Raw genomic sequence first — 57,541 nt, forward strand, 5'->3', positions numbered from 1 at the left:
ACTGCCGCGGCGCCGGCAACCGCGCCCGACGACCGGTGCAGCGCGGCCGCGCCGTGAACTTGCGTGGCCTGCAGCGCGTCGCCCACGCGGAACACGGACACGGCGTCGCGCAGGCGATGCGCCTGCTCTTCGAGCGAGCCGGCCGCGGCGGCCGCTTCTTCCACGAGCGCCGCGTTCTGCTGCGTGACTTCGTCCATCTGCGTCACGGCGCGGTTGACCTGCTCGATGCCGCTCGACTGCTCCGCCGACGCGGCCGAAATCTCGCCCATGATGTCGGTCACGCGCTGCACGGCCTGCACGATCTCGTCCATGGTCTGACCGGCCTGTGCCACGAGCGCGGAGCCGTTCTCCACACGCCCGACCGAGTCTTCGATCAGCACCTTGATTTCCTTGGCGGCGGCCGCGCTGCGCTGCGCGAGCGTGCGCACTTCGCCCGCCACGACCGCGAAGCCGCGGCCCTGCTCGCCCGCGCGCGCGGCTTCCACAGCCGCGTTGAGCGCGAGGATGTTGGTCTGGAACGCAATGCCTTCGATCACGCTGATGATGTCGACGATCTTGTGCGAGCTCGACGAGATGCCTTGCATCGTGTCGACGACGTTGCCCACCACCTGACCGCCGCGCGCGGCGATTTCCGAGGCGTTGACGGCGAGCGCGCTCGCCTGCTTGGCGTTGTCCGCGTTCTGCTTGACGGTCGCCGTGAGCTGCTCCATCGACGAGGCGGTCTGCTCGAGCGACGCGGCCTGCTGTTCGGTGCGCGCCGACAGATCCGTATTGCCCGCCGCGATCTCGCGCGAAGCCACGTTGATCGACTCGATGCCTTCGCGCACATCGGAGACGATGGACAGCAGGCTGTTCTTCATGACCGTCAGGCCGAACAGCAGCTGTCCGATCTCGTCGTTGCCGGTGCTCTCGGTCTTGCCGGTCAGATCGCCGGCCGCGATCTGCTTGGACATGGCGAGCGCAACGCGCAACGGGTGGTTGATCGCGCGACGCAGGATGCTGCCGAGCACGAACAGCACGATGATGCCGCCCACGACCGCCACGGCCGTGAACGTTCGCACGAGCGTGTGTTCCTTCTGCGACTGCTGATAGAGATCGGTGGCCTGCGTCAGCTCGAGGCGGGTGAGCACGTTGAGCTCATCGCGCATCGGGCCGTAGGCCGGCTTCACCTTCTCGAGATAGGTCTGCTGGGCGCCCTCGGCCGAGCCGGCCTTGAGCATCTCGACGGTCTGCTGAAGGCCGTCGGTGGTAAAACGCTGGCGAATGACGTTAAAGCGCTCGGCCTGCGCCTGCGTGGACGGATCGACCGACTTCATGTACTCGGCCCACTGACGATTGATGTCCTCGAGGCTCGCGGCAATTTCGTCGCCGGCGCGCTTCATCGCGTCGAGGTTCGGGCTTCCCACCGCTTCGGCCACGAGCAGCACGTCGCGATCGAGCTTCTGGGCGATGACGCCGAGCGTGCTCACCGGCACCATGCCGTTCTTGTAGACCTGCAGCAGCTTGGCATTGCTGCTCGACACGCCCCACATGCCCAGTCCGCCCACGGCGGCGAGCAGGATCGCGCCGAGCACGATGATGCCGGTGAGCCGCGCACGCAGGGTGTCGAGCCGGACTCGGCGCAGCAGCGCCGCAATGCCGCCGCGCTCGACGCGGCCCCCGCGAATGCGCAGATTGCCCGCCTGCCCGCTGCGCAAGCGGGCGTAGACCGATTCGGCTTCGGCGCTCGCGCCGGCAGCCGGGCGCACCCGCACCGACGTATAGCCCACGACGGCGCCGTTCTCCAGGGTCGGGGTGACGGTCGCGAGCACCCAGTAGTAGTCGCCGTTCTTGCGGCGGTTCTTGACCAGCCCCGTCCAGGTGTCGCCGCGCTTGATCGTCTCCCACAGATCGGCGAACGCCTCGGACGGCATGTCCGGATGCCGCACGATGTTGTGCGGCGAACCCAGCAGTTCGTCACGCGAATAGCCGCTCACCTCCACGAAGGCGGGATTGGCATACGTGATCCGACCCTTCAGATCCGTTCGCGAGATCAGGTACTGATGCTCGCCGATGACGAATTCGTTCTGGGTAACGGGCTGGTTATCGCGCACGTGTTCGGTCTCCGGGTCGTAGGGTCAATGGGTTATGTCTGTCGGGTCTGCGTCGCGGGTGTCTCGGCCCGTGCGTCGGTCTCGGCGGCAAGCCCTCAGCTCGCCAGACGTTCGATGAGCGCCATGTCGGCACTGGTCATCAGTTTCTCGATGTCCATCAGGATGAGCATGCGGCCTTCGACCGTGCCCAGGCCCGTGATGTACTCGGTGGCCAGTTGCGCGCCGAACTCGGGCGCCGGCTTGATTTCGCCGCGCGCGAGCGTGAGCACGTCGGACACGCCGTCGACCACCATGCCGACCACGCGGCCGGCCACGTTCAGGATGATCACCACGGTCTGCGTGTCGTACTCCACGCGGCCAAGGCGGAACTTGATGCGCATGTCCACGATCGGCACGATGATGCCGCGCAGGTTGATCACGCCCTTGATGAAGTCGGGCGCGTTGGCAATGCGCGTGACCGCGTCGTAGCCGCGGATTTCCTGCACCTTCAGAATGTCGATGCCGTATTCCTCCTCACCTAGCGTGAAGACCAGAAATTCATGACCGTCGCCATCGGTCTGCATGGCGCCGCCCTGGCGCGACACGGCATGCTCTTGCGAAAGGTTGTCCATCTAACGCGTCTCCGACTTCAGTTGAAGATGGTGGCAGCGCTCGAGCGCTGGCCGCGCTGGAGCGCCGCCACGTCGACGATCAATGCCACACTGCCGTCGCCCATGATGGTGGCGGCGGAAATACCGTGAATACGGCGGTAATTGGTTTCGAGGTTCTTCACCACCACCTGCTGCTGCCCCACGAGCTCGTCGACGAGCAGCGCGAAGCGGCGCCCCTCCGCCTGGAGGATCACGATGATGCCCTGCGTGGGATCGTGGCGGGCATCGGGCACGTCGAACGCGCGGTAGAGCTCCACGAGCGGCAGATACTCGCCGCGCACCAGCACGACCTGGCCTTCGCCGGTCACCGCGCGGATGTCGTCGCGACGCGGCTGCAGCGACTCCATGACGAAGTTCAGCGGCAGGATGAAGATCTCCGGGCCGACCTTGACGGACATGCCGTCGAGAATCGCGAGCGTGAGCGGCAGCACGATACGGATCGTGGTGCCCTTGCCGCGCGTGGACAGGATTTCCACGTGCCCGCCCATTTGCTGGATGTTTCGCTTGACGACGTCCATGCCCACGCCGCGTCCGGACACGTCGGTCACCGCCTCGGCCGTGGAGAAGCCCGGCATGAAAATCAGCTGCCAGACTTCTTCGTCGGTCATCGAGTCGGAGACCGGCAGGCCCTGCTGCTGCGCCTTGGCGAGAATCTTCTCGCGGCGCAGGCCCGCGCCGTCGTCGCTCACTTCGATGACGATGTTGCCGCCCTGATGCGCGGCCGAGAGCACGAGCTGACCGACCGGGTCCTTGCCCGCGGCCAGACGCGCTTCGGACGTCTCGATGCCGTGATCGAGGCTGTTGCGCACGAGGTGCGTGAGCGGATCGATGATGCGCTCGATGAGACTCTTGTCGAGTTCGGTCGCCTGACCGAACGTCACCAGCTCGATCTGCTTGCCGAGCTTGCCCGCGAGATCGCGCACGAGGCGCGGGAAGCGCGAGAACACGTAGTCCATCGGCATCATGCGGATGGACATCACGGCTTCTTGCAGGTCGCGCGCGTTGCGCTCGAGCTGGCCCATGCCGTTGAACAGGCGGTCGTGCAGCATCGGGTCGAGGCTGCTCGCCGTCTGCGCGAGCATGGCCTGCGTGATCACCAGTTCGCCCACGAGGTTGATCAGCTGGTCGACTTTCTCCACGCCCACGCGAATCGAGCTGTTCTCGTGACCGGCGTTGCCGCCGGCGGCCGGCGCGGCAGCGCGCTTTTCGGGCGGATGGTGCGCACCGCCGCCATTGCCGGCGGACGCCCCCGCCGACGGCGCGGGCGCGGCGCTCGGCGGCAACATGTCGCGCTCGAGTTCCTATGACGACGACTATCGCCACGGCAAGCGCCGCGGTCATCGCAAGCACCACCATCATTGATCGGCGGCTGTCGTCTGCCGATGCGACGCGTCCCGCCACGGCGGCGGGGCGCCGACAAGGGGCCGCCCGGTAACGTGCCGGCCCCGCTTTCCCCTCCATCCTCCCCCTCCATCCTCCCCCCTCCATCCGCTCCCTATCGGCGCTTCCCCATGATGCTCTCTGCGCCGAGCCGCACTTCGACACCTGTCCGGACGACGCCGGCACGCTCGCCACGGGTCAGGCCTGGAGGAATTCAGGGCCGCGAAGGATACGGGCCGATCCCGGTCGGGTAGCTCCCCGGGACGAGCATCGACGCATCGAGACGGTCCACGCTCGTGCGGCCGGTCAGCGCCATCGTCACGTCCATCTCTTTCGCGATCACTTCGAGCGCACGGCGCACCCCCGCCTCGCCCATCGCCCCGAGGCCATACAGGAAAGGCCGGCCGATGAGCGTGCCCTTGGCGCCGAGCGCGATGGCCCTGATTACGTCCTGCCCCGAGCGCACGCCGCCATCGAGCCACACTTCCGTGTCGCGTCCGACCGCCGCCACGATGTCGGGCAGCGCGCGGATCGTCGAGATCGCACCGTCCAGTTGGCGTCCGCCGTGATTGCTCACCACGATCGCGTCCGCGCCGGTGTCGCGCGCCGCACGCGCGTCCTCGGGATCGAGAATCCCCTTGAGCACCAGCTTGCCGCCCCAACGCTTCTTGATCCACTCGACGTCGTCCCACGACAGGCGCGGATCGAACTGCGCCGCCGACCAGGCCGCGAGCGAACCGATGTCGTCCACGCCCTTGGCGTGCCCGACGATATTGCCGAACGTGCGCCGCCGCGTGCCTAGCATGCCCATGCACCAGCGCGGCTTGGTCATCATGTTCAGGATGTTCGGCAACGTAAGCTTCGGCGGCGCCGACAGCCCGTTCTTGATGTCGCGATGACGCTGGCCGCTGATCTGCAGATCCATCGTCACCACCAGCGCCGAGCAACCCGCCGCCTTCGCGCGGTCGATCAGGCGCTCGATGAAGTCGCGATCGCGCATCACGTACAACTGGAACCAGAACGGCGCCCTCGTATGCGCGGCCACGTCCTCGATGGAGCAGATCGACACCGTGGAGAGCGTGAACGGCACGCCGAACGCTTCGGCCGCGCGTGCCGCGAGAATTTCGCCGTCGGCGTGCAGCATCCCCGTCATGCCTGTCGGCGCAAGGGCCACCGGCATTGCGACCGGCTGACCGAGCATCGTCGCGCGCGTGCTTCGGTTCTCGATGTTGACGGCCACGCGCTGGCGGAATTCAATCCTGCCAAAGTCCGCCGCGTTGGCGCGATAGGTGGATTCGGTCCACGAACCCGAGTCGACGTACTCGTAGAACATGCGCGGCACGCGCCGCTGCGCGAGAACCCGCAGGTCCTCGATGGTGGTGATCACTGCCATGCTGCGTCTCTTCTTCCCTCTTGTTTTCCAGAGAACCCCGATCCCGATCCCGAGCAAAAACGAATCGGCCCCTGCCGAATCGTGCGAAACCCGGGGGAATTCCCGCGGGATCGGCATCTACTTAATATCTTATATAATCGTCACTTTTGCTTGACGAGGTCGACGAGCGACTGGGTGTGTTTGATCGTCTTGAGCACGATGTTCGATTGGATCGACATTACCGCGGGCGCCCGGTAGAGCTCGTTGACGATGAAGTCGGAGTAATGCGCGAGGTTGCGCGCGCGCACCGTGAGGATGTAGTTCGCCGAGCCCGTGACGATGCGGGCCGTGACCACTTCGGGCCAGTTCTGCACGCAGGCCAGAAACTTCTCGTGCCACTGGTCGACGTCGGGCCGCAGCGTGATCTGCACCAGCGCTTCGAACTCGAGGCCGATGTGCTGTGCGTCCACGATGCAGCGGTAGCCCGAAATCACCCCGCGGTCTTCGAGCAGCTTCACCCGGCGCAGGCAGGCCGACGGCGACAAGCCGACGGCATCGGCCAGTTCCTGGTTGGAGATGCGTCCATTGAGTTCGAGATGGCGAAGAATGCGCAGATCGGCGAGGTCGAGGTTCATTGGCAGAATCCTTCAAGTTTCACGGGATTTTGGCAGATCCTTCGACACACCGCCAGTTGTCCGACACAAATAGCAAGCAAATTCCATTTTTGCGTTGATATGATAGCCGTCGGCCTTTGGCCGGGGCGTGTTCGTCGTCCCGGCACGGGGGCGACGTTCGATGTGGTGGTTGCCGTGCCAACGCGTGTCCGCGACACCCGTATCGGGGATTCGGCGGACGAGTATCTGAAACATCAGCAGGACGTCTACAAGACTAAAAAGGAGACCCATGAAGTCTGCAATTCCGGCCAGCCTGGCCATCCTCTCGGCCGCCTGTGGCGTGGCCTTCAGCACCCCCGCCGCCGCGCAAAGCGCCGTCACCCTGTACGGGATCGTCGATCAGAGCGTGCGCTACCAGAACAACGCCAACGCCAATAACGACGCCCTGTGGCAAGTCACCAACGGCGCCGTGACCAACAGCCGCTTCGGCTTCAAGGGCTCGGAAGACCTGGGCGGCGGCATGAAGGCGATCTTCCAGCTGGAGTCGGGCATCAACCCGCAGAACGGCACGCTCGCCAATGGCCCGCGTCTGTTCGACCGTTATGCGTTCGTCGGCCTGCAGAACCAGTACGGCACGATCAAGATCGGCCGTCAGGCGACCGAGGCCTTCAACGTATACGGGGACTTCGACCCGCTCACGATCGGCAACTACGCGAACAACTCGTGGATGTACAACATCACGCGTGGTCGTGTGGACAACGCGGTGAGCTATGCCGGCACGTTCGGCGGCCTGTCGGTCGGCGCGACCTACGGCTTCGGCAACACTGCCGGCACGATGGCGGCGAGCAACTACTGGGGCGCGCGCGCCTCGTATGCCATGGGCCCCTTCCAGGTCGCCGGCGTGTACCAGCAAGCGCGTGACGCCGCCAAGCGCGTGCAGCAGATGTGGGGCCTGGGCGGTATCTACAGCGTCTCCATCGCCAAGGTGTTCGTCGGCTACATGGGCGGTCGCGACCGCAGCGGCTGGCTCGACGGCACGCTCAACGATCCGGCGCACACCGTCACCACGGGCAACCTGAACGACAATCCGCGCAAGGACATGACGTTCTACCTCGGCACGACCATCCAGGCCATGCCGAACCTGGCGATCACGGGCGCCGCGTACTTCGACGACATCAAGAACATCAACGCCCAGGCGGGCGATGCCGGTTCGGGCCGTCGCTACACTTACGTGCTGCTCGCCGAGTACGCGCTGTCCAAGCGCACGCAGGTCTACGGCACCGTCGACTACAACAAGGTGAGCGGCGCCGCGCGCGTCGAATTGCCGGGCAACTCGACGCAGGTGGGTGTGGCCACGGGGATTCGCCACATCTTCTAAGCCGACGGCGCGGCTCGCTCGCGCCGGTACGCTTCGTTCCTTGATTCTTTGCTGTACGTATGACCCGCCCCGGCTCCGGCCGGGGCGGCGGGGCCCGTTCGCGCCGGACACCGGCCGCGCCATCTTCCGCGCGCAGGCGGGCAATGACAAGCATTGCTGTACGCATACGGATGCCGCCCGCCCGTCGCACCGGCATCCACGAGGTGTGTCATGACGCATTCCCCTGAGTCGTCCCAATCCGGCCCGTCGGTCACTTCGTCGCCGTCGTCACCGTCGTCGCCATCCCTTTCCAGCCGCTTCTCGCACATCGCCCGCCGCGAACAGGGGCTGCGCCGCTCGCTTACGGCGAGCCAGATGGCCATGATCGCCATCGGCGGCGCGATCGGCACAGGTCTCTTTCTCGGCAGCGGTTTCGCCATCGGCTTCGCCGGGCCGAGTGTGCTCGTCTCCTACGGCATCGGCGCGCTCATCGCACTCATGCTCATGGGGTGCCTGGCGGAGATGACGGTCGCCCATCCGACCTCGGGATCGTTTGGCGCTTACGCAGAGCATTACATCGGCCCCTGGGCCGGCTTCCTCGTGCGCTATGCGTACTGGTCGTGCATCGTGCTGGCCGTGGGCACCGAGGTCAGCGCCATCGCCGTCTACATGAAATACTGGTTCCCGCAGGTGCCGGGCTGGTACTGGGTGGCGGGCTTCTCGGCCGCGCTCGTGCTCGTGAACGCGATGTCGGTGAACCTGTTCGGCGCCATCGAGTATGGCTTCTCGCTCATCAAGATCACCGCCATCGTGGCGTTCATCCTGATCGGCGCGTATGTCGTCTTCGTCGCGCCCGGGTCGGTGGCCGGCGCGGGTCACACGCCCGCCGGCTTCGGCAACTATACCGCGCACGGCGGGTTCTTCCCGAAAGGGCTGTGGGGCATGTGGGTGGCCGTGATCATCTCGATCTTCAGCTACCTGTCCATCGAGATGATCGCCGTGGCTGCCGGCGAGGCCGAGAATCCGGAGCGGGCCGTGACGCGCGCATTCCGCTCGACGGTCGTGCGCCTCGTGCTGTTCTACCTGCTCACGCTGGCGTTGATGCTGGCGATCGTACCGTGGACGGCCGCCGGTCAGGACGAAAGCCCGTTCGTGAAAGTGATGCAGGCGATCGGCATTCCGGGCGCGGCGGGCGTGATCAACTTCGTGGTGCTCGTGGCCGCGCTCTCGTCGATGAACAGCCAGCTCTACATCACCACGCGGATGATGTTCTCGCTCTCGCGTGCGGGCTACGCGCCGGCCCGCTTCGGCGAAGTCAACGGCCGCGGCGTGCCGCTCGCGGCGCTGCTGCTCTCGACGGTCGGCATTGCGCTCGCCACGCTCGTGAACTTCCTGTACCCGGAGTCCTCGTTCACGTTCATGATGGCGATCTCGATGTTCGGCGCCATGCTCACGTGGATGATGATCTTCGTCACGCACTTCTTCTTCCGCCGTGCGTGGCGACGCGAATCCCACGCGCCGCTGGCGTTCCGCATGTGGGGCTTTCCGTGGCTCACGCTGCTCGGCGCCGCGCTCATGGCGGCGATCATGCTCACCACGCTCTTCACCGGCGTGTTCCGCATGACACTCGTCTTCGGCGTGCCGTTCGTGGCGCTCGTGCTGGTGATCTACTTCGTCTGGTATCGCGGTCGCGACGCCGATCGCGGCACACAGCCTCGGGCGTCGTCCGCAACGGGTTCCTGAGCCAGCGAAGGCGGCGGGGCGCTCACTTTGCCGCCTTGCGTTGCCTGACGAGCCGCTCGAGCAGATAACGCGTCTGTTCGAGCACGGCTTCTCGCACCATGCGGTTTCGCTCGGGGTTGGGCTCGCTGCTCCAGCCCATCGAGCAGTCGATGGAGCGGCGCATGACCCGAAACGCCATGCCCAGCGTGCTGATGCATACGGCGCGAATGCGCAAGGCTTCGTCGTCTGGGCTCACGCCGGCCAGACGCGCGGCGATGCCGCCGCCCACCGCGGCCAGGCGGCTCGAGAAGCGCTCATGGAACACCTTGAAGCCCGCCTCCGGCCCGAGCCCCGCCTGCTCGCGCGCCATGAACATGTGCCAGCCCTCGATCTCCGGAATCTCTTCGACGAAGCCCGCCTTGCGTTCCTGCAACGCGCAGAAGGCGTCGATCAGTTGCCTGTCGGTCGCGCCGGGATCGGCCACCGTGCGCTCGGCCGCTTCGATGGCCTCGCCCATCTGCGACCAGACGAGATCGACGATGTACTCCACGCACGCCTTGTACACGCCTTCCTTGTTGTCGAAGTAATACTGGAGCGCCGGCGCGTTCACGCCCGCCTCGGTCGCGATGTCGCGTGTGGACGCTCCCGCGAACCCGTGCTCCCCGAAACATTTGATGGCCGCGAGGATGATGCGCGCGCGCGTCTCCTCACCGCGCTGGTATCCGGTGTCGGGCGCATGCCGCGGACGATGGGCCGGGCGCTGCTCGCGCTTGGCCTGCTGAGCACGTGAAGTCGCTGTCATGTAGCTCCTGGCTTCCAAAAACTTTCGTCAAAAATATAACACTTGACATAAATCGATCAACTGGAATAATTCTGCCAATTGGAATAATTTGAGGGAACTTCCATGGCCAACGCAGTACAGGTCACGCCACCCGATCCGGCCCAGCCGAGCGCGCCGCCGCCGGACGAAGGCAAATCCACCCACGCCTCTGCCGCGGCCATCGCTCGCGAAGCTCCGCCGGCGTCCTCAGCCGCCGGGAGCCGCGGCACGGCGAAGGCGCCAGGCAATCCCCGCCGCAAGACGTTCCTGCTCGCGGCACTGGCGCTCGGCATCGTCGCCGGCCTCGGTTGGGGCGCGCACTGGTGGTTCGTGGGGCGCTTCATCGAATCGACCGACGACGCCTATCTCCAGGCTGACAGCATGACCGTCGCACCGAAGGTTGGCGGCTACGTGACCGAAGTGCTCGTGCGTGACAACGAAACGGTCTCGGTGGGCCAGCCGCTCGTGCGTCTTGACGGGCGTCAGTACCAGGCCGCGTTCGACGAAGCGCAGGCGACGGTGGTCGCTCGTGAGGCGGACGTGGCGCGCGCCGAGGCCGAGCTGGCCCAGCATGCCGCCACGATCGCGCAGGCGCGCGCCGAGCTCGACAGCGCCCGCGCGAATGCGGCTTATTCCGCCGGCCAGGTCAAGCGGTATGCGCCGCTCGTGGCGACGGGCGCGGAGACGGACGAGCGTCTCGCCGAGCTGCGCAACGCAAGCACGCGCGCCGACGCCGCGCTCAAGAGCAACGAGGCGAACCTGCAGGCCGCACAGCGCCAGACGGACACGCTCACCGCCGCGCTCGCGCAGGCCAGGGCGCAGTTGGCGGTCGCCCAGGCGAGCGCCCGCAAGGCGGAGCTCGATCTGGCCGACACTGTCGTGAGGAGCACGCTCGCCGGCCGCGTCGGCGATCGCGCCGTGCGCGTGGGCCAGTTCGCGCAGCCGGGCACGCGCCTGCTCACGGTCGTGCCCGTGCAGAACCTCTATCTCACGGCCAACTTCAAGGAAACGCAGGTCGGCCACATGCGGCCGGGCCAGCCGGTCACGGTGCACGTCGACGCCCTGCCCGGTGAGCCGATTCACGGCGTGGTCGACTCCCTGTCGCCGGGCACCGGCGCGCAGTTCGCGCTGCTGCCCGCGCAAAACGCGACCGGCAATTTCACGAAGATCGTGCAGCGCGTGCCGGTGCGCATTCGTCTCGACGTGCCGCCGTCGCTGCGCACGGTGCTGCTGCCCGGCCTGTCGGTCACGGCGGATGTCGATACCCACGAGCGCGCGGCGGCGACGCAGGCAAAGCACGCCGGTAGCACGTCTTTCGCCGCGCCCGCTGCCCGGCTGTCGCTGAGCGCGCCGCCGGGCGCCGCCGCGGGTCCGGCAACGAGCCCGCCGCCGAACGCCGCGCCGTCGGCGCCCAACGGCGGAGTGCAGCGTGGCTGAGGGCGACGTCGTGCAGCGTGCCGCCACGCGCGCACAAGATGAGGCGCACGCTGCCGCGGCCGCCGGTGCAGCCGCGACCGGAGGCGGGGGGAGCGGGCGAAACGAAGCTGGCGGAGGGGGCGCTGGCGGAGCGAGTGGCGCGCCCGCGCGCAACGCGTCGGCTGCCGACTGGATCGCCGTGGCCGCGGGGGCGCTCGGTGCGCTGCTCGCCACGCTCGACATCTCGATCACCAACTCGGCGCTGCCGCAGATCCAGGGGCAGATCGGTGCTTCGGGCACGGAAGGCACCTGGATCTCGACCGGCTACCTGATGTCGGAAATCGTCATGATTCCGCTCGCGGCATGGCTCACGCGCGTGCTCGGGCTGCGTCGCTTCCTGATGCTCAACGCCATTTTCTTCACGCTCTTCTCGATGATGTGCGGCATGTCGGGCAGCCTGGCCGAGATGGTGGTCGGACGCATCGGTCAGGGCTTTGCCGGCGGCGCGATGATTCCGACCGCACAGATGATCATCCGCACGCGCCTGCCTCGCCACCAGATGCCCGTGGGCATGGCGATGTTCGGCCTCATCGTGTTGCTGGGCCCGCTGCTCGGTCCCGTGGTCGGCGGCTGGCTTACGGAAAACGCCAACTGGCGCTGGTGCTTCTTTCTGAACCTGCCGATCTCGGCAGGCATCGTCGCGCTGCTCATGCTCGGGCTCGAGCGCGAAGCGGCCAATCCGCAGGCGTTCTTCAAGGCGGACTGGCTGGGCATCGTGGGGCTTGCCATCGGACTGAGCTCGCTCACGGTCGTGCTCGAGGAAGGCCAGCGCGAGCGCTGGTTCGACTCGCACATGATCGTCTGGCTCACCGTGCTGTCGGTGCTCGGCATCGGCATGATGCTCGTGGCGCAGTTCACCGCCGAGAAGCCGATCGTCAAGCTCTCGCTGCTTGGCAACAAGAACTATGCGAGTGTGATCTACATCGTGTTCACCGTCGGCGCAGGACTATACGGCGTGTCGTATCTGCTGCCGCAGTTTCTCGCGACGATCGCCGGCTACAACGCGCAGCAGTCGGGCAACATCATGCTGCTCTCGGGACTGCCCGCGTTTCTGATGATGCCCTTCCTGCCGCGGTTGATCAGCCGCGTGGACATCCGCCTGCTCGTGATTCTCGGGCTGCTTTGCTTTTTCGGCAGCTGCATGCTCGACATCGATCTGACGGCGCAGAGCGTCGGACACGACTTCACGCTCTCGCAGTTGCTGCGCGGCGTGGGGCAGATGCTGGCGATGATGCCGCTCAATCAGGCGTCGATGGCGGCGGTCGACGCGCAGGACGCCGGCGACGCCGCCGGGCTCTACAACATGGCACGCAACCTCGGCGGCTCGGTCGGCCTCGCACTGCTCGGCACGCTGATCGATCGCCGCAACGACTATCACGACGCCATGCTGCGCGAGAGCATCACCGCCAATAGCCCGCTGGGACAGGAGCATCTGGCGGCCAATGCCGCCGGCTTCTTCGCGCAGACGGGCGACTTCGCGCACGCGCAGTTGCAGGCGAGCGCTCAGCTCGCGGCCGAGATCGCGCGACAGGCGAGCGTGATGACGTTCTCCGAGACCTTTTATGCACTGGGGATCGCGCTGCTGCTGTGCGTGCCGCTCGCCCTGCTGCTCAAGCAACCGGCCGGATTCGCTTCCGGCGGACATTGACCGATCATGATGTTCTCTCTTCGCACAATGGCCCTCGCGACCATGCTTCTCGTGGCCGGCTGCACCGTCGGCCCCGACTATCGCGGCGCCCCCGACGTGGCCGGCGAGGCGCTGCGCGCCGGCGCGTTCGCCCATGCGGGTGAAGGCGTCGAGGCGCACGCGCCGGCCGCGGCGCGCTGGTGGACGGCGCTTGGAGATCCGCAACTCACGGCGCTCATCGACGACGCCATCGCACACAGTCCGGACATTCGCGCCGCGCAAGCCAAAGTGCGGCAGTCGCGCGCGAGCCTGCGCAGCCATCAGGCCGATCTGCTGCCGAAGGCCGGCGCCGATCTCGCGATGGTGCGCACGCGCTCGCCCGACCTGAGCCTGCTCGGTGGCGGCAATGGCGGCGATGGTGGCAGCGCAGGGCGTGGGCCGCTCGATCTCTACATCGCGGGCTTCGACGCCAGTTGGGAGATCGATCTGTTCGGCGGCACGCGTCGCGCGGTGGAAGCGGCCAGCGCCGACGCCGACGCGGCGTCGGAAGATCTCGCTGACGCCCATGTGCAGCTCGCCGCGGAAGTCGCACAGACCTACGTGGCGCTGCGCGATCAGCAGGCGCGGCTCGCGCTCGTGCGCGACTCGGCCCGGCTCGAAGGCGAAATGCTCGATCTCACGCGACAACGGCGCGCGGCTGGCGTGGCATCGGAGCTCGACGTCGAGCGTCTCGTGACGCAGCTCGAGCAGACGCAGTCGCGCGTGCTGCCGCTCGAAGCCGACGTCATCGAATCGCTGGACCAGCTCGCATTGCTCACGGGGCGCGCACCCGGTGCGCTCGATACGCAATTGAAGGCGCCCAAAGCGCTGCCCAGCGTGCCCGACAAGGTCGCCATCGGCGATCCGTCGGCATTGTTGCAGGCGCGTCCGGACATTCGCGCGGCCGAGCGTCGGCTGGCGTCGCAGAATGCTCAGATCGGGGTGCAGACGGCCAACTGGTTCCCGAAGCTCTCGATCATGGGCGAACTGGGATACTCGGCGCTCGATCCGGGGCATCTCGTGCGCAAGGAGAATTTCAGCTGGATGGCGATGCCGCGTCTGCAATGGAACGCGCTCGACTTCGGCCGCGTGCAGGCCGGCGTCGACAGCGCGAGGGCCGGACGCGACCAGGCGCAGGCCAAGTATGAAAGCGCGGTGCTCGCCGCGCTGCGCGACGCCGACGTGGCGCTCGCACGCTATGGCCATCAGCGCGAGAACGTCTATCGTCTGCGCAGCGTGGAGGCTTCGGCAACACGCGCGGCGACGCTCACGCGCCAGCGCTATCGCGCCGGCACCGCGAGCACGCTCGATTGGCTCGACGCGGAACGCACGCGCTTTTCCGCCGAACAGGATCGCATTGCCGGCGATGCGCAGTTGCTCAAGTCCTTCGTGACGTTGCAAAAAGCGTTGGGATTGGGATGGCAGGTCGGCGCCGCCGCGCAGACGGCGGTGAACTGAAGGTGATGTGGCGATGCCGTGTGGTGGTGCGGGATGCGGCGGGATGCGGCGGGATGCGGCGTGATGCCGCGTGGTGCTGCGCGATGTGGCGTGATGTAGCGTGATGTGGTGCGGCGGCCCATCGTGGGCCGGTCGTGGGCCGGTCGTGGGCCGGTCGTGGGCCGGTCGTGGGCCGGTCGTGGGCCGGTCCTGGCCCGATCCTGGCCCGATATCGCGGCGCGTCGGCACGTCCCAATGCACGGCGCGCCCCCGGGACAACGCCGGGCGAAGCTTCGCGCACGACGTGCGTCATTTCGTTGCCGGAAATGAAAAACGCTCCAGAAGCTTTCGCCTCCGGAGCGTTTTCGCCAACTGGGTTGGCGCGGCTGGCAGGATTCGAACCCACGACCCCTTGGTTCGTAGCCAAGTACTCTATCCAACTGAGCTACAGCCGCACGTACTGCACGAGACACCGACCAGGCAATCCTGCCTGCTGTCGGCGTTTGCCTTGCTCGACGACGCGGGCCGAATGTCTGTGACATGCGGCGCGTCACCGGGAAAGACTCTCCCGAAAAACTAAGGGTCTCCCCGTGAGGAGACCCTCGAATTAGGTGGCGCGGCTGGCAGGATTCGAACCCACGACCCCTTGGTTCGTAGCCAAGTACTCTATCCAACTGAGCTACAGCCGCGTCGTGAGAACAGAATTATGTAAGAAAGCGGTCGGCCACGCAAGTGTTTTTTGCAATTCTTTTGCCATACCCCGCCTTTGCCCGCCCCAGCGGGCCATTCGATGCGGGATTAGCGCGGAATCGCCCTCACTGGCAAGCCTTTGCCGCTAGAACAATTACTCCACGCAAACCCGCGCCAAATCAGGGCTTTCCATGTGCTCGCGCCGTAATCGGCACGGTATGCTACGGCTTTTTGCAGCGCGTCGAATGGCGCGCCTGCCGCAAGCGAGTCCGGATCGGCGAGACGGTGCCCTCGGCGCCACCGCCTCGACCCGCCGCCCGAATGCGACGAAACGACGCACGGCGCACTCCCGCGCTTCCCGCGGCGATGCCGATGCGATAAAAACCATATTCAAGGAGGCGCTCATGGAAAAAGTCTGGCTCAAGAGCTATCCGCCCGGCGTGCCGGCCGAAATAGACGTCAACCAATATCGTTCGCTGAACGATCTGTTCCTGCAAAGCTGCCAGAAGTTCGCGGACCGCCCCTCGTTCACGAACCTCGGCGTGACGATGACGTTCGCCGATCTCGAGCGCAAGTCGCGCGACTTCGCCGCGTATCTGCAGAGCCTGCCGGGTCTCGAGCGCGGCTCGCGCGTGGCGATCATGTCGCCGAACCTGCTGCAGTATCCGGTCGCCGTGTTCGGGATTCTGCGCGCCGGCATGGTCGTCGTGAACGTGAACCCGCTCTACACGGCCGGCGAACTCGAGCATCAGCTCACGGACGCCGGCTGCGGCGCTATCGTCGTCATCGAGAACTTCGCCGCCACGCTGCAAAAGGCGCTGCCGAATACGCCGGTCAAGCACGTCATCACCACGGCCATCGGCGATCTGGTGCCTGCACCGAAGCGCTGGATCGTCAACTACGTGGTGCGCAACGTGAAGAAGATGGTGCCCGAGTGGCACATCCCGCACGCCGTGTCGTTTCGCGCCGCGCTCGCGCAGGGCGCGCGCGCCGGGCATGACGAAGCGGCGCTCGGCCACGACGACATCGCGTTCCTGCAATACACGGGCGGCACCACCGGCGTGGCCAAGGGCGCGATGCTCACGCATCGCAACATGATCGCCAACATGCTGCAGGCGCGCGCCTGGATCGGCTCGGGCCTCGAGGAAGGCAAGGAGATCATCGTCACCGCCCTGCCGCTCTACCACATCTTCTGCCTGACGGCGAACTGCCTCGTCTTCCTCCAGCTCGGCGCGCTCAATCTGCTCATCACCAACCCGCGCGACATGCCCGGCTTCGTCAAGGAACTGGGCAAGTGGAAGTTCACGTTCATGACCGGCGTCAACACGCTCTTCAATGGCCTGCTCAATACGCCCGGCTTCGATCAGCTCGACTTCAGCGCGCTCAAGTGCGCGCTGGGCGGCGGCGCGGCGGTGCAGCGCGCGGTCGCCGAGCGCTGGCAGAAGATCACCGGCCATCCGCTCATCGAAGCCTATGGGCTGACGGAGACGTCGCCGGCCGTGTGCATCAACCCGCTCGGCAGCGAGTTCAACGGCTCCATCGGCCTGCCGATCTCCTCGACCGAGGTGAGCATCCGCAACGACGCCAACGAGGCGCTGGGCTTCGGCCAGGAAGGCGAGATCTGCGTGCGCGGCCCGCAGGTCATGAAGGGGTACTGGAATCGCCCCGACGAGACGGCCAAGACCATCACGCCCGACGGATGGCTGCGCACGGGCGATATCGGCACGATGGACGAGCAAGGCTACGTGCGCATTACGGATCGGAAGAAGGACATGATCATCGTGTCCGGCTTCAACGTGTACCCGAACGAAGTCGAGAGCGTGCTCGCGATGTGCCCTGGGGTGCTGGAGTCGGCGGTGGTGGGCGTGCCGAGCGATCGCACCGGCGAAGCGGTGAAGGCCGTCGTCGTCAAGAAGTCGAACGACCTGACCGAGCAGATGATCATCGACTTCTGCCGTCAGCACCTTACCAACTACAAGGTCCCGCACGTAATCGAGTTCCGCACGGAACTGCCGAAGACGCCGGTCGGCAAGGTGCTGCGCCGGGAGCTTCGGTAAGGCCTGGGCGTGCGCGGGAATCACTCTCTCCGGTTGTTTCGTCGTACATAACGAAATCCGCGAGGCTCGGAATCCGCAAACGCGAATGCCGCAACGACAACGGCCGGGGAGAAGTCTCCGGCCGTTGTCATTTCAGCGCGCGAAACACGGTCCCAAGGCCAGCACTCGCGAAGCCCGTAACGTTTCGTTACACACGGCGGGTGCGTGGCTTGGGAGAATCGGGAGCATGCCGGAGCCGCTGTGGGCACAGCCCCGCAGCACGACCTGAAGCACGACCCGAAGCACGACGGTTCATGCCGATTTCGATGCAACGCGCGTCAGAACGTGCGCCGCGGCGGCCATGCCGAACGCGGCTGTGACACACATGCTCGAGCCGAAACCGGCGCAGTTGAGCCCCTGCGGCCCCGTATTGGCATCGGGCACGCCGCCTGGTGCACAGACCGCCTCGGGGTATTGCAGAGGCTCGTCCGAATACACGGCCGGCACGTTGAACTTGGCTTTCGGACCACGGACAAAACCATGTTGCTTGCGTAATTGGGCACGCACCTTGGCAAGCAGCGGATCCTGAATGGTGCGCGCAAGGTCGTCGATGCGAATGCGCGTCGGATCGATCTGGCCGCCCGCGCCGCCGACGGTGATCAGGCGCTGCTTGTGCGCCACGCACCAGGCGATGAGTGCGGTCTTCACCCGCACGCTGTCGATGGCGTCGACAACCCAGTCGAAGCCGCCGCCGAGCATGGCGTCGAGGTTGTCGAGCTCGACGAAGTCTTCCACGAGCGTGAGCTGGCAGGCGGGATTGATGGCCACGACGCGTTCGGCCATCGCGGCGACTTTCGGTTTGCCGTAGTTGCCGTCGAGGGCATGCACCTGGCGATTGGTATTGCTTTCGGCGACGTTGTCCAGATCGATCAGCGTGAGCCGGCCCACGGCGCTGCGCGCGAGCGCCTCGGCCACCCACGAACCGACGCCACCGATGCCGATGACGGCCACGTGCGCACCGCGCAGGCGTGCGAGACCGTCGTCACCGTACAAACGCGCGAGCCCGCCGAAACGGCGGTTCGCGTCAAAATCCGACTCCGATGGCGTGGCAGGCACCGGAGCGACAACGAACGACGGGGTACTGTTCATGATGCGATGGGTAACGTCATTGAAATGGCTGGCGATCACGGTGGTCGCCATCGTGCTGGCGTTCGCGGCGTTCATCACGTGGTTCGACTGGAACTACGCCCGTCCCTGGATCAACCGGGAGGTGAGCACCGCGAGCGGACGCCCGTTCGAGATCCGGGGCGACCTGTCGCTGCACTGGCTCGCGCCGAATGCGCAGGCCCCGGGTTTGGGGCGTTGGCTGCCGCGCCCGCGCCTGATCGCGAATGATATCGTGTTAGGCAACGTCGCGTGGAGTCAGACGCCCGACATGATCACCGTCGGACGGCTCACGTTCTCGCTGGAATGGCTGCCGCTGCTCGACAAACGCGTGGTGCTGCCCGAAGTCACGCTCTCGGCCCCGAAGGTGCTCATCGAGCAACGCGCCGACGGGCAGAACAACTGGACCTTCACCAAGGGCAACGGCGAACCGTCGCCGTGGAAGCTGCGCATCGGCCGCCTGATTCTCGAGGACGGCGTGGTGCGCGCCAACCTCGTGCCGCAACAGCTCGATCTCACCGCCAACATCGCGACCATCGACGGGCAGGCGCCCTACGGCATCGGCGTGACGCTCAAGGGCACTTTCCGCAAGGTCGCGGTCACGGGCAAGGTCCGCGGTGGCGACGTACTCTCGCTCGAAGATTCGGGCGAGCCGTATCCGCTCGACGCGAGCGTTCGCATCGGACGCACGCTGATCGCCGCCCAGGGCACGTTCACGAACCCGGCCACGCTCTCCGCGCTCGACATGCATCTGCGGCTCGCCGGGCCGACCATGGCCGACCTGTATCCGATCACCGGCGTGCTGCTGCCCGAGACGCCGCCATACGAAACGAACGGCCACCTGCTGCACACGGCCGGCGTATGGCGCTACGAGCGTTTTCAGGGCAAGGTCGGCCAGAGCGATCTGTCCGGCACGCTCGTGTTTCGCCAGCGCGAGCCGCGCAACATCCTGCAGGGCGCAGTCGTCTCGAACCAGTTGCGGCTCGCCGATCTCGGCCCGGTGGTGGGCGGGCAGAACCCGTCGGGCGGCGGCGACCTGACCGGCAAGCCGAAGGCGCCGCCCTCCGACAAGGTGCTGCCCGTCGATCCGTTCAAGACCGACCGCTGGCGTGCGATCGACGCCGACGTGCAATTCACCGGCCGCAAGATCGTGCGCGACAAGAGCCTGCCGATCGACAATCTCGTCACCCATCTCGTGCTCGACGACGGCGTGCTCTCGCTCAAGCCGCTGGAATTCGGCGTGGCCGGCGGACGCATCACGTCGAACCTGGTACTGAACGGGCAGGTCGAGCCGATGAAGGTGGACTCGCAGGTCTCGTTGCGGCATCTGAAGATGAAACAACTGCTGCCGGACGTCGACCTGATGAAGACCAGTGTGGGTGAAGTGAACGGCGACGCGGCCCTGACCGCCACCGGCAACTCGATCGCCGCGCTCGCGGGATCGTCCAATGGCGAGATCAAGACGCTGATCGACCGCGGCTCCGTGAGCAAGCTCCTGCTCGAGTATCTGGGTCTCAACGTCGGCAACATCGTCCTCACCAAGCTCTTCGGCGACAAGCAGATCGAGATGCGCTGCGCAGCGGCCGACTTTGCCGTCAAGGACGGCATCATGGACGCCCGCACCTTCGTGATCGACACGGACGACACGAGCATCGGCGTGACCGGCCAGATCGATCTCAAGCGCGAACACTTCAACCTGACGATCCGGCCCGAGCCCAAACACTTCGGCCTCCTGTCCTTGCGCTCGCCGCTTCACGTGCGAGGCACGTTCAAGCATCCGGACGTCGGTGTGAACATGCCGACGCTCGTCGCGCGCGCGGGCGGGGCCATCGCGCTCGGCGTGCTGGCGCCCTACACCGCGCTCGTGCCGCTGCTCGAACTCGGCCCCGGCCAGGACAGTCCCTGCGGCGAGCTGCTGGCCAGTCTGCAACATCCGCCGAGCCGCAATCCGGCGAATGCCAAATCCACGCCGGGCGCGAGCGCCGGCAAGCGCGGTGCGAAGGCGGCGCCGCCGGCCGGCCAGACGCCGTCGGGCGCCCCCCCCGACGGCGCCCGCCTCCGTCCCGGGTCGGGAAGCCCCGTGAAGCGCCTCGGTGCGGCGCGGCGTTCGAGGCAATCCGGCGCATCGCCGCGACGGGCAGCGGCACGTCGGCGCGGGCAAATCCATGCGGGCCACAGGGATTTACCCGTGGCGCAGTGATCGGAAATTCGCGGCGCAAGACCGTCATCTTTCCGGATACTTCATTCCTTAAATATCAAGCACATGGCGCGAAATGCCCGTGTTGCGCGGCATTCGGGCGCCCGCCACGCGCACCTTGCGGCAAATCGTCACGCACGCACGCTGGCCGACTCTTCGCTATACTGTGTCGCAGTCCCCAACCGCAATCGACCTGCAACGATCGTCGTGACCCAGACGCTTTCTCTCGCGGACCTGCGCAAGAACTACGCCCTCGGCTCCCTTTCCGAGACCGACGTGGCGCCCAGCCCGTTCGATCAATTCCGTCTGTGGTTCGAGCAGGCGCTCGCCGCACAACTGCCCGAGCCCAATGCCATGACGCTCGCCACGGTCACGCCGGACGGGCGCCCCGACGCGCGTATCGTGCTGATCAAGGGCGCCGACGAGCGCGGCTTCACCTTCTTCACGAACTACGAGTCGCGCAAGGGCCAGGAGCTGGCCGCCACGCCGTATGCCTGCCTGCTGTTTCACTGGATCGAGCTCGAGCGCCAGGTGCGCATCGAGGGTCGAGTGGACAAGGTGAGCGAGGCGGAGAGCGACGCCTACTATCACTCGCGGCCGGTCGGCTCCCGTCTCGGCGCATGGGCCTCCGTGCAAAGCGCGGAGGTGGCCGATCGCAGCATCATCGAGCAACGCGAAGCGGAATTTCGGCGCCAGTTTGGCGACAATCCGCCACGCCCGCCGCATTGGGGCGGTTACCGGCTTGTGCCGGAATCCATGGAATTCTGGCAGGGTCGCGAATCGCGCCTGCACGATCGCATCAAATATTTCCGGCTTGCCGACGGATCGTGGCGCGTAGCGCGCCTGTCCCCGTGAACAATGCGTCGGCTACGCCGACGCGGTACGCCTGCCCGCCCGATTGACGAGGAGACGTCGCCGCGCCGTGCGGTACGGATTTGAAGTTTTTTTGGTGACACTTGGAGCACATCCATGTTGTGGGAGAAAAAACTCGAAAACTGGGTCAGCGGCGTCAAGACATCCTCCAACCTGCCGATCCGCCTCGCGCTATGGAACGGACAGCACTATGACTTTGGTGCGTTCGACAACCCCAGCGTAACGTTGCGCGTCAATGGTCCCGCGGCCATGACGCGCCTGCTCAGCCCCAGCCTGGACAATCTCGGCGAGGCATACGTGAAGGGCGAAATCGATGTCGAAGGCAAGCTGACGGACGTCATCGACATGAGCTACGCCCTCGCGGGCAGCAGCCTCACGACCATCGGCCCACTGGAGCGGGCCGTGCGTCATTTCAATCACAGCAAGAAGTCCGACAAACGCTCGATCGAGTTTCACTACGACGTGTCGAACGAGTTCTACCAGCTCTGGCTGGACAAGAACATGGTGTATTCGTGCGCCTATTTCGAGAATGGCGACGAGGACCTCGACACCGCGCAAGAGAAGAAGATCGACCACATCCTCACCAAGATCCAGTTACAGCCGGGGCAGACGCTGCTCGACATCGGCTGCGGCTGGGGTGCCCTGGTGATTCGCGCAGCGCAGAAGTTCGGTGCGAAATGCGTCGGCGTCACGCTCTCGCAAAATCAGTTCGATCTGGCGACCGAGCGCGTGAAGCAGCTCGGCCTGCAGGATCGGATCGAGATTCGCATCCAGGACTACCGCGACGTCGAGGGCCAGTTCGACCGCATCACCAGCGTGGGCATGTTCGAGCACGTCGGCCGCAAGAACCTGAAGGACTATTTCGCGAAGATGGCCTCGCTGCTCAAGGACGACGGCATCGCCATGAACCACGGCATCACGTCGACCGATCCGGACAGCGGCGAGACGGCCATGGGCGGCGGCGAGTTCATCGACAAGTACGTGTTCCCGAACGGCGAACTGCCGCACATCAGCCTTGCGCTCGAGTCGATGCAGCGTGGGGGGCTCGAGGCGAGCGACGTGGAAAGCCTGCGTCGTCACTACGCGCGCACCCTCACGCTCTGGTCGGAGCGCTTCGAAGCCCATGCGCCGCGCCTGCGCGAACTCGCCGGCGAAGAGCGTTTCCGTGTCTGGCGCGTGTACCTCGCGGGCTGCGCGTATGCGTTCGAGCACGATCACGTCTCGATCTATCAGGTCGTGTGCCGCAAGGCCGGTCAGTCGGCCAAGCGCCTGCCCTGGTCGCGCCGCTATATGTACGAAAACCGATGAGTCAGTTCGATCTGTTTGGCGCGCCGCCTGACGATCCACCGGCAGGCAAACGCGCCAGGCAGATCGATGGCGACGCTTCGGCCCCCTCGGCCCCCTCATCCGCCTCGTCCCCCTCGCCCTCCGGCGCCGGCAGGCACTCGGGCGCCGTCCGCCGCGGCGGCGTCGGCGCGGCGGACCACCCCGCCGCCACGCGCACGCTCGGTGCACAGTTGCCTGCCAACATCCGTCTGGGCACGTCGTCGTGGTCGTTTCCCGGCTGGAAAGGCATTGTCTGGGATGACGACTACAGCGACACCAGGCTCTCCCGCGAGGGCCTCGCCGCCTACGCCAGTCATCCGGTATTGCGCTGCGTCGGCATCGACCGCTCGTTCTACAAACCGATGTCGATCGTCGAGTACCAGAAGTACGCGCAGCAGGTGCCCGACGATTTCCGCTTTCTCGTCAAGGCGCCCAGTGCCGTGACCGACGCGCTCGTGCGCGGCGACAAGGGTGAAGGCCTGGGCGACAATCCGTGCTTTCTCGATGCGCGCATCGCGACCGAGCAATTCGTCGCGCCTTGTCTGGCAGGCCTCGGCCCGAAGGCTGGCGTACTCGTGTTCCAGATTTCCCCGCTACCGGCCGATTTGCTGCGCGACGTTCCCGGCCTCATCCAGCGCATCGAGGCGTTCTTCGCGGCGCTGCCGCCGCTGCCCGAAGGCGAAACAACTCCGGATGGCGTGACGCTGCCGGGCCCGTGTTACGCCCTGGAGATTCGCGACGGCGCACTGCTTACCCCGCGCCTAATGCGCACGCTGGGTCAACTGGGCGTGCGCTATTGCATCGGCCTGCATGCGCGCATGCCTCACGTGGAACGTCAGGCGGCCGCCCTGGCAATGCTCGATGAAGCGGGCACCGGGCCGTTGGTGGTGCGCTGGAATCTGAACAGCGCTCACCGCTATGAGCAGGCCAAGGCGAAGTACGCACCGTTCGACAAGATCGTCGATCCCGACCCCGTCACGCGCGACGTCCTGGCCGCGCTCGCAACCCACTATGCCCTCGCCGGCCATCCGGTATACGTGATCGTCAACAACAAGGCCGAAGGCTCGTCGCCCCTGTCGTGTCAGGCGCTGGCCGAGCGCATCGGCGAATTGTCGCGCAGCGCAGCGGCGCCATCGCCCGAGGCCGGGTGAGGTCCTGACGCAGCAACGACAATGGCCCGGGCCGGCAGCGATGCCGAGTCCGGGCCATTGTTTTATCGCGCTATCGTCGAATCGACGGAGCGACGGATCGGCGGAGCGACGCTCGACCATGGGCCTGCCACCACCCCGCCATATTGCGGCGGTATTGTGGTGGCATTGCCTCGGTATTGCGTCGGTATTGCCTCGTCGGTATTGCCTCGTCGGTATTGCCTCGTCGGTATTGCGAAGGTAGCGTGGCGGCGGTGCCGCGCCGGCCCTTACGCCACGAGGTGTGCGATCGGCACGTCCGGATTGACGTCCGCCTCGTAGTCGACACCATCGACCTCGAAGCCGAACAGACGCAGGAATTCGTGCTTGTAACCTGCGAAGTCCGTCAGTTCGTACAGATTCTCGTCGGTCACCTGGTTCCACAGCGCGGCGACTTCGGCCTGCACGTCCGGCGACAGTTCCTTCTGGTCCGTGCGCACGCGGCCTTCGTCGTCGAGTTGCGGCGTGGCGCTGTAAAGGCTGTCCTTGTACAGGCCGTAGATCTGTTCGATGCACCCTTCGTGCGTGCCCTTGGCCTTCATGACCTTGAAGAGCAGCGAAAGGTACAGCGGCATCATCGGAATGGCCGAGCTGGCCTGCGTGACGAGCGCCTTGAGCACCGCCACGCGCGCATCGCCGCCATTCGCGGCAAGCTTGGCGCGAATGTCCAGCACCTTCTCGTCCAGATCCTTCTTGGCAGCGCCGATCGAACCGTTCCAGTAAATGTCGTGGGTGATCTTCTCGCCCAGATACGTGAACGCCGTCGTCTTGGCGCCCGGGGCCAGCACGCCCGCCTGCGAGAGCGCGTCGATCCACATCTGCCAGTCCTCGCCGCCCATCACCGCGACGGTGTTCTCGATTTCTTCCTGCGTAGCCGGCTCGAACACCGATTCCTTGACCACTTCCTTGTCCGTGTCGATGCCGCGCAGCGTCACCGACTGGCCGACCGGCTTGAGCACCGAGCTGAACACCTGGCCCGTTTCGGGGTGCGTGCGGCGCGGCGCAGCAAGGCTGTAGACGACCAGATCCACCTGGCCGAGATCGCGCTTGATGGTCTCGATGGTCTTCGCCTTGATCTCCTTGGAGAACGCGTCGCCATTGATGCTCTTCGCGTACAACCCCTTTTCGGTCGCGAACTTGTCGAAGGCCGCGGTGTTGTACCAGCCTGGCGTGCCCGGCTTGGTCTCGCTGCCCGCGCGCTCGAAGAATACGCCCAGCGTGGCGGCATCGCAGCCGAAGGCCGCCGTGATGCGTGCGGCGAGGCCGTAGCCGGTCGATGCACCGATCACGAGCACCTTTTTCGGGCCATTCGCGATCGGCCCCTGGGCCTTCACGTACTCGATCTGTTGCTTGACGTTGGCCTCGCAGCCGACGGGATGGGTGGTGACGCAGATGAAGCCGCGCACGCGTGGCTTGATGATCATGGAAACCTCGTTCGCAAAATTCGGTGATGCCGGCTCACCCGGCAAACACCGCGCATTGTAAACGAGGTCGGGTCCGACCCGGCATTTTGGCGGCCGCTTGCGCCTCCGGTGCTTTCGATTTCGGACGGCAGACGTTTCGAGCTCGGACGGGTCCGACCCCGAATCCGGCTTATTCCGGCGCCGCCATCGCGGAGCGCTCGAGACGCTTCGGGAACTGGATCTGACGAATGCGCCGCACCAGCAACGCGGCGATGATGGCCGCCACCCCCGTGAGCAGCACACCGGCGTGAACGGCGCTCACCAGCGTCTGTCGCGCGGTTTCGACGAGTGGCATGCCGTCGACGCCCATCGCTCGCAGATCGGTCAGCAAGTCGGCTCGCAAGGCCGGATCGATGAGGATGCGCGGATCCAGCGCGCGCGCCACGGCGTGCGCGGCCGGAGTGCCGTCGTAGCCGGACACGGCGCCCGATACGCCCCTGGCGTACCAATGATTGACCAGCGTCCCGACGATGGTCGTGCCGAGCATCCCGCCGACCATGCGCGTGGATTGCAGCAGGGCCGTCGTGATGCCAAAGCGTTCGCGGCCGGCGATCTCTTGTCCGAACACGTTCATGTTGTTCAGGATGAAGCCGATGCCAATGCCCGCGCACGCCATGGCCAGCGCCAGCAGGCCGTGCGCCGTGTCGCGATGCGCGAGTCCCACGCCCGCCGACGCCACTGCCAGCAGACAGAAGCCGAGAATCAGCATGTTCGTCGGGCGCGCGAGCCTTACCACGATGGGCGTGTTGATGAAGCTGCCCAATGCAATGCACGCCGCGATGGGCGTCGCAATCAGCCCGGCCGCCTGCGGGCTCAGCCCGAAGCCGCCCTGCAGCAGCAGCGGCGCGAAGAAGATGAGCGAGTACATCACGAAGCCGATCAGCACGGACAGCGTGAAGAGGACCACGAGTTGCGAGTGGCGGAACATGTCGAGCGGCACGATCGGATGCGAGGCACGCCGCTCGGTGCGCAGCAGTGCGACGACGCCCACGGCGACCGCCGCCATCAGCAGGAGATTGCCAAGCGATGCGCCGTGCGCCGGCACGTTCTCGATGAACACCTGGAAGCCGCCGAGCACCACGGCAATCCACAGCGCGCCGCGCCAGTCGACGCGCACGTCGCCTTTGTGCGCGGGGGGGAATTTCGGCAGGTATCGCCACACGAAGTACAGCGCCGCCAGCCCGACGGGCAGATTCACGAAGAACGTGGAGCGCCAACCGAAATGCTCCGAGAGCAGTCCTCCGAGCGACGGGCCGGCCGCCGTGCCGATGCCATACGCCGTGGTGATCACGACCTGCCAGCGCACGCGCGAACGGGCATCCGGGAAGAGGTCGGGAACCGACGCGAACGCCGTGCCGACCATCATGCCGCCGCCGACGCCCTGCAGTGCGCGCGCGAAGACGAGGAACGGCATGTTGGGCGCGAGGCCGCACAGCAGCGACGCGAAGGTGAAGGTCAGCACCGAGGCGATCACGAAACGGCGACGGCCGAAGTAATCGCCAAGGCGACCGAACACCGGCACGGTCACCACGGAGGCCAGCAGATAGATACTCGCGATCCACGCGTAATACTCGAAGCCCTTGAGCTCGGCGACGATGGACGGGAGTGCGGTACTGACGACGGTCTGGTCGAGAGCGACCAGCATGTTGACGAGCGCGATGCCGATCATGGCCATCAACGCGTCGCGAAAAGGCAGGGGGCGCACGGCGGACTACCTGAAGACTTCATGGAGGGGAGTCGTCATTCTATGCGAAAAATAATGAAGATATGAACGTTCAGGCGCCGTGCGGCTTTCCAGGCCGAAATGGCTCAGGATCGTTGGACGGCGGGAAGCGGAAGTCGAAAGACCCGATGTTGTCTGGCGTTGCGGGCGGACACGCCGCGCAAGGCGCTGCCGAGTCCGCGGCCGGCGCGGCGACAAAAGTGCTCTGGGTACGTGACGCCCGCCGCAGGGGCGCGTCCGATGACGAGGCTCGCGCCGTGCCGCCGAATGCTTCCCGAGGGCTACCCGGCCATTCGCGTCATTCGCGTCATTCGCGTCATTCGTGCCACGCGCCCGGCGCCCTTCGCTGATACGCCCTGCATCGAATACGAGGTGTTGTCCGATATGACTTTCGGACGTCCCTTCACCCCGCGGCCGGCGCTGCCCGGCATCATGTGTCTCAGGGCCGGCGGGTTCGGGTGGCACCTGGCTGCTGCCCGCGAGTCGCAGCCGCGTCAGCCGCCGGCAGTACGGACCAGGCGCGCCTGCCCCCGCCGCCGCCCGACCGCCCGGACCGGACGGTGAACACAACGGCCGCCTGCCATTGCCGGAAAACGCCCTGCCGGACAACGGCCGCACCATCGCACGATGCCGCACAAAGCGTCGTCGTCGCCACCATCAGGAGATTCGCGCATGATCGATCGCACCATGCGAGCCGACTACCGACGTTGGCTCGATACGCTGGAGGGACCGCAGACCTCGAACAAGTGGCAAGGATCGGGGGCATCGGGGGCATCGGGGGCATCCGGGGCATCCGGGGCATCGGAGGCGTCGGTCCCGTCAGATGCCCGGCAAACGCAGCCCCCCACGGCGCAAGGCGCTTTTCTCCGTGACCGGGCCGCCCTTCCCGAAGTGCCGGCCCGGCTGCCCTTCGCCGGCCATGTGGTCTGGTTTTACGAGAGCCGGACGTATCTGGACATCCGCTTCGACCATCACCGTTTCGAGATCATCACGCAGCAGGTGCGCGGCGCGGCCGAAGCGTTCTATTTCGACAGCTTCGATGCGGCCTATGGACACGCGGCCGACGTCGGAGAACCTTGCCTGATCCTGCTTTCCGAAGGAGACGGCACGCCGGTCAGTGTCGTCGGATAGCCGCAGATCGTCGACAGATAGCCGACGGATGGCGGGCTGACTGTCGGCAGAATGTGGGCGAAATGGGGGCGAAATGGGGGCGAAATGTGGTGAAACGTCCGCGAAATGTCGGGTGAAATGTCCTCGAAATGTCAGCGAAATGTCCGCAGCACCATCTTGCGGCCCTACCGGCACGCCTCGCTTCGCCGCCGGCCCGCGACCGGTCGGCGGTGAGCGAGGAGCGCGCACGCAGCCCCACGGCGCGCTCGTCAGTGGCACCGGACCGTGCGCACGCAGGCGCAAAGCCCCACGCCACGCCGCCGCGCCGCTACGCTTCAGGCCGCCGGCTTGAGTCGACGCGCGAACTTCTCACGGAATTTCTTGAGCTTGGGCGCAACCACATAGGCGCAGTAGCCCTGCTCGGGGTGCTGACGGAAGTAATTCTGGTGATAGGCCTCGGCCGGCCAGAACGTCTGCGCGGGCACCACCTGTGTGACGATCGGCGCGGAGAACGTCATCTCGGCCATCAATTCGGCAATGAGGTGCTCGGCGACGTCCTTCTGCGTCTCGTCGTGATAGAAAATGGCCGAGCGGTACTGCGTGCCCACGTCGTTGCCCTGGCGATTGACGGTGGTCGGGTCGTGAATCGAGAAGAACACCACCAGCAGTTCCTCGAAGGTGAGGACATCCGGATCGAACGTCAGTTGCACGACTTCGGCGTGTCCCGTATCGCCCTGGCAGACCTGCTCATACGATGGATTGTCGACGTGCCCGCCTTCGTAACCGGAGACGACGGACTTCACGCCGTCGAGCTGCTGGTAGCAAGCTTCGAGACACCAAAAACAGCCCCCGGCCAGCGTGGCCACTTCCGTTCGGGTATCGCTCGGGGCGTTCGTCTGCTCTGTCATCATGACCTCGCTTGTCGATAGGTGCGGCGCACAGGACACGCACGAAACCAATGGGGCGGGCGCTCGTGGTGAGCACCCGCCCCATTGTCGCGCAGAAGTCCGGCAAACGGCGCAAATAACCCTACGCGCGAGTGATGCGCCGGGCGACGCGCGACGCCTAGTCGGTCGACTGCGTGATGAGCGGATGCAAAAGCCGCGCGCCCACGCGAGCCGTCAGGCCGTCGCGGTCGTATGTCGGGTTGTACTCCGCGATGTCTGCCACGCGCAGCTTGCCACAGCGGCGCACCACGCCGATGAGCGTCTCGACGACTTCCAGCGCCACCCCATGCGCGGCCGGCGCCGACACGCCCGGCGCCTTCTCGCCCGGCAACACGTCCATGTCGATCGTGAGGTACACGTGGCTCACCTGCGCGAGCTTCTTTTCCAGGCGCTCGCACATCTGCGGCAGGCGATGCGCGAGCATCGTCTCGTCGAGCCAGTAGTCCACGTTCAGCGACGCCGCGCGCTCGAACAGTGCGTCGGTGTTGCTGTAACGGCTCACGCCCAGACATGCATAGTGAAACGGCGCCTGGCGTCCCGCAAGCAACTGCGAGATCTGCCAGAACGGCGTGCCCGAGCTCGCCGTGGGCTGCGCGCGCAGGTCGAAGTGCGCGTCGAAGTTGAGGATCAGGATCGGCTCGTCGCGCAGGCGGTCGCCGAAGTGCTCGGCTACGCCGAGGAACGTGCCATAGGCGATCTCGTGTCCACCGCCCAACACGACCGGCCGCGCGCCCGCGGCCAGCACCTCGGCCACGCGGTGGCCCAGAGCGGCCTGCGCGGCTTCGAGCCGGTTGTCGGCACACACCACGTTGCCGCCGTCGAACACGGCGGGCGTGCCGTGCACGGGCAGGCTCGCCAGCGCGCGGCGCAGCATGTCGGGGCCGGCCACGGCGCCTTGCCGGCCGTGATTGCGGCGCACGCCTTCGTCGCTGCAAAAGCCAAGCACGACGGCGCCGCCGGCGACCTGCGAGGCGTCGTAGTCGCGCAGCACCTGGTGCAGACGCAGGGTGTGACCGGCTTCGCCGGTGTCCACACGGCCTTGCCAGACCGTTCTATCGATTGTCATACCTTGCCCGCCTTGCCTTACCGTGCGATGACCGCTTGCAGGAATTCGCGCGTGCGCGCTTCGCGCGGCGCCGTGAAGATCTGCTCCGGCGGACCGGCCTCGATGATGCGGCCCTGATCCATCACGACGACCACATCCGCCACTTCGCGCGCGAACCCCATTTCGTGCGTGACGACGAGCATCGTCATGCCGTCATTGGCGAGCGCCTTCATTACCTGCAGCACTTCGCCGACGAGTTCCGGGTCCAGCGCGGAGGTCGGCTCGTCGAAGAGCATCACCTGCGGCTGCATGGCCAGCGCGCGCGCAATCGCGACGCGCTGCTTCTGGCCGCCCGAGAGCGTACCCGGGAACACATCCGCCTTCGCGGCGAGGCCCACCTTGGCGAGCAGCTCGCGAGCGAGCTTCTCGGCCTGTGCGCTCTTCATGCCGCGCAGCTTCTTCGGCGCGAGCGTGACGTTATCGAGCACGCTCAGATGCGGGAACAGGTTGAACGACTGGAACACCATGCCCACGTCGGTACGCAGCTGGTTGAGCGCGCTCTCGCCCATCATCTTGCCGTGATCGACGAGTTTCTTGCCCACGATTTCGATGGTGCCCTGCTCGGCCGTCTCCAATCCGTTGCAGCAGCGCAGGAACGTGCTCTTGCCCGAGCCGCTCGGGCCGATGACCACGACGACCTGGCGCGCATCGACTTCGAAATCGATGCCCTTGAGCACCTGATGGCTGCCGTAGGCCTTGCCGAGCCCTTCGATCTTCAGGATCGGGGCGCCGAATTCTTTCTTCACTTCGCTCATTGCACGGCACCTCCGGCGCGCAGGGACTTCTCGGCGCGCTGCAGGAGCAGCGTGGTGACGCCGGTCAGGATCAGATAGACGAACGCGATCGCCAGATACACTTCCAGCGAGCGATACGACACGCTGATGATCTTCTGGCCTTCGTGCATCACGTCGTGGATGGTGAGCAGCGACACGAGGGCCGAGTTCTTGATCAGCGCAATGAATTCGTTGCCAAGCGGCGGGATCATGCGCACGACGGCCTGGGGCAGAATCACCGAGCGCATGGCCATGCCATAGGGCATGCCGAGCGAGCGGGCGGCTTCCATCTGGCCGCGCTCGATCGACTGGATGGCCCCGCGCACGATCTCCGAGACGTAGGCGCCGCTGTAGATGCCCAGGCCCAGCACACCGCACATGAATGCCGGCAGCAGAATGTTGAACTGAGGCAGGCCGAAGAACAGGATGAACAGTTGCACCAGCAGCGGCGTGCCCCGAATGAACGTGACATAGGCGGTGCAGATGCCGTACCGGATGCGGTGCGCCGGGTTCAGGCGCCCCATGCCGACCAGCAGGCCCAGCACACAGCCGAGCGCCAGCGCACAGGCGGTTACCTCGATGGTAACGAGCGCTCCGCGCGCGAGGTCTTGCCAGTTCGCCCACACCGGCGAAAAATCGAGTTCCATGCGTACTCCGTCAGTTGCTCTACTGCCTTGTTGCGTCGGCGGGCGCCGTCACCCCGCATTCTGGGTGACGGAGCGCCCGCCCGGTATTGCGTGTCGAACCGCTCGGCCTTACTTGGCGCTGCCGAAATACTTCGTCACCAGCGCGGTGTAGGTGCCGTCGGCGCGAACCTTCTCCAGCGCCTTGTTGAGTTCGTTGGTCAGTTCGGTGTCGCCCTTGCGCACGGCGAAGCCATAGCGCTCGACGGTCAGCGTCTTGTCGAGCACCTTCACGCTCGGGTTGGCCTTGGCGTACAGCAGCGCGGCCGGCTTGCCGGTCACGGCGGCGTCGGAGCGGCCGATCTTCACGAGCTCGAACATCTGGTCGTTCTTCTCGACTTCCACGCGCTCGACCTTCGGATAGCTGTCCTTGAGGAACTGCACCGACTTCGTGCCGACCTGCACCGACACCTTCTTGCCGTTCAGGTCTGCCGGCTCCTTGATCGAGGTGTTGTCCGCCTTGACCATGATCGCCAGACCGCCGGTGTAGTACGGGTGCGTGAAGTTCACGACCTTCAGGCGCTCGTCGGTGATGTAGATGGCCGATGCGGCGACGTCCACGCGCTTGGACAGCACGGCCGGAATCAGGCCCTTGAAGTCGATGTCGGTCCACTCGACCTTCTTGCCCATCGCCTTGCCCAGCGCTTCGATCAGTTCCACGTCGAAGCCGGTGCGCTTGCCGTTTTCCACGTATTCGAACGGCGCGAAGGTGGCATCGGTGGCCACGCGCAGCACGTCGTCGGCGGCGAAAACCTTGCTCGAGCAGGTGACGGCCAGCGCCATCGTGAAGAGGATGTGACGCAATTTCATCTGGGTACTCCTTCGTGTAGTCTCGGTCGGATAACCGGTTAAAAGTACTGCAAGCGATTTGAAATACGTTCTGCTGCCGCCACCGTGAGGCGGATCAGCTCTTCGTGGCGCTGCGCCACGCGCACAGCCGGCGCCATCAGCGTGATGGTGCCTTCCAGACGCTCCTTGGCGGCGAACACCGGGGCCGACACGCCCCAGACGCCGAAGTCGACTTCGCTCTCGGACACCGCATACCGCTGCTTGCGAATCTCCTCGATCTGCGCGGCAAGGCGCTCCTGCGCTACCGGCTGGCCAGCGAGCTGGCGCCCGATCAGCGCTTCGCGCGTGGCCTGCGGAAGGAATGAGAGCAAGGCCTTGGCCGACGCGCCGTGCACCAGCGGATGCGCACGCCCCTTGGCAAACGAGCAGCGCAGCGACTGCTCGCTCTCGTGCATGTCGAGGCAAACGACCTGGCCGTTGGCCGCGACGAGCAGACCCACGGTCTCGCCGGTGCGTTGCACCAGCGCCTCGATTTCCTCGCGGGCCTGGGTGACGAGATGCGAGTTGTGGTCGAAACCCCACGCCAGTTGCACGCCGACCGGCCCTGGCTCGTAGAGCGCCTCATGGGCGTGCTCCTGCACCAGCCCCCACTTCTTGAGCGGCACGAGGTGGCGATAAACCGTGGAGAGCGGCAGGCTCGTTTGCGCGGCGATCTCGCGTGCCGCGATCGGCCGTCCGTGACGCGCAACGGTCACAAGGACCTGCAGCACGCGCTCGGAGACCGAATGCGCTTCGGTGGTGTCCATCGTCTGAGAAAAACGGAAGCAAGCAGAAAGATCAGCGGAATCAGGGAACTGCGCCGCCGATCACGGCATGGGCGCTATCTTGCTGCGCAATTTCCCAAAACAAAAAATCAAATTCTCACTCAATGATAACAAAGACGAGCTTTACGCATAGGGATTTTCCCTTATGCATCGCGGAAAACGAGGATAAAAAAACGCCGAAGCCATTTCAAATCAATGACTTCGGCGTGTTCCGGGAAAATTGGAATGTCGCTTCCGATTAGCGATTGTCGGTCGACGTTGGGGGGTCCGTGAACGACGATAGCCAGCCGATGAGAATCGGTTTCTGGACTTTCCCAAGGGCGCTCTTCGGCAGCGTCTCGCGAAGGACGACGCGACGAGGCAGTTTGAACCGGGCGATGCGCGTGGACAGGAAGTCGAGCACCGCCTGCTGCGTAACGGGCGAGCCGTCCGACGACGATGAAGCCGGCACGATCACGGCGACGGGCACTTCGCCCCAGCGCTCGTCCGGCACGCCGACGACGGCCGCCTCGAGCACGCCCGGACAGTCGGCCAGCGCGTTCTCGATTTCCGCCGGATAGATGTTCTCGCCGCCGGAGATGATCATGTCCTTGCTGCGACCCACGACCTCGAAGCAGCCGTCCTCGCGCAGCCGGGCCCGATCGCCCGAGCGGAACCAGCCGGCCTCGAAGGACGGATGTGCCGGTGCGCGCCAATATTCGCGCATGACATTGGGCGCGCGAATCACGATCTCGCCCACCTCGCCGGGCGCCGCGTCGGCGCCCGCGACGTCCACGAGTCGCACCTCGACACCGGGGCATGCGCGCCCTACCGCGCCGGGGTGGGCCGTCGCCTCGCCAAAGCGCAACGCGATCGACACCGGCCCGGTCTCCGTCGCGCCATACACCTGGCCGAGCGGGATGCCGCGCGCGTGAAAAGCCTCGATGGCCGACATCGGCACCACCGACGAGCCGGCCATCACCCCACGCAGCGACGAGAGATCGGTCGCCGCCCACTGTGGATGCAGTTGCACCGCGCGCATCGTCGCCGGCACCATCAGCGAGAGCGTCGGCCGATGCGCGGCGACGTCGGCCAGCCAGGCCGCCGGATCGAAACGCGGGTGCAGCGTCACGCTCGCACCGCGCAACAGTGCGGGCAGCGTCTGGATGCACAGGCCGCCGACGTGGAACATCGGCAGCGTGGAGAGCACGTGGTCGGCGGCGCTCATGTCGTGCGCCCACCAGCTGGCATGCGCGTTCGCGAGCAGGCCGGCCTGGGTATGCAGCGCCCCCTTCGGCTCGCCTGTCGTGCCGGACGTGTAAGCGAGCAGCACCGGCGCATCGGCGGCGACCTCGGGATACTCGACCGGCTTGGCCGACGGCACCGCGATCAGACCTTCGATCGGCGCGATGGCCGGCGGCGGCAGATCGGCGATCGGGGTCTGCTCCAGGGCGTGACGGATCTGGCGGGCGGCGGCGCGGTGCATGGCGTCGAACCACAGCACGCGCACGCCGGCGTGGCGCACGATGGCGGCCAGTTCCGGGACGGCCAGACGGAAGTTCAGCGGCAAGAAAATCGCGCCGGCGCGCGCGCAGGCGAACAGCAGCGCGATTTGCAGCTCGTCGTTCAGGCCCAGGCAGGCAACGCGGTCGCCCGGCGCGATGCGCCACGTCTCACGCAAATGCCCGCCCACGCGCTCGATGCGCCGCCACAGCGCGGCGTAGTCCGTCTGCTGCGCGTCATTGCCGGTGCCGCAACGCAACGCCAGCCGTCCGGGCGTGGCACGCGCGTGAGCGGCAAGCGCTTCTACAAAAGGCGTCAACTTGTTCTCCGTGACAAGAGAGGCGGACGAGCGGATTACTCGTCGCGCTCGCCCGGTTCGTAGAGCGCCTCGCGGCCGATACGGTCGAGACAAAGCTCGGCCGTCCACGGCAGCATCAGCGCGCCGCAGCGCGAATCGCGGTACATGCGCTCGAGCGGCAAGGTCTTGAGCATCGACTGCCCGCCGCAGGTGCGAATTGCGAGGCGGCACAGCTCGTTGGCATTTTCCATGATCGTGTACTGCGCCGCGTAAGCACGCAGACGCGCTTCCTTTCCGGGGTCGGCGCGGCCGTCCTGCAGCGCGCGCAGGAACAGTGCGCGCGTCTGCTCGAGCATGATGTGCATCTGCGCCACCGCGATCTGCTTGGTCGGGTACATGCGGCGCTTGACCGGCGCGCCCATGCCCTCGGCTTCGCCGCGCAGATAGCGAACGGTGAAGTCATACGCGGCTTGCGCAATGCCCATGTAGGTTGGCGCCAGCGTCATGAACATGTGCGGCCAGCGGCTCGCGGCCTGATAGTAGACGCCGCGCGGCATGAGCTGCAACTCGTCGGGCACGAAAACGTCCTTGAACAGCAGCGTGCGCGAGACCGTGCCGCGCATGCCGAGCGGGTCCCAGTCGCCCGTGACGGTCACGCCCGGGGCGTCGCCCGGCACGGCGATGTAGAACGTGTCCTTCATCGACAGCTCGGGCTTGTCCTCGGTACACAACACGCCGTAATAGTTCGCCGCGCCCGAGAGCGACGCGAAGATCTTGCGGCCGTTGATCTTCCAGCCGCCCGCCACTTTCGTGGCGGTCGTGCCGAACGGCGCCTTGCCCGCTGCCGCCGCGCTTCCTTCCGAGAACGGCTGCGCATAGATCGCACCGTCCTGGATCACGCGGGCGAAGTGATGCTCACGATATTTCTGATGCTCGGCGCGCTGCTCGGGCGTCATGTCGAGATCGTCGGCGAGAATGCCGGTCCACATCATCGAGCAGGTGTGCATGTTGAACGTGAGCGCGGTCGCGCCGCAGTGGCGGCCCAGCTCGGCGGAGACCATCATGTACGTGGCAAAGTCAGCCCCGAGGCCGCCGTGCGACTCGGGAATGCACAGCTTGAGCAAGCCTGCCGCGCGCATGTCGTCGTAGTTCTCGAACGGGAACGACGCTTCGCGATCCCAGCGCGCGGCGCGCGGCGCGAGCGACTCGCGTCCGACCTGCTCCGCGAGCGCCAGCAGGCGCCGCTGCTTGTCCGTGAGCGGATAGTGCTCGCCGACGATCGAAGGGGGCTGATAGGCCACGATAGTCTCCTAGAGTGTTGCGAGAAAAGCGCGCACCTCGGCGTTGAATGCGCCCGGGTGCGTCAGATTCATGAGATGGCCCGCACCCGCCAGGCATACGTAGCGCGCATCGGGAATCGCTTCGGCCATGCGCGCCATCACCTTCGGCGGCGCGTTCTTGTCGTGTTCGCCTGCAATCAACAGCACCGGTACGGCCAGGCGCGCGAGCGCCGCACGTTGATCGAAGCCGACGAGCGCATGGAGCGCCGCGCGATACGCGTGCGGCGTGAGCGCACCCATCGCCTCGACGGCAATCGCATGCGCGTGCCCACGCGCGTCGTCGTCCGGCTCGTCCGGCTCGTCCGGCTCGCCCAGCATGCCCGGCACGATGGCTTGCGCCATCTCGCGAAGTGTCTTGCCCGCGTCGAGCGGCGCAGTGCGCTGGCGCACGAATTCACGCTGGAAGTCGCCGTCCGGCTTGCCGAAGGCGGGCGAGGTGCCGCACAGCACGAGTGCCGCGATGTCGCGCGTGAAGGGTTCGCCGCGCGCCATGAGCTCCTGCGCGACCATGCCGCCCATGCTGTGGCCGACGAGCACGAAGCGCGCCGGCGACGCGCGGCGCCCGTCGGACTTGCCAAGCGCATCGAGCAGCGCACGCAGGCTGTCGGCCAGCGCCGCCATCGTCGGTTCGGCCGGCATGGCGCTCTCGCCGTAGCCTGGCATGTCCCATGCGGCAACGCGGTGGCCGGCCGCGGCAAAGGCGTCGAACTGCGCCGGCCACACGCAGCGGTTGCCGCCGATGCCGTGCAGCAGCACGAGCGTGAGCGGCCCCTCCCCCGCAATGCGGCACGCAGGTACGGGAGACGCCATCACGCGAACTCGCCTTGAAGCCGACCGTCGCGCACCACCGCGTCGCCGTCCAGCGCGACCGTGCAGCCGCGCAACGGAAGGTCGAAATGCCCGAGCGTGTGGCGGCCCGCCACTTCGTTGGCGCCCGTCGAGTACAGGAAGTTGCCCGCGAAGGCGCGCTGCTCGGTGCCATTGCAGTCGCGCTTGTCGTAGCAGGCGAGCGCGTCCCAGCGCGCGCGCTGATTGAGCCCGAAGCCGACGTGCGAGACCGCGTAGGCCTCGCGGTCGCCCCAGGCGGCGAAATACTCGCGCATGAGCTCGACGTCCACGCCCTGGCCGTCGATCGCCACAACGTAGTCGTCTTCGATGGTGAGCGCGATGCGATCGCGCACGTACTGCTTGAAAGTGAGATTGATGTCGCCGGGCGCGAGCACGAGCTGGCCGCTCACGCTATGGGCGGCGGGGAACGCCAGCGCGAGGCCGCCCGGCCAATGCGCCACCTGACCGGGCTTCGCGCACCAGCCCCAGACGCCGCCCACGCGTGCGTCGCGCAAGGAGATACGCAGGTCGGTGCCGGCCGCCGAGCTCACGTGCATCTGTGCGGCACTGCGCAATCGCTTGATCGCGGCGCGCACCTTGGGCTCCAGGGCGGGATCGGTGGCGCAGCGCTCCAGAATTTCGGGGTGTTCGTTCGAGACCATCAGCACGCGCGCCCCGCCGCCGAGAATTTCAGGCAGTTCGGGGGCGTGCAGCAGGCCTTCGACCGTACAGTCGACCACGAGGGTGGCGGCCTTGAGCGCCGCGACGACGGGGGCCGACCGGCCCAGCGCGTCGCTCGCACCGGTCGAGCGCACAGGCACCGGCGCACTCACGCGCGGGCTCGGCACGACCAGCCGGAATGGCCGCGCGCCGAGCGATTCGGCGGCAAGCTGCGCTAATTCCACGTTGACAGGCCGGGATTGCGTTTCGGCTACAATCGCCACCACATCACCGGGTTGTATGTCGCAGCGCCGCAAGGTCTCGGCAAATACGTCGATCCACTTATGCTCGATTCGCTCGATCAGCATATCGTCTCCTGAACGTCTGACCTTTCCGCCAGCCAGGGGCCTTGCCCCGTGGCACACCGTCGGCCGTCACGCGTCTTGTCGATCTGTTGTTCGTGCCATAGTATATGAATATTCATACAAATCAACCCGATCAAATTTGCCGGACGGGAGTGCAGGGACAGTGAACGCCAAACACGCCGCAGCGCCAGACTTCGACAGCGCAGCTTTTCGCCATGCACTCGGCCAGTTCGCCACCGGGGTCACGGTCATTACGACGCGCGCCGACGGCGGCTCGCTCATCGGCATCACGGCCAGTTCATTCAATTCCGTCTCGCTCACGCCGCCGCTCATTCTGTGGAGTCTGGCCACGCGTGCGGGCAGCATGCCCGTGTTTCGCGAGAACTCGCATTACGTGGTGAACGTGCTCGCCGCGGATCAGCTCGACATCTGCAAGCGCTTCGCCACGATGAAGGGCGACCGTTTCGCGGGCGTGCCGTATACGCTCAGCGCTTCCGGCACGCCGGTGCTCGATGGTGCGCTGGCGTGGTTCGAGTGCCATAACCGCAGCCGTTACGATGAAGGCGACCATGTCATCTTCGTGGGCGAAGTCGAGCGTTGCGGCATTCACGCGGAAGCGGCCGAGCGCATGCCGCTGATCTTCCATTCGGGCGGTTTCCACAAGCCGCAATCGCTCGGCTAAGCCTTCGGTAGATGCCCGCCATGCCCGCCGCCGCGCCTTTCGTCGACGACTATCTCGCGTATCTGCTCGCGCGAGCCAGCACCTTGGTATCCGACGAGTTCCATCGCGAAGTGGCGGCCGCAGGGCTCGGCGTTTCCGAGTGGCGCGTGCTCGCGACGCTGTCCGACGGGCGGGCGCGCACCATCAATCAGTTGGCGGCCATCGTGCTCGCCAAGCAACCGACGCTCACCAAGGTCGTGGACCGGCTCGAAGCGGCGGGCGACGTGGTGCGCGGCGAAAGCGCAACGGACCGGCGCCAGTCGCTCGTCTCGCTGACCGAGGCGGGGCAGGCGCGAGTGGCGCCGCTGCTCGCCAGTGCGCGACGCCATGAAGCCGGCATCCTGGCGCGCTTTGGCGCCGAGCAGTCGTCGCTGCTCAAGGCGACGCTGCGCAGCCTGATCGACGAGATGGTGGAAGGCTCGGCGCACGGAACGCAAAACCGGAAATAGGCACGTTCCGAACCGTTGGCCGGCGCTTCCCAATTTCCGCCGAGTCGGGCGCGGCAAATCGTCAAAAATTCGATGACTTTGCCATGTCGTCGAATTTTCCTTCAACAAATTCGAAGAATTCACACGTCGATTTCAATTTCGCGCATCCCGGCCCGCGAATACGCAAGCACTTGCCACGCGAATTCTTCTAAGATGCGCATATCGATTCACGCATTTGCGCCTCTTCATGACCGCACCCCATAAAGCGTTTGCACAAGCGCGCGACGAGCGCCGCATCTGGGACATCAGCGCCCCGCTGTCGAGCGACACGCCTGTCTGGCCGGGTGACACGCCGTTCTCGGAGGAAGCCGTGTGGCAGATCGGCCCGGGCTGTCCCGTCAACGTGGGCCGTATCACGCTCTCGCCGCATACGGGCGCGCATGCCGATGCGCCGCGTCACTACGACGACGATGGCGCGTGCATTGGCGATGTCGCGCTCGAGACGTATCTGGGGCCGTGCCGCGTCATTCATTGTCTGGGCGCCTCGCCGGTCGTGACGCCCGAGATGGTCGCGCCGCATCTGTCCGGCGTTCCGCCGCGCGTGTTGCTGCGCACATATGAGCGTGCACCGCTTGCTCGCTGGGATAGCGGGTTCTGCGCGGTGGCACCGCAGACCATCGACCTGCTGGCCTCGCACGGCGTGACGCTGGTGGGCATCGACACGCCGTCGCTCGATCCGCAGGAAAGCAAGACGATGGACGCTCACCATCGCATTCGTGCGCACCGCATGGCGATTCTGGAGGGGCTGGTGCTCGACGAGATCGCACCGGCCGATTACGAACTCATCGCGCTGCCGCTCAAGTTCATGCGGCTCGACGCCAGTCCGGTGCGGGCGGTGCTGCGCGCGCTTTGACGGCGCAGCAGGGGGCGCCTGGCGCGCACGGTCGGCCGGCACGCTTGCCGTTTTTTCGATTCTGTTTCGTATTTTTCGTATTGCTTTTCACGCTACAACGCAAACCATGACGTCTTCTCGCAACGATTGTCTGGCCCTCGACGCGGCCGATCCGCTCGCCCCGCTGCGGGCGCAATTCGACCTGCCGCCGGGCGTGATCTATCTCGACGGCAACTCCCTGGGCGCGCGTCCGATAGCGTCGCTCAAGCGCGCGCAGGAGGTGATCGCCGCCGAGTGGGGCCAGGGGCTCATCCGCAGTTGGAACGATGCCGACTGGTTCACGCTGCCGCGCACCCTTGGCGACGCGCTCGCGCCGATCATCGGCGCCGGCAAGGGCGAGGTCGTGGTCACGGACACCACGTCGAGCAATCTCTTCAAGGTGATGGCCGCGGCCCTCGACGCGCAGCGCTCGCGGGCTCCGAATCGCAAGGTGGTGGTCTCCGAGCGCAGCAACTTCCCGACCGATCTGTACATCGTGCAGGGTCTCACGCGCCTGCTGGACGACGGCTATTCGCTGCGTCTGATCGACTCGCCGGAGGAATTGCCGAGCGCGCTCGGCGAGGACGTGGCCGTGGTGTTGCTCACGCACGTGAACTATCGTACCGGCGCGATGTACGACATGGCGGCGCGCACCGCGCAGATCCATGCGGCGGGCGCGTTGGCGGTGTGGGATCTGTGCCACTCGGCGGGCGCCGTGCCGGTGGACCTCAATGGCGCCGGCGCGGACTACGCGGTGGGCTGCACCTACAAGTACCTGAACGGCGGGCCGGGCGCGCCGGCTTTCGTGTGGGTCCACAAGCGTCACCAGGACACGTTCTGGCAGCCGCTCTCTGGGTGGTGGGGGCATCGCACGCCGTTCGCGATGACGCCCGAGTACACGCCGGACGATGGCATTGGGCGATACCTGTGCGGCACTCAGCCGATCGTGTCGTTGTCGCTGGTGCAGTGCGGGCTGGACATTTTTGCGCAGACGTCGATGCAAGCGCTGCGGCACAAGTCGCTCGCGCTGACCGATCTGTTCATCAAGCTGGTGGAGGAGCGTTGCGCCGAGTTCCCGTTGACGCTGGTGACGCCGCGCGAGCACGCGGCGCGCGGCTCGCAGGTGAGCTTCGAGCATCCGGAAGGGTTCGCGGTGGTTCAGGCGTTGATTGCGCGCGGCGTGATCGGGGACTATCGCGAGCCGCGCATCATGCGCTTCGGCATGACGCCGTTGTACACGAGCTTTGCCGACGTATGGGACTCGGTGGAAATTCTGCGCGACGTGCTGAGCACCGGCGCGTGGGACAAGCCGGAGTTTCATCGTCGCGGTGCGGTGACCTGAACGGGGGTTCTCGGCAATGCGCAAGACATCCTCTTCGGCACACGGTCTACAGGGTCCACACACTCCGGACAATAAGGACAACAGGGACAATAAGGGCGCGAAGCCAGACATGAGAGACGAGTCGATCGCGGGCGGATGCCCGTTCGGGCATCAGGGCGGCGAGGTGGCGGCGGCGGCGTCGGAAGCAGGCGACGCGACGCGAGCGGCGGGCGCGCGTTCGGACGCGCCGGCCAACGCCACGCAGTGGCATGACGCCAAGCTCGACTTCTCGAAGAGCATGAGCTACGGCGACTATCTGTCGCTCGATCCGATTCTGAATGCGCAGCATCCGCGCTCCACCGATCACAACGAGATGCTGTTCATCATCCAGCATCAGACGAGCGAGTTGTGGATGAAGCTGGCGCTGTACGAGTTGCAGGCCGCGCGCACGGCGGTGCACAACGACGAGCTGCCGCCGGCGTTCAAGATGCTGGCCCGCGTCTCGCGCATCCTGGAGCAGTTGGTGCAGGCGTGGAGCGTACTGGCGACCATGACGCCGTCGGAGTATTCGTCGATGCGGCCGTCGCTGGGCAGCTCGTCGGGGTTCCAGTCGTACCAATATCGCATTCTGGAGTTCATGCTGGGCAACAAGAATCCGGCGATGCTCAAGCCGCATGCGCACCGCCCGGATCTGTTCCGTCAGGTCGAGGCGGCGTTGAATGCGCCGTCGTTCTATGACGAGGTGGTTCGTTTGCTGGCGCGCCGCGGGTTCTCGATTGCGCCCGAGCGTCTGGAGCGCGACTGGACGAAGCCGACGCCGCACGACAAGACGGTGGAGGCCGCATGGCTGGAGGTGTATCGCAACCCGTCGCAACATTGGGAGCTGTACGAGATGGCCGAAGAGCTGGTCGATCTCGAGGATGCATTCCGCCAGTGGCGCTTCCGCCACGTGACCACCGTCGAGCGAATCATCGGCTTCAAGCAGGGGACGGGCGGCACCAACGGCGCGCCGTACCTGCGCAAGATGCTCGACGTCGTGCTGTTCCCCGAGCTGTGGCACGTGCGAACGTTGCTGTGACGCGTGTGGCGGTGATCGTCGGCGCATCGAAATGATCGACGCCACTGCGCATTGCTCGCCAACGCCCGGGTAGCGATGCCAGCCAGCCCCAGACCCGGCCCCGGACGCCGCGCCAAGCCAGGGGCCGGGGCGTCGCCCCCCCTCAGGCCTGCCCGCTCAACCGGGCCGCCAACTGCTTGAGTCTTGGCCCGATTTCCTCCCGAAAGACCGTGTCGGGAATCGACGACGACGGTCCGCTGCAACTGATCGCGAGCCATCGATTCTGGCGCACGTCCCGCAATGGCACGGCGACCGCATTCACGCCTTCATGCCACTCGCGAAACGAATAGCAGCACCCTTCTCGCCTGTACGACTCGATCGCCCTGTCCACCCCCGCCTGCAACGCGTCCCATCCCACGCTGCGCAGCACCGCCGGATTCGCGTCGTAAGCGTCATGCAGATCGGAGAGCAGCGTCTCGCGTTCGGTCGGTGTCATCGCCGCGAGATAGACGCGCCCCATCGAACTCGTCAGCATCGACAGCCGCGAGCCCGCCGTCAGCCCCAGCGTGAGATGCGCGGCATCGCTGCGGATCGTCTCGAGATACATCATGTCGATCCCCTCGCGGCATCCCAGCGAAATCGAGCACCCCATCTCCTTGGCCAATGCCCGCATATGCGGACGCGCCAAAGTCAGCATGTCCGTGCCGTTCAGAAACGCATAGCCCAATGCGAGCACCCCGGCATCGAGCGCGTACTTGCCCAACTCGGCGTCATACCGCAAATACCCAAGCTCGGTGAGCGTGTAGGCGAGCCGGCTCACGGTCGCCTTGGGCAGCCCTGTGCGCGCCGCAAAATCACGATTGCCGAGCAAGGTGTCATCAGGGCCGAACGCCCGCAACAACTCGAGGCCCCGCGCCAGCGCCGTGACGAACTTGCGCTCGTCGTGCGACGGCGGCACACCATGCGCCGGCGCACCGGCAAAGGCAGACAAGGACGTTTTGACCACAACCATCGCGCTCTCCGGTTCGTAGGGGGCGACCACGGCACCTCGCGCACATCAAGGCCCACAATGCCGTTGCCGGGCAAAAAAGTTTAGTGTTAAACTAACTTCGATTTCAGAACATTGTTCCGCATTGCGGAACTTTCGTCAAGCGTTCGGGCGCCGGTAGAAAGGCAGGAACCGGCGGGCACGGATCGCGTCACTGCGTGGTTGTGAGTTTTCGAGGACATCGGAGGAGATAGGTCATGGCAGGCAATGCACAGTTCAATTGGGAAGATCCGCTGTTGCTCGACGCGCAGCTCACCAGCGACGAGCGCATGATTCGCGACGCCGCCGCCGCTTACGCGAACGACAAGCTCGCGCCGCGCGTGCTCGAAGCGTTCCGCCATGAGCGCACCGACGCCGCGATCTTCCGCGAAATGGGCGAGATCGGCCTGCTCGGCCCGACGATTCCCGAGCAGTACGGCGGCCCCGGCCTGAACTATGTCGCTTACGGTCTGATCGCCCGCGAAGTCGAACGCGTGGACTCGGGCTACCGTTCGATGATGTCGGTGCAGTCGTCGCTCGTCATGGTGCCGATCTACGAATTCGGCAGCGAAGCGCAGAAGCAGAAATATCTGCCGAAACTCGCCAGCGGCGAATGGATCGGCTGCTTCGGCCTGACCGAGCCGAACCACGGCTCGGATCCGGCCGGCATGACCACGCGCGCCAGGAAAGTCCCCGGTGGCTATGAACTGACCGGCGGCAAGATGTGGATTACCAACTCGCCGATCGCCGACGTGTTCGTCGTCTGGGCCAAACTCGCCGACGACGACGGCGAAGAGAAAATCCGCGGCTTTATTCTGGAAAAGGGTTGGAAGGGGCTGTCGGCGCCCGCCATTCACGGCAAGGTGGGCCTGCGCGCGTCGATCACCGGCGAGATCGTGATGGACCAGGTGTTCGTGCCGGAAGACAACCTGATGCCGGGCGTCTCGGGCCTCAAAGGTCCGTTCACCTGCCTGAACTCCGCACGCTACGGTATCGCCTGGGGTGCGCTCGGCGCCGCCGAGTTCTGCTGGCACACGGCGCGCCAGTACGTACTCGACCGTCATCAGTTCGGCCGCCCGCTCGCGGCGAACCAGCTCATTCAGAAGAAGCTCGCCGACATGCAGACCGAAATCACGCTGGGCCTGCAAGGCTGCCTGCGTCTGGGCCGCATGAAGGACGAAGGCACCGCGGCCGTCGAAATCACGTCGATCATGAAGCGCAATTCGTGCGGCAAGGCACTGGATGTCGCGCGTCTGGCCCGCGACATGCTGGGCGGCAACGGTATTTCGGACGAGTTCGGCATCGCGCGTCATCTCGTGAACCTCGAAGTGGTCAACACCTACGAGGGCACGCACGACATCCACGCGCTGATCCTGGGCCGCGCGCAAACGGGCATTCAGGCATTTTTCTGACAGGCCCGTCTCGCGTTGGACGGCGGGCTCGGCGCATTGCCCGCCTGCCCGTCACGTCTGCCCGGCACGCCTCGCATCAATCGGCAGCATGATGCGAGGCCGCGCGCGGCGCCGAGCCCTGCCGACTTGTCTGGTACGCGTCGTTTCTCAGGCCGCACTCCGCGGGCCGTCAATCCCCCGGGCGACGGCGCGTACCAAACAAAAAGCCAGCGTTTTCACGCTGGCTTTCTCGTCTGCGATGCTGCGCCGGATTACTTGTTCGGCTGCGGCGTGAGACGCAGATACGGGCGCACGGCCTTGTAGCCCTTCGGGAATTTTTCCTTGAGCACGGCCTCGTCCTTGAGCGACGGAACGATCACGACATCGTCGCCGTCCTTCCAGTTGCCCGGCGTGGCCACCGAGTAGTTGTCGGTCAGTTGCAGCGAGTCGATGACGCGCAGCACTTCGTCGAAGTTGCGGCCCGTGCTGGCCGGATACGTGATGATCAGACGCACCTTCTTCTTCGGATCGATCACGAACAGCGAACGCACTGTCAGCGTCTCGTTGGCGTTCGGGTGGATCATGTCGTAGAGCTGCGAAACCTTGCGGTCGCCGTCGGCCAGAATCGGGAAGTTGACCGAGGTATTCTGCGTCTCGTTGATGTCGTTGATCCAGCCCTTGTGCGACTCGACGTCGTCGACCGACAGTGCGATGGCCTTCACGTTACGTTTTTCGAACTCGCCCTTGAGTTTGGCGGTCAGACCCAGTTCGGTCGTGCACACCGGCGTATAGTCGGCCGGGTGCGAGAACAGCACACCCCAGCTGTCGCCGAGAAATTCGTGAAACTTGATCTTGCCGACGGACGAATCCTGTTCGAAGTCGGGAGCGATGTCACCCAAACGCAGAGTCATTTACGGTCTCCTTGAGATCCTTCAACTGAGTGGGTAAAGACTAAAGGATGCTAAGCTTAGCCAGAACGAATAAAAAATTTGTTGCAAATAATTATTGGAAATATAGCCTCGGCGCGGTGTTGTTTTATGGCAACGACACGTCGAAAGGGTTACGATAACAGTCATTCCCCTTCGCATTCTCTTCCCCCAGGAACACGGGTAACGACCATGTCGCAATCGCACACCAACAAGGAGAAGTTCATGACCGATATCAAAACCGTCTTGGCCGACGCCGAAGATTTGCTCAAACAAGCCGCCAACACGACCGGTGAGCGCGCCTCCGAACTGAGCGACAAGGCCCTGGCATTGCTCAAGCAAGCCAAGGAAAAAGCGTCCGACGTGCAAGTCGTCGTCGTGGAAAAGAGCAAGCAAGCCGCTCGCGCCACCGATGACTACGTGCACGACCACCCGTGGCAGGCCGTGGGCATTGCGGCCGGCATCGGCGTGGTGATCGGCTTGCTGCTCAATCGCAAGTAAGCGTGCGCCGGCGTAAGTCTGTCTTCGCCCACTCCGCCCGGGGTGGCGTCCGCCTGATCGGAGCGACGGATCGGGCGGCCACCCGAGCTCAGCTCAAGACCCGCCCATGACCGACAATGTTCGCACGAACCCGCCGCGGCCCTCGCTGCGGCGACTTGCCGGTGCGATGCTCGAGATCGTGCAGTCGCGCATCGAACTCATCGGCATCGAACTGACCGAAGAAAAGGAACGCCTGATGGGCGTGGCTTTCCTCGGTCTGACCGCGATGCTCTTCGGCGTGCTCGCCCTCGTGTCCCTGACCGCGCTGGTGATCGTGATTTTCTGGGACACCTACCGCCTGCAGGCCATGACGGGCGTCTTCGTCGTGTATCTGTTGCTCGCCGCGTGGTGTGCCCTGCGCGCCCGCAACATTCTGCGCGATGCTCCGATGCCCTTCGAGGCCACACTGGCCGAGTTCGAAAAGGACCGCGACGCACTGCGTCCGGACTGAAGGAGATCTGCCCGTGCCGCTGGAATCGAATCGCCGCCGCCGCCCCCGGCCGTCGCGACGCTCACGTCACGAACTGCTTGCGATTCGCAAGGAGCTTGTTCTCACGCGTATTGCCGTCGAACGCGCCGAGTTGATTCAAGCCTCGCACGTCACGCGCGAGCGCCTGCGCAATTTCCGCTGGATCCGTTATCTGCTCCCAGGTGGCTTTGCAAAGCTCTCGGGCATTAGCGGCCTCGCCAATTCCGGCCTGAAGCTCGGGGGGCTGCTCGAACGTTATCCGCTCGTGAGCTCGGTCGCCTCCCTGGCCCTCACCGGCCTCTCGCATACGCCCGTCGGGCGCGTGGTACGCCGGACGCTGAAGTGGGGCGGGCTGGGCGTGCTGGCCTGGCAGGGCATCAAGCTATGGCAGGAATCGACGAAGTCCTCGGCGCGCACACCCCAGGATGAGGCCACGGAGGAACAGCCCGGCGGTCCGCGCGCTCCCCGAGCCGAAACCCATGGCGGCGGCACACCACCCATGATGTAACGCCATGCCGCCCGGCGCATCCGAGCATCCGGACTAGGGGTCGCAACGCCGGGCGATGCGCGGCCGGCCATAGGCATTGATCGTGATACAGATGCGCCGGCCGTGCCCGGTCACCCGCACAGTGCCCGACACCCAGTTGCGGTGTTCCGTCCGGATAAAGCCATCCTCCGCAAACGCTAGTCCCGGCGTTCCGTACAGTCCCCATCGCGCTTCGATCTGGACGCCCTGCGGCAGCGGCGCGTATCGTCCCAGCAGTCGCTCGCCCGCGTCGAGGCGATCGTTGCGGTTGCTGTCGACGAACGTCATCCATCCGCTGCTCAGCGTTCGCCCGTCGTTCGGCGCCATCGCCACGCGCTGGTGCCTGCCGAGCGCCTCGGCACGGGCGGCCTGCATGGATGCAAGCAACGCGCGCGCGGTGATGTCCACCGACACCCGACGGCGCGCAGACTCGATGGAAGGCGACGCCGCCAGCAGCGCTATGGCCAGCAGGAGTACGACGATGACGCATTCGAGCAGCGTGAGGCCGCGCGCCCCTTGAAGGCGTTGCGATGCGCGCGCCGATCGTGCCGCGCGCTCACGGAACCGTTGGCCCTCGCCGGCCCGCTCACGCGTCATCGCAACGCCCGCGATGCTCGGTCCCTGTCGACGATTTGACCGCGCTGTCGTCCCACGACACCACCTCTCGCCAACTGAGCGGGCGCAGCGCAAACGATGGCCCCGCACCGTCGTGCCGCTGCGGCTGGCGGCGACGAACTTCATAGATCGCCTGGAGATAGACGCGTGTGCCCGGCATGTCGCCGCAACCCATTGCACTTACCCGGTAGCGGCGCACGGGGACGTTACGCGCGCCGTCATCCGCCTCGTATGCGGTGAACGCGATTCGCTCGATGAAGTAACGAGCCTTGTGGACCCGCACGACCGCGTCGGCGCGCTCCCAATCGACCGTCTGCCATCGGGACCGCCAGTGCCTCGACCAGTCGGCGTCGCGCTGCTGTGCGGGCAGCACGCCGTTCGGCCCGGCCTGGAAGGTCGGCACTCGCGAAATCTCGCTCGCTTCCGGGCCGTCGGTGAGCCGATGACGCGCTTGCGCCAGCGCTCGATCCGCCGCGTCGAAGGCCTTCACGCGATCGCTCGCGAACGCCATGAAACGATTTGCCAACTGCCGATGCTGCATGCCCGACGCCGCCAACGCCATGAGTGCCGCCAGCCACATCACCATGAAGATGCCAACCATGCTGCCGCCTCGCCGATGCCGCCGTCATTGCGACGAGGGATCACCACGTTGAATACATGCAGATGCACGTCGCCGGCGCCGTTCATCTGCCGGAAGGTGCGACCACCGGACGACGCGTCAAAGACCTCCACGACGCGCACGGCGCGCACGTTGCCGCCCCGTCGCGGCGCGCCTCGCATGACCAGCGATATCGCCACCGCCGCCACGTTCTCCCAGCCGCCCTCGCCGCGCGGCGCGACCGGTGGCTTGCCGCGCGCGCTCTTGACCGGGTCCGTCCAGCGTAAAGCATCCGACGCGCCCGACCGAAACCCCAGGCGGACGTACATCGCTTCGACCCCGCCCACGAGCACCTGCGCGGGATGCAACCTCGGCGGCAACGTCCGCTCGTCTCCATAACGGCAAAAGAGCGAAGGGACGCCGTCCTCGCCCTTGTCGACATAGAAATGGCTGCGATGACGTTCGCTGGTTCGGGCGATGCCGATGGCACGATGTCCGGCGCAATTCTGAACCGCCCCGTTGCCCTTGATGAAGCCCGCACCGTGGTATTGCACCTCGAGCAGCGAACTGCCTTGCCAGCCGCGACGAGGACAGTTTTCGACCGTGCCGGCGCACTCCGCGCTCGCTCGTATCGATGGCCACTCCCGTCTGCCGCCCTCCGGCGGTGCAACGCCACCTTCGATCGGATCCCAGTTCCGGTAGCCCGCCATCGCCACCGCACGCGAGAGCTGTGTCAGCGCGAACACTGCACGTTCGTTGACATCGTATCGTTCGGCCTGCGTGCGCCAGAATCGCAGCCCAGCGAGATACACCGCGGTCGCGGCCATCACGATCAACAGCCCCAGCGGCATGGCAACGACGCACTCCAGCAGCGTGAAGCCTGCCGTGCGCCGCCGGCGCGGCATGGCCGGCACGGGTGGCATGGGAAACCTTGGCGAGGCGCGACCGCCCGGGTTTTCGCGTGCCGGCGGCGCCGCCTTGCGGCCTGCCGCGTCAAGTACGGGCGCGCTTCCGGCGAGCATTTGGATGACGCTCACCATGCGCGCCTCGCGCTGCCGTGCGCCAGTGCACCGGCGACCGGTACGGCGCGTGCCGGGCCGATGGCTGCGCTCCCGCCGGGAGGTCCCGTGCGTGACCGCGAAGCCAGTGTCGTCGGCGACGTCGCGCCCGCCGCTTGCCATCGGGAAAAGCCCTCGACGCCGGCCATGAACGCCCCCAGCGTTACCGTGACTTCAAGTAACGCTGCGCCGCGTGCGAGCCGCCCTGATCGCCCTGATCGCCCCGATCGCCCCGGTCGCCCTGATCGCGCGGATCGATCATTGGCACGCTCGCACTGCCCCATGGCGGCAACCGGTGGCCTCTCGGGCCAAGGCGTGCCTGCCCGGCGGTGCCCGGCGTCTCGCGCCGGCGCGCGCCGCCGACGTTTGGCCAACGCCCCCAGGCACACACCGAGCCGGTCGCGCAAGGTCTGCCGGTCTACACGGCGCTGCTGATGTCGTCGATCCTGTTGCATGGTGCGATTCCTCGTCTCGTTGATGACGAGTCCATCGTCGCGCACCGCCCCTCGCACGCCAATCGGACGACACCGCGAAACCCACCCCTCCATGAGCCACCACACTTCCCGCACGCAGCGCTCCGAAGGTCTTCAGTACCCTCAATGCCCTCACCGCCCGCAGCCCCTCGTCGCCACGACGATTTCTGCACGCGCCAACCGAGCGGGCATGAAAAACGGCGACCGAAGTCGCCGTCCTGGCTTGCCACAGGGCGCGGTCACCGCGTTCCTCACTGGTGCCCGATCCCGCCTCTCAACCCTTGAGCGAATTGATGAGCTCGATGTAACGCTGCTGCACTTCCTCTTTGGGCTGCCCCTTGAGCATCTCCCAGGCGTCGTACTTGGCGCGGCCGACGAAGTCGGTCATGCCGGGGCGCGCACCGCTCACGTCGCCCTCGGTGCCTTGCTTGTAGAGCGCGTAAATGCGCAGCAGCGTGAAATTGTCGGGGCGCTCGGGCAGCGTCTTCGACTGAGCTACCGCCTCGTCGAAGCGGGCTTGCAGATCGCTCATGATGTCTCTCCCTGGAAAAACCGTCAGCTTGTATGTGCCTCGTGCGACACCTCGCCGACGCATCGAAAAGCATGCGAAAGCGTGCAGGAAAGCACGCGCGGCGACGCTCGAGGTGTTGCGAATACAACGCGATCAGGATAGCGACGAAGCGCCGCACGAGGTAGGGGAGAGCGTAGAAGCGTGCATCTAAACCTCTCGGGAACCGAGAGGATCGAAGGTCTTTTGCTGCGCGAGAATGCAAAACGCCCGGGCTCGGCCGGGCGTCTTGATTTTTTTGGACGATCGAGATTTGCGTCACGGCGAGGGCGAACGGGCGGCTCACACCGCCCGCGCACCTCGTGCACTAGCGCACCTCTCGCACTTCTCGTACTTCGCCCGCCCCACGTCAACGATCACGACGCAGCGGCGGCCGGCGCCGACGCCGCCTCGGCGTTCGCCGGCGCCGTGCGCTCTTCCCAACCGCCGCCGAGCGCCTTGTACAGCGTGACGAGGTTGGTCCAGCGAGCAAGGCGCGTGGCGATCAGCGTCTGTTGCGCCGAGTACAGCGAGCGTTGCGAGACCAGCGCATTGAGGTAGCTGTCCACGCCGTTGCGGTAACGCAGCTCCGAGAGCTTGTAGCTCTCCTCGCTCGCCTTGACGAGCGACTCCTGCGCCGCGATCTGGTCGTCGAGCGTGCCGCGGGCGGCAAGTCCGTCGGACACCTCGCGAAACGCCGTCTGAATCGCCTTCTCGTAGTTGGCGATCTCGATGCGCTTTTGCACCTTGGCCAGATCGAGGTTGGCGATGTTCTGCCCGCCCGCGAAGATCGGCAGCGTGATGGTCGGTGCGAACGACCATGCCCCCTGCCCGCCCTTGAACAGGTTGCTCAGCGATGCGCTAGCCGTGCCCGCACTCGCCGTGAGCGAGATCGACGGGAAGAACGCCGCACGCGCTGCGCCAATATTGGCGTTGGCGCCCTTGAGCGTGTGCTCGGCCGCCGTCACGTCCGGACGGCGCAGCAGCAGGTCGGACGGCAGCCCGGCAGGCAGATCGGCCAGCAGGCCCTGCCCGTCGAGCGGACGGCCCGGCGGCAGATCGGCCGGCAGCGGCTGGCCGATGAGCAGCGCGAGCGCATTTTCGTCCTGTGCGACCTGGCGCGTGTACTGCGCGAAATTCGCGCGCGCCGTATCGACCGGCGTCTGCGCCTGGCGCAGGTCCAGCCGGGAAACCGTACCCACGTCGAAACTGCGCCGGGTCAGGTCATACGACGATTGCTGGCTCTTGAGCGTATCGGCCGTGAGCCGCAGCAGTTCCTGATCGGCAAGCCACGTCAGATAGGCCGTCGCCACTTCCGAGACGAGCGTGATGTGCGCCGCCTTGGCCGTGTCCTCGGTCGCGAGGTACGTCTCCAACGCCTGGTCCTTCAGGCTCTGGATGCGGCCGAACAGATCGAGTTCGTATGACGTGAAGCCCACGCCCACCTGATAGCTGCGGCTGATACCCGCACGCCCCGACGCGGACAGGTCGGCCGGCGAGCGCTGCACCGACGCCTGCCCCGCCGCCCCGATCGAGGGCAGCAGCGCCGAGCGCTGGATCTGGTACTGCGCACGCGCGGCTTCGATGTTGAGCATCGAGACACGCAGATCGCGGTTGTTCTGCAACGCGATCTCGATCAGCTTCTGCAGACGAGGATCGGTGAAGAAGTCACGCCAGCCCAGGTCGGCGGCTGCCACCGCATTGGCGTTGGCGGTGCCGTTCTGGTTCGCCCCTGCGGGCGTCTTGTAGGCCGGGCCGTTGGGGTACGTCGTGGCGATCGGCGCCTCGGGCCGCTCATAGTGCGGCGCGAGGGTACATCCTGCCAGGAACGCTGCCGCCAAGGCCATCGGCAATGCTTTGTGCTTCATAGGTCAGTTTCCTTCCTTGGCGGGGCCGTCGGTTGCTTCCGGATTGTCGTGACGCGCTTCCGGATGCTCCACCGTGTCCAGATCCTCATGTGCGAAGCGCTTGCGCACCAGCACGAAGAAGAGCGGCACGTAGTAGATCGCGAGGAACGTCGCCGCGAGCATCCCGCCGATCACGCCGGTACCGATGGCGTGCTGCGAGGCCGAGCCGGCGCCGTTCGAAATCGCGAGCGGCAACACGCCGAGAATGAACGCCATCGACGTCATCAGAATCGGGCGCAGACGCAGGCGCACCGCTTCCATCGTCGCTTCCATCAGGGTGCGGCCCTGCTCCTGCAGATCCTTGGCGAATTCCACGATCAGAATCGCGTTCTTCGCCGACAGGCCCACGGTGGTCAACAGACCCACCTGGAAGTACACGTCGTTCGACAGCCCGCGCAGCGTGGCGGCCAGCAGCGCGCCCAACACGCCCAGCGGCACCACCAGAATCACCGAGAACGGGATCGACCAGCTTTCATACAACGCCGCCAGACACAGGAACACGATCAGGATGGAGATCGCATACAGCGCCGGGGCCTGTGCACCGGAGATGCGCTCTTCGAACGACAGCCCCGTCCACTCCAGGCCGATGCCCGGGGGCAGCTGCTTGGCGATTTCCTCGACCGCCCGCATGGCGTCGCCCGAGGACTTGCCCGGCGCCGGCACGCCCTGGATTTCCACGGCAGGCACCCCGTTGTAACGCTCCAGACGCGGCGAGCCGTAAATCCACTTGCCGGTCGCGAACGCCGAGAAGGGCACCATCGTTCCGCTCGCGTTGCGCACGTACAGCTTGTTGATGTCCTGCGGCAACATGCGGTCCTTCGGCTCGGCCATCACGTAGACCTTCTTCACGCGACCGTGGTCGATGAAGTCGTTCACGTAAGACGAGCCCCACGACGCCGAGAGCGTCGTGTACACGTCGGCGATCGACAGACCGAGCGCCGAAGCCTTCTCCTCGTCGACGTCCACCTTGTACTGCGGCGTGTCTTCGAGGCCGTTCGGACGCATGTTCGCGAGGTTCGGGTTCTTCGCGGCCATGCCCAGGAACTGGTTGCGAGCGGCCATGAGCGCGTCGTGGCCCAGGCCGGCACGATCCTGCAGCTCGAAGTCGATACCGCCCGCGTTGCCGAGTTCGGGCACCGACGGGGGGTTGATCGCGAAGATCATCGCGTCCTTCACGCTCGCGAAAGCCTGATAGGAGCGGGCGATCACGGACTGCACCTTGAGGTCGGACGACTGGCGCTCATCCCACGGCCGCATCATCGTGAAGGCGATACCCACGTTCTGACCGCGGCCGTTGAAGCCGAAGCCCGTCACCGTGAAGATCGAACGCACGGCGTCCTTTTCCTGCTCGAGGTAGTGCTTCTCCACCTGCTTCATCACGCCGAGCGTGCGCTCCTGCGTGGCGCCCGGCGGCAACTGCACGATGTTGAAGAAGTAGCCCTGATCCTCGTCCGGCAGGAAGGCGGTCGGCATACGCACGAACAGGAAGCCCACGGCCGCCACGATGACCACGTAGACGATCACGAGCGGCGTGCCGCGCTTGAGAATGCGCTGGACCTGGCCCTGGTATTTCTTCGAACCGTTGTCGAACGTGCGGTTGAACCAGCCGAAGAAGCCGCGCTTCTCGTGCACCTCGCCCTTCTTGATCGGCTTGAGAATCGTCGCGCACATGGCCGGCGTGAGCACGATGGCCACGAGCACCGACAGCGCCATGGCCGCCACGATGGTCAGTGAGAACTGGCGATAGATGGCGCCGGTCGAGCCGCCGAAGAACGCCATCGGCACGAACACCGCCGAGAGCACGAGCGCCACGCCCACCAGCGCGCCGACGATCTGCCCCATGGCCTTCTTCGTCGCTTCCTTCGGACTGAGCCCCTCCTCGGCCATCACCCGCTCGACGTTTTCCACCACCACGATGGCGTCGTCCACGAGCAGACCGATGGCCAGCACGAGACCGAACATCGACAGCGTGTTGATCGAGAAGCCCGCGGCGCCCATGATGCCGAACGTACCGAGCAGCACCACGGGCACGGCGATCGTCGGGATGATCGTCGCCCGCAGGTTCTGCAGGAACAGGTACATCACCAGGAACACCAGCACGATACCTTCGATGAGGGTCTTGATCACTTCCTCGATCGAGATCTTCACGAACGGCGTGGTGTCGTAGGGGTAGTCGACCTTCATGCCGGCCGGGAAGTACTGCTCGAGCTCGCTCACCTGCTGCTTGACGGCCGTGGCCGTTTGCAGCGCGTTCGCGCCGGTGGCCAGCGTAATGGCCAGACCCGCGGCGGGCTTGCCGTTGTATCGGGCCACGATCTGATACGACTCGCCGCCCAGCTCGACACGCGCCACGTCACCCAGGCGCACCTGCGAGCCGTCCTTGTTGACCTTGAGCAGAATCCGGCGGAACTGCTCAGGCGTCTGCAGACGGCTTTGCGCCATCACGGTCGCGTTGAGCTGCTGGCCCTTTACCGCCGGCGCACCGCCCAGCTCGCCGGCCGAGACCTGCACGTTCTGCGCCTGAATGGCGTTCGAGACGTCGATGACCGTGAGGTTATAGCCGTTGAGCTTCTGCGGATCGACCCAGATGCGCATTGCATACTGCGAGCCGAACAACTGCACCTGACCCACGCCGTTCACGCGGCTGATCGGATCCTGCACGTTGGCCGCGATGTAGTTCGCAAGGTCGATGTCGGACATCGAACCGTCTTCCGAATACGCGCCGATCACCAGCAGGAAGTTCTTGGTCGCCTTGGCGACCTTGATGCCCTGCTGCTGCACCTGCTGCGGCAGCAGCGGCGTGGCGAGCTGCAGCTTGTTCTGCACCTGCACCTGCGCAATGTCCGGGTCAGTGCCCTGGGCGAACGTCAGCGTGATCTGAGCGGTACCCGAGCCGTCGGACGTCGACGACATGTACTCGAGGTGATCGATACCGTTCATCTGCTGCTCGATCACCTGCGTGACCGTATCCTGCACGGTCTGCGCCGAAGCGCCCGGATAGGTCGCGGTGATCTGTACCGAGGGCGGCGCGATCGGCGGGTATTGCGAGACCGGCAGCTTCAGAATCGAAAGCGCACCGGCCAGCATGATGACAATGGCGATCACCCAAGCAAAGATCGGGCGATCGATAAAAAACTTTGCCATGAATGAGGCTCCGCGTTATTGGGCTTTGGCGCTCGAGGCGGCGTTCGCCTGCGATGCGGGGGCGGCGGCGGCCGGCGCGCTCGCACCTGCGGGCGATTGCGCCCCGCTACCCGGCAGTTGCGCCGGAACCGCCTTCACCGGCGCGCCCGGGCGCACCTTCTGTAGGCCGGACACGATGACCTGATCGCCGGCGGCCAGACCCGAGCTCACCAGCCACTTGTCGCCGATCGCGCGATCGGTAACCAGTTGACGCAGCTCGACCTTGCCTTCCTTGTTCACGATCAGGGCCGTCGGCTGACCCTTCTGGTCGCGCGTGACGCCCTGCTGCGGCACGAGCAGGCCGCCTTCCTTCACGCCTTCGGCGAGCCGCGCGTGCACGAACATGCCGGGCAGCAACTCGCGGTTCGGGTTCGGGAAGATGGCGCGCACCGTCACCGAGCCGGTCGCCTGATCGACGGTGATGTCCGAGAACTGCAGCTTGCCTTCGAGCGGATACGTCGTGCCGTCTTCAAGGGTCAGCTCCACGCGCGCGGCGTTCTTGCCCGCGCTCTGCAGCTTGCCCTCGGCCAGTGCGCGGCGCAGACGCAGACCGTCGGCGGCCGATTGCGTCACGTCCACGTACATCGGGTCGATCTGCTGCACGGTCGTCATGAGCGTGGCGGCGCCCGCCTGCACATACGCGCCCTCGGTCACCTGCGACAACCCCGTGCGGCCCGAGATCGGCGCCGGCACGTCGGTGTAGCCCAGGTTGATCTTCGCGGTCTCGACCGCTGCCTTGCCGGCCTGGACGTCGGCGTCGGCCTGCAGTGCGGCGGCCACGGCGTTGTCGTAGTCCTGCTTCGACACCGCCTCCACCGCCACGAGCTGCTTGTAGCGATCGGCGAGCAGCTTGGCCGACGCCTGGTTCGCGACCGCCTTGGCGAGCGTGGCCTTGGCGTTCTCGTAAGCGGCCTGATACGTTGCCGGATCGATCTTGTACAGACGCTGGCCTGCCTTGACGTCACCGCCTTCGGTGAAATCGCGCTTGAGCACGATGCCGTCGACACGCGCGCGCACGTCCGCCACGCGGAAAGGCGAAGTACGTCCGGGCAGATCGGTCGTCAGTGTTACGTTCTGGGGTTGCAGCGTCACGACGCCGACTTCCGGCACCATGGCCTGCTGCTGGGGCGGCTTCTTGCCGCACGCGGCCAGGGTCACGACCGCGAGTGTTACGGCAGTGACCATCCCCAGTGAACTTCTCTTGACGTGCATATACGCCCCCGATAAATGGAATGCGGTCAAACAAAATGACAAGTGCTGCGACGATTGCGACGGCGAAGGCCGGTCCGCAATCCCGTCGCGCAAGGCGGGTCGGCGAGTGCCTGAGGCCCGGGTGAGCGGGCTGCCGGACAAAGGCCGGCAAGCGGCCATCA

Annotated in this window: 47 protein-coding genes, 2 tRNA genes and 1 pseudogene; 20 read left to right on the plus strand and 30 right to left on the minus strand. The window is 65.9% G+C overall.

What is annotated here, in order from left to right:
* The 5 genes and pseudogenes from PNO31109_RS22320 to PNO31109_RS18825 all read right to left on the minus strand — a co-directional run.
* On the minus strand, positions 1-2,093 hold a 2,093-nt coding region (locus tag PNO31109_RS22320), incomplete at its 3' end, for a methyl-accepting chemotaxis protein (RefSeq protein WP_150556981.1).
* 95 nt (positions 2,094-2,188) lie between these two features.
* Complete coding sequence (locus PNO31109_RS18810; protein WP_150556982.1) at positions 2,189-2,704, minus strand: chemotaxis protein CheW; 516 nt, start codon at positions 2,702-2,704, stop codon at positions 2,189-2,191.
* A gap of 17 nt (positions 2,705-2,721) precedes the next feature.
* A pseudogene (locus tag PNO31109_RS18815) lies at positions 2,722-4,020 on the minus strand (chemotaxis protein CheW); the annotation flags it as partial.
* A gap of 317 nt (positions 4,021-4,337) precedes the next feature.
* Complete coding sequence (locus PNO31109_RS18820; protein ID WP_150556983.1) at positions 4,338-5,516, minus strand: alpha-hydroxy acid oxidase; 1,179 nt, start codon at positions 5,514-5,516, stop codon at positions 4,338-4,340.
* Between the two features lie 140 nt (positions 5,517-5,656).
* Complete coding sequence (locus PNO31109_RS18825) at positions 5,657-6,130, minus strand: Lrp/AsnC family transcriptional regulator (RefSeq protein WP_039372583.1); 474 nt, start codon at positions 6,128-6,130, stop codon at positions 5,657-5,659.
* Between the two features lie 268 nt (positions 6,131-6,398).
* Between PNO31109_RS18825 and PNO31109_RS18830 the strand changes: the two genes are divergently transcribed.
* Together PNO31109_RS18830 and PNO31109_RS18835 are read left to right on the plus strand one after the other, a co-directional pair.
* A complete protein-coding gene (locus tag PNO31109_RS18830; RefSeq protein WP_150556984.1) occupies positions 6,399-7,487 on the plus strand; it encodes a porin in 1,089 nt (362 codons plus the stop codon).
* A gap of 210 nt (positions 7,488-7,697) precedes the next feature.
* A complete protein-coding gene (locus tag PNO31109_RS18835; protein WP_150556985.1) occupies positions 7,698-9,209 on the plus strand; it encodes an amino acid permease in 1,512 nt (503 codons plus the stop codon).
* A gap of 22 nt (positions 9,210-9,231) precedes the next feature.
* Here PNO31109_RS18835 and PNO31109_RS18840 read toward each other — a convergent pair whose 3' ends face one another.
* Complete coding sequence (locus PNO31109_RS18840) at positions 9,232-9,990, minus strand: CerR family C-terminal domain-containing protein (RefSeq protein ID WP_150556986.1); 759 nt, start codon at positions 9,988-9,990, stop codon at positions 9,232-9,234.
* Positions 9,991-10,092: 102 nt separating this feature from the next.
* Between PNO31109_RS18840 and PNO31109_RS18845 the strand changes: the two genes are divergently transcribed.
* The 3 genes from PNO31109_RS18845 to PNO31109_RS18855 all read left to right on the plus strand — a co-directional run bounded on the left by PNO31109_RS18845 (position 10,093) and on the right by PNO31109_RS18855 (position 14,608).
* Positions 10,093-11,445 carry an HlyD family secretion protein gene (locus tag PNO31109_RS18845; protein ID WP_241019272.1) on the plus strand — a complete coding sequence of 451 codons (1,353 nt, stop codon included), beginning with the start codon at positions 10,093-10,095 and terminating at the stop codon, positions 11,443-11,445.
* Between the two features lie 178 nt (positions 11,446-11,623).
* Positions 11,624-13,132 (plus strand): DHA2 family efflux MFS transporter permease subunit, encoded by a 1,509-nt coding sequence (locus PNO31109_RS18850; RefSeq protein WP_244958209.1) that lies wholly within the window; start codon positions 11,624-11,626, stop codon positions 13,130-13,132.
* A gap of 6 nt (positions 13,133-13,138) precedes the next feature.
* Positions 13,139-14,608 (plus strand): efflux transporter outer membrane subunit, encoded by a 1,470-nt coding sequence (locus PNO31109_RS18855; protein WP_150556987.1) that lies wholly within the window; start codon positions 13,139-13,141, stop codon positions 14,606-14,608.
* A 357-nt stretch (positions 14,609-14,965) separates the two neighbouring features.
* Here the strand turns inward: PNO31109_RS18855 and PNO31109_RS18860 are convergent.
* A tRNA-Arg gene (locus PNO31109_RS18860) sits at positions 14,966-15,042 on the minus strand.
* Between the two features lie 157 nt (positions 15,043-15,199).
* Positions 15,200-15,276 (minus strand) — tRNA-Arg (locus tag PNO31109_RS18865).
* 405 nt (positions 15,277-15,681) lie between these two features.
* Here PNO31109_RS18865 and PNO31109_RS18870 point away from each other — a divergent pair.
* On the plus strand, positions 15,682-17,334 hold the full coding sequence (locus PNO31109_RS18870; RefSeq protein WP_150556988.1) for an AMP-binding protein: 1,653 nt from the start codon (positions 15,682-15,684) through the stop codon (positions 17,332-17,334).
* Positions 17,335-17,625: 291 nt separating this feature from the next.
* On the opposite strand, the gene tcdA is transcribed toward PNO31109_RS18870, so the two are convergent.
* The gene (tcdA, locus tag PNO31109_RS18875; protein ID WP_150556989.1) at positions 17,626-18,462 is read right to left on the minus strand and encodes a tRNA cyclic N6-threonylcarbamoyladenosine(37) synthase TcdA; all 837 of its coding nucleotides are present in this window, start codon (positions 18,460-18,462) and stop codon (positions 17,626-17,628) included.
* On the opposite strand from tcdA, the gene PNO31109_RS18880 reads away from it, so the two are divergent.
* From PNO31109_RS18880 to PNO31109_RS18895, 4 genes are all read left to right on the plus strand, one after another.
* The gene (locus PNO31109_RS18880; protein WP_244958207.1) at positions 18,461-20,677 is read left to right on the plus strand and encodes an AsmA family protein; all 2,217 of its coding nucleotides are present in this window, start codon (positions 18,461-18,463) and stop codon (positions 20,675-20,677) included. The genes tcdA and PNO31109_RS18880 overlap by 2 nt on opposite strands.
* A gap of 204 nt (positions 20,678-20,881) precedes the next feature.
* On the plus strand, positions 20,882-21,529 hold the full coding sequence (gene pdxH, locus PNO31109_RS18885; RefSeq protein ID WP_150556990.1) for a pyridoxamine 5'-phosphate oxidase: 648 nt from the start codon (positions 20,882-20,884) through the stop codon (positions 21,527-21,529).
* A gap of 114 nt (positions 21,530-21,643) precedes the next feature.
* Entirely contained in the window at positions 21,644-22,855 is a 1,212-nt protein-coding gene (locus tag PNO31109_RS18890) for a class I SAM-dependent methyltransferase (RefSeq protein ID WP_150556991.1), read from the plus strand.
* Positions 22,852-24,024, plus strand: a complete 1,173-nt coding sequence (locus tag PNO31109_RS18895; protein WP_150556992.1) for a DUF72 domain-containing protein — start codon at positions 22,852-22,854, stop codon at positions 24,022-24,024. The genes PNO31109_RS18890 and PNO31109_RS18895 overlap by 4 nt, the downstream gene beginning before the upstream one ends.
* Positions 24,025-24,290: 266 nt before the next feature.
* Here PNO31109_RS18895 and fabV read toward each other — a convergent pair whose 3' ends face one another.
* Together fabV and PNO31109_RS18905 are read right to left on the minus strand one after the other, a co-directional pair.
* Positions 24,291-25,484 carry an enoyl-ACP reductase FabV gene (fabV, locus tag PNO31109_RS18900; protein WP_150556993.1) on the minus strand — a complete coding sequence of 398 codons (1,194 nt, stop codon included), beginning with the start codon at positions 25,482-25,484 and terminating at the stop codon, positions 24,291-24,293.
* A gap of 169 nt (positions 25,485-25,653) precedes the next feature.
* Complete coding sequence (locus tag PNO31109_RS18905; protein ID WP_150557063.1) at positions 25,654-27,192, minus strand: MFS transporter; 1,539 nt, start codon at positions 27,190-27,192, stop codon at positions 25,654-25,656.
* Positions 27,193-27,918: 726 nt separating this feature from the next.
* Here PNO31109_RS18905 and PNO31109_RS22015 point away from each other — a divergent pair.
* Positions 27,919-28,377 carry a hypothetical protein gene (locus PNO31109_RS22015; protein WP_174966470.1) on the plus strand — a complete coding sequence of 153 codons (459 nt, stop codon included), beginning with the start codon at positions 27,919-27,921 and terminating at the stop codon, positions 28,375-28,377.
* Positions 28,378-28,691: 314 nt separating this feature from the next.
* On the opposite strand, the gene msrA is transcribed toward PNO31109_RS22015, so the two are convergent.
* The 10 genes from msrA to PNO31109_RS18960 all read right to left on the minus strand — a co-directional run bounded on the left by msrA (position 28,692) and on the right by PNO31109_RS18960 (position 38,453).
* A complete protein-coding gene (msrA, locus tag PNO31109_RS18915) occupies positions 28,692-29,267 on the minus strand; it encodes a peptide-methionine (S)-S-oxide reductase MsrA (protein ID WP_241014303.1) in 576 nt (191 codons plus the stop codon).
* A 154-nt stretch (positions 29,268-29,421) separates the two neighbouring features.
* Positions 29,422-30,369, minus strand: a complete 948-nt coding sequence (gene hutG, locus PNO31109_RS18920; RefSeq protein ID WP_150556995.1) for a formimidoylglutamase — start codon at positions 30,367-30,369, stop codon at positions 29,422-29,424.
* Between the two features lie 17 nt (positions 30,370-30,386).
* Complete coding sequence (locus tag PNO31109_RS18925) at positions 30,387-31,163, minus strand: amino acid ABC transporter ATP-binding protein (protein WP_150556996.1); 777 nt, start codon at positions 31,161-31,163, stop codon at positions 30,387-30,389.
* Positions 31,160-31,828 carry an amino acid ABC transporter permease gene (locus tag PNO31109_RS18930; RefSeq protein WP_150556997.1) on the minus strand — a complete coding sequence of 223 codons (669 nt, stop codon included), beginning with the start codon at positions 31,826-31,828 and terminating at the stop codon, positions 31,160-31,162. Before PNO31109_RS18930 ends, PNO31109_RS18925 begins: the two co-directional genes overlap by 4 nt.
* A 108-nt stretch (positions 31,829-31,936) precedes the next feature.
* On the minus strand, positions 31,937-32,674 hold the full coding sequence (locus PNO31109_RS18935; RefSeq protein ID WP_150556998.1) for a transporter substrate-binding domain-containing protein: 738 nt from the start codon (positions 32,672-32,674) through the stop codon (positions 31,937-31,939).
* Between the two features lie 38 nt (positions 32,675-32,712).
* On the minus strand, positions 32,713-33,459 hold the full coding sequence (locus PNO31109_RS18940; protein ID WP_150556999.1) for an IclR family transcriptional regulator: 747 nt from the start codon (positions 33,457-33,459) through the stop codon (positions 32,713-32,715).
* Between the two features lie 256 nt (positions 33,460-33,715).
* The gene (locus PNO31109_RS18945) at positions 33,716-35,278 is read right to left on the minus strand and encodes a class I adenylate-forming enzyme family protein (protein ID WP_150557000.1); all 1,563 of its coding nucleotides are present in this window, start codon (positions 35,276-35,278) and stop codon (positions 33,716-33,718) included.
* 35 nt (positions 35,279-35,313) lie between these two features.
* Positions 35,314-36,558, minus strand: coding sequence for an acyl-CoA dehydrogenase family protein (locus PNO31109_RS18950; protein ID WP_150557001.1), 1,245 nt, complete (start codon positions 36,556-36,558; stop codon positions 35,314-35,316).
* A 9-nt stretch (positions 36,559-36,567) separates the two neighbouring features.
* Positions 36,568-37,407, minus strand: a complete 840-nt coding sequence (locus PNO31109_RS18955) for an alpha/beta fold hydrolase (RefSeq protein ID WP_150557002.1) — start codon at positions 37,405-37,407, stop codon at positions 36,568-36,570.
* Positions 37,407-38,453 carry a 2,5-dihydroxypyridine 5,6-dioxygenase NicX family protein gene (locus PNO31109_RS18960; protein ID WP_150557003.1) on the minus strand — a complete coding sequence of 349 codons (1,047 nt, stop codon included), beginning with the start codon at positions 38,451-38,453 and terminating at the stop codon, positions 37,407-37,409. Before PNO31109_RS18960 ends, PNO31109_RS18955 begins: the two co-directional genes overlap by 1 nt.
* A 160-nt stretch (positions 38,454-38,613) precedes the next feature.
* Here PNO31109_RS18960 and PNO31109_RS18965 point away from each other — a divergent pair, with 160 nt between their 5' ends.
* From PNO31109_RS18965 to kynA, 5 genes are all read left to right on the plus strand, one after another.
* The gene (locus tag PNO31109_RS18965; RefSeq protein ID WP_150557004.1) at positions 38,614-39,132 is read left to right on the plus strand and encodes a flavin reductase family protein; all 519 of its coding nucleotides are present in this window, start codon (positions 38,614-38,616) and stop codon (positions 39,130-39,132) included.
* An 11-nt stretch (positions 39,133-39,143) separates the two neighbouring features.
* Entirely contained in the window at positions 39,144-39,620 is a 477-nt protein-coding gene (locus PNO31109_RS18970) for a MarR family winged helix-turn-helix transcriptional regulator (RefSeq protein ID WP_150557005.1), read from the plus strand.
* 226 nt (positions 39,621-39,846) lie between these two features.
* Complete coding sequence (gene kynB / locus PNO31109_RS18975) at positions 39,847-40,512, plus strand: arylformamidase (protein WP_150557006.1); 666 nt, start codon at positions 39,847-39,849, stop codon at positions 40,510-40,512.
* 106 nt (positions 40,513-40,618) lie between these two features.
* The gene (gene kynU, locus PNO31109_RS18980; RefSeq protein WP_150557007.1) at positions 40,619-41,872 is read left to right on the plus strand and encodes a kynureninase; all 1,254 of its coding nucleotides are present in this window, start codon (positions 40,619-40,621) and stop codon (positions 41,870-41,872) included.
* A gap of 109 nt (positions 41,873-41,981) precedes the next feature.
* Positions 41,982-42,929: a tryptophan 2,3-dioxygenase gene (gene kynA, locus PNO31109_RS18985; protein WP_150557008.1), complete on the plus strand. Its 948-nt coding sequence runs from the start codon at positions 41,982-41,984 to the stop codon at positions 42,927-42,929.
* Positions 42,930-43,071: 142 nt separating this feature from the next.
* On the opposite strand, the gene PNO31109_RS18990 is transcribed toward kynA, so the two are convergent.
* Positions 43,072-43,920: an IclR family transcriptional regulator gene (locus PNO31109_RS18990; protein ID WP_241014005.1), complete on the minus strand. Its 849-nt coding sequence runs from the start codon at positions 43,918-43,920 to the stop codon at positions 43,072-43,074.
* Between the two features lie 233 nt (positions 43,921-44,153).
* On the opposite strand from PNO31109_RS18990, the gene PNO31109_RS18995 reads away from it, so the two are divergent.
* Positions 44,154-45,347 (plus strand): acyl-CoA dehydrogenase, encoded by a 1,194-nt coding sequence (locus PNO31109_RS18995; protein WP_150557009.1) that lies wholly within the window; start codon positions 44,154-44,156, stop codon positions 45,345-45,347.
* 251 nt (positions 45,348-45,598) lie between these two features.
* On the opposite strand, the gene PNO31109_RS19000 is transcribed toward PNO31109_RS18995, so the two are convergent.
* Positions 45,599-46,237 carry a peroxiredoxin gene (locus PNO31109_RS19000; RefSeq protein WP_150557010.1) on the minus strand — a complete coding sequence of 213 codons (639 nt, stop codon included), beginning with the start codon at positions 46,235-46,237 and terminating at the stop codon, positions 45,599-45,601.
* Positions 46,238-46,444: 207 nt separating this feature from the next.
* Between PNO31109_RS19000 and PNO31109_RS19005 the strand changes: the two genes are divergently transcribed.
* The 3 genes from PNO31109_RS19005 to PNO31109_RS19015 all read left to right on the plus strand — a co-directional run bounded on the left by PNO31109_RS19005 (position 46,445) and on the right by PNO31109_RS19015 (position 47,769).
* On the plus strand, positions 46,445-46,753 hold the full coding sequence (locus tag PNO31109_RS19005; protein ID WP_150557011.1) for an ElaB/YgaM/YqjD family protein: 309 nt from the start codon (positions 46,445-46,447) through the stop codon (positions 46,751-46,753).
* A 106-nt stretch (positions 46,754-46,859) separates the two neighbouring features.
* Entirely contained in the window at positions 46,860-47,243 is a 384-nt protein-coding gene (locus PNO31109_RS19010) for a phage holin family protein (protein ID WP_150557012.1), read from the plus strand.
* A 13-nt stretch (positions 47,244-47,256) separates the two neighbouring features.
* Positions 47,257-47,769 (plus strand): DUF3318 domain-containing protein, encoded by a 513-nt coding sequence (locus PNO31109_RS19015; RefSeq protein ID WP_174966471.1) that lies wholly within the window; start codon positions 47,257-47,259, stop codon positions 47,767-47,769.
* Positions 47,770-47,802: 33 nt separating this feature from the next.
* Here the strand turns inward: PNO31109_RS19015 and PNO31109_RS19020 are convergent, their stop codons facing one another.
* From PNO31109_RS19020 to PNO31109_RS19050, 7 genes are all read right to left on the minus strand, one after another.
* Complete coding sequence (locus tag PNO31109_RS19020) at positions 47,803-48,384, minus strand: GspH/FimT family protein (protein WP_174966472.1); 582 nt, start codon at positions 48,382-48,384, stop codon at positions 47,803-47,805.
* A complete protein-coding gene (locus tag PNO31109_RS19025; RefSeq protein WP_150557015.1) occupies positions 48,374-49,003 on the minus strand; it encodes a pilus assembly PilX family protein in 630 nt (209 codons plus the stop codon). Before PNO31109_RS19025 ends, PNO31109_RS19020 begins: the two co-directional genes overlap by 11 nt.
* Complete coding sequence (locus tag PNO31109_RS19030) at positions 48,982-49,923, minus strand: PilW family protein (protein WP_174966473.1); 942 nt, start codon at positions 49,921-49,923, stop codon at positions 48,982-48,984. The genes PNO31109_RS19025 and PNO31109_RS19030 overlap by 22 nt, the downstream gene beginning before the upstream one ends.
* A gap of 882 nt (positions 49,924-50,805) precedes the next feature.
* A complete protein-coding gene (locus PNO31109_RS19035) occupies positions 50,806-51,063 on the minus strand; it encodes an acyl-CoA-binding protein (RefSeq protein WP_150557017.1) in 258 nt (85 codons plus the stop codon).
* A 392-nt stretch (positions 51,064-51,455) separates the two neighbouring features.
* Positions 51,456-52,946: an AdeC/AdeK/OprM family multidrug efflux complex outer membrane factor gene (adeC, locus tag PNO31109_RS19040; RefSeq protein ID WP_150557018.1), complete on the minus strand. Its 1,491-nt coding sequence runs from the start codon at positions 52,944-52,946 to the stop codon at positions 51,456-51,458.
* Between the two features lie 3 nt (positions 52,947-52,949).
* The gene (locus PNO31109_RS19045) at positions 52,950-56,129 is read right to left on the minus strand and encodes an efflux RND transporter permease subunit (RefSeq protein WP_150557019.1); all 3,180 of its coding nucleotides are present in this window, start codon (positions 56,127-56,129) and stop codon (positions 52,950-52,952) included.
* Positions 56,130-56,144: 15 nt separating this feature from the next.
* Positions 56,145-57,380 carry an efflux RND transporter periplasmic adaptor subunit gene (locus PNO31109_RS19050; RefSeq protein ID WP_150557020.1) on the minus strand — a complete coding sequence of 412 codons (1,236 nt, stop codon included), beginning with the start codon at positions 57,378-57,380 and terminating at the stop codon, positions 56,145-56,147.
* Positions 57,381-57,541 lie beyond the last annotated feature (161 nt).

Origin of the sequence: Pandoraea nosoerga, from assembly GCF_902459585.1 — a bacterium.
Lineage (GTDB): Bacteria > Pseudomonadota > Gammaproteobacteria > Burkholderiales > Burkholderiaceae > Pandoraea > Pandoraea nosoerga.

Excerpts from the sequence above, each read along its gene's own strand:
- PNO31109_RS18870 (WP_150556988.1), top strand. The coding sequence starts at position 15,682 with ATGGAAAAAGTCTGGCTCAAGAGCTATCCGCCCGGCGTGCCGGCCGAA.
- hutG (WP_150556995.1), bottom strand. The coding sequence starts at position 30,369 with ATGACAATCGATAGAACGGTCTGGCAAGGCCGTGTGGACACCGGCGAA.
- PNO31109_RS18905 (WP_150557063.1), bottom strand. The coding sequence starts at position 27,192 with ATGATCGGCATCGCGCTCGTCAACATGCTGGTCGCTCTCGACCAGACC.
- PNO31109_RS18960 (WP_150557003.1), bottom strand. The coding sequence starts at position 38,453 with ATGCTGATCGAGCGAATCGAGCATAAGTGGATCGACGTATTTGCCGAG.
- PNO31109_RS18840 (WP_150556986.1), bottom strand. The coding sequence starts at position 9,990 with ATGACAGCGACTTCACGTGCTCAGCAGGCCAAGCGCGAGCAGCGCCCG.
- PNO31109_RS18930 (WP_150556997.1), bottom strand. The coding sequence starts at position 31,828 with ATGGAACTCGATTTTTCGCCGGTGTGGGCGAACTGGCAAGACCTCGCG.
- adeC (WP_150557018.1), bottom strand. The coding sequence starts at position 52,946 with ATGAAGCACAAAGCATTGCCGATGGCCTTGGCGGCAGCGTTCCTGGCA.
- PNO31109_RS18890 (WP_150556991.1), top strand. The coding sequence starts at position 21,644 with ATGTTGTGGGAGAAAAAACTCGAAAACTGGGTCAGCGGCGTCAAGACA.
- PNO31109_RS19010 (WP_150557012.1), top strand. The coding sequence starts at position 46,860 with ATGACCGACAATGTTCGCACGAACCCGCCGCGGCCCTCGCTGCGGCGA.
- PNO31109_RS19005 (WP_150557011.1), top strand. The coding sequence starts at position 46,445 with ATGTCGCAATCGCACACCAACAAGGAGAAGTTCATGACCGATATCAAA.
- kynA (WP_150557008.1), top strand. The coding sequence starts at position 41,982 with ATGAGAGACGAGTCGATCGCGGGCGGATGCCCGTTCGGGCATCAGGGC.
- PNO31109_RS18940 (WP_150556999.1), bottom strand. The coding sequence starts at position 33,459 with ATGGACACCACCGAAGCGCATTCGGTCTCCGAGCGCGTGCTGCAGGTC.
- kynU (WP_150557007.1), top strand. The coding sequence starts at position 40,619 with ATGACGTCTTCTCGCAACGATTGTCTGGCCCTCGACGCGGCCGATCCG.
- PNO31109_RS19020 (WP_174966472.1), bottom strand. The coding sequence starts at position 48,384 with ATGACGCGTGAGCGGGCCGGCGAGGGCCAACGGTTCCGTGAGCGCGCG.
- PNO31109_RS18825 (WP_039372583.1), bottom strand. The coding sequence starts at position 6,130 with ATGAACCTCGACCTCGCCGATCTGCGCATTCTTCGCCATCTCGAACTC.
- PNO31109_RS18895 (WP_150556992.1), top strand. The coding sequence starts at position 22,852 with ATGAGTCAGTTCGATCTGTTTGGCGCGCCGCCTGACGATCCACCGGCA.
- PNO31109_RS19050 (WP_150557020.1), bottom strand. The coding sequence starts at position 57,380 with ATGCACGTCAAGAGAAGTTCACTGGGGATGGTCACTGCCGTAACACTC.
- PNO31109_RS18830 (WP_150556984.1), top strand. The coding sequence starts at position 6,399 with ATGAAGTCTGCAATTCCGGCCAGCCTGGCCATCCTCTCGGCCGCCTGT.
- PNO31109_RS19025 (WP_150557015.1), bottom strand. The coding sequence starts at position 49,003 with ATGGTTGGCATCTTCATGGTGATGTGGCTGGCGGCACTCATGGCGTTG.
- PNO31109_RS18925 (WP_150556996.1), bottom strand. The coding sequence starts at position 31,163 with ATGAGCGAAGTGAAGAAAGAATTCGGCGCCCCGATCCTGAAGATCGAA.
- PNO31109_RS18970 (WP_150557005.1), top strand. The coding sequence starts at position 39,144 with ATGCCCGCCATGCCCGCCGCCGCGCCTTTCGTCGACGACTATCTCGCG.
- PNO31109_RS19000 (WP_150557010.1), bottom strand. The coding sequence starts at position 46,237 with ATGACTCTGCGTTTGGGTGACATCGCTCCCGACTTCGAACAGGATTCG.
- tcdA (WP_150556989.1), bottom strand. The coding sequence starts at position 18,462 with ATGAACAGTACCCCGTCGTTCGTTGTCGCTCCGGTGCCTGCCACGCCA.
- PNO31109_RS18880 (WP_244958207.1), top strand. The coding sequence starts at position 18,461 with ATGATGCGATGGGTAACGTCATTGAAATGGCTGGCGATCACGGTGGTC.
- PNO31109_RS18935 (WP_150556998.1), bottom strand. The coding sequence starts at position 32,674 with ATGAAATTGCGTCACATCCTCTTCACGATGGCGCTGGCCGTCACCTGC.
- PNO31109_RS19045 (WP_150557019.1), bottom strand. The coding sequence starts at position 56,129 with ATGGCAAAGTTTTTTATCGATCGCCCGATCTTTGCTTGGGTGATCGCC.
- msrA (WP_241014303.1), bottom strand. The coding sequence starts at position 29,267 with ATGATGACAGAGCAGACGAACGCCCCGAGCGATACCCGAACGGAAGTG.
- PNO31109_RS19035 (WP_150557017.1), bottom strand. The coding sequence starts at position 51,063 with ATGAGCGATCTGCAAGCCCGCTTCGACGAGGCGGTAGCTCAGTCGAAG.
- PNO31109_RS18990 (WP_241014005.1), bottom strand. The coding sequence starts at position 43,920 with ATGGTTGTGGTCAAAACGTCCTTGTCTGCCTTTGCCGGTGCGCCGGCG.
- PNO31109_RS18820 (WP_150556983.1), bottom strand. The coding sequence starts at position 5,516 with ATGGCAGTGATCACCACCATCGAGGACCTGCGGGTTCTCGCGCAGCGG.
- PNO31109_RS18845 (WP_241019272.1), top strand. The coding sequence starts at position 10,093 with ATGGCCAACGCAGTACAGGTCACGCCACCCGATCCGGCCCAGCCGAGC.
- PNO31109_RS18855 (WP_150556987.1), top strand. The coding sequence starts at position 13,139 with ATGATGTTCTCTCTTCGCACAATGGCCCTCGCGACCATGCTTCTCGTG.
- PNO31109_RS18995 (WP_150557009.1), top strand. The coding sequence starts at position 44,154 with ATGGCAGGCAATGCACAGTTCAATTGGGAAGATCCGCTGTTGCTCGAC.
- PNO31109_RS22015 (WP_174966470.1), top strand. The coding sequence starts at position 27,919 with ATGATCGATCGCACCATGCGAGCCGACTACCGACGTTGGCTCGATACG.
- fabV (WP_150556993.1), bottom strand. The coding sequence starts at position 25,484 with ATGATCATCAAGCCACGCGTGCGCGGCTTCATCTGCGTCACCACCCAT.
- kynB (WP_150557006.1), top strand. The coding sequence starts at position 39,847 with ATGACCGCACCCCATAAAGCGTTTGCACAAGCGCGCGACGAGCGCCGC.
- PNO31109_RS18810 (WP_150556982.1), bottom strand. The coding sequence starts at position 2,704 with ATGGACAACCTTTCGCAAGAGCATGCCGTGTCGCGCCAGGGCGGCGCC.
- PNO31109_RS19030 (WP_174966473.1), bottom strand. The coding sequence starts at position 49,923 with ATGCCACCCGTGCCGGCCATGCCGCGCCGGCGGCGCACGGCAGGCTTC.
- PNO31109_RS18835 (WP_150556985.1), top strand. The coding sequence starts at position 7,698 with ATGACGCATTCCCCTGAGTCGTCCCAATCCGGCCCGTCGGTCACTTCG.
- PNO31109_RS18955 (WP_150557002.1), bottom strand. The coding sequence starts at position 37,407 with ATGGCGTCTCCCGTACCTGCGTGCCGCATTGCGGGGGAGGGGCCGCTC.